At 71.0% G+C, this 57,671-nt stretch carries 40 protein-coding genes (2 of these 40 cut by a window edge); 27 read left to right on the plus strand and 13 right to left on the minus strand.

All coding sequences use genetic code 11. From position 1 onward, the window contains the following. Positions 1-392, plus strand: the 3' end of a protein-coding gene (locus ACWCPN_RS16875) for an MmgE/PrpD family protein (protein ID WP_451206493.1). Its footprint begins 1,177 nt before the window's first position; 392 of the gene's 1,569 nt are visible here — the last part of the coding sequence; its start codon lies off the left edge, out of view; its stop codon occupies positions 390-392. Between the two features lie 36 nt (positions 393-428). Here the strand turns inward: ACWCPN_RS16875 and ACWCPN_RS16880 are convergent, their stop codons facing one another. Beyond that, positions 429-1,709, minus strand: a complete 1,281-nt coding sequence (locus ACWCPN_RS16880) for an NB-ARC domain-containing protein (protein ID WP_451206496.1) — start codon at positions 1,707-1,709, stop codon at positions 429-431. Then, positions 1,706-2,503 (minus strand): GntR family transcriptional regulator, encoded by a 798-nt coding sequence (locus tag ACWCPN_RS16885; protein WP_451206499.1) that lies wholly within the window; start codon positions 2,501-2,503, stop codon positions 1,706-1,708. The genes ACWCPN_RS16880 and ACWCPN_RS16885 overlap by 4 nt, the downstream gene beginning before the upstream one ends. A gap of 317 nt (positions 2,504-2,820) precedes the next feature. On the opposite strand from ACWCPN_RS16885, the gene ACWCPN_RS16890 reads away from it, so the two are divergent. The 9 genes from ACWCPN_RS16890 to ACWCPN_RS16930 all read left to right on the plus strand — a co-directional run bounded on the left by ACWCPN_RS16890 (position 2,821) and on the right by ACWCPN_RS16930 (position 12,937). Then, positions 2,821-4,101, plus strand: a complete 1,281-nt coding sequence (locus tag ACWCPN_RS16890; protein ID WP_365127750.1) for an extracellular solute-binding protein — start codon at positions 2,821-2,823, stop codon at positions 4,099-4,101. A gap of 107 nt (positions 4,102-4,208) precedes the next feature. Next, positions 4,209-5,207 carry a carbohydrate ABC transporter permease gene (locus tag ACWCPN_RS16895; RefSeq protein WP_451206503.1) on the plus strand — a complete coding sequence of 333 codons (999 nt, stop codon included), beginning with the start codon at positions 4,209-4,211 and terminating at the stop codon, positions 5,205-5,207. Beyond that, positions 5,204-6,034, plus strand: a complete 831-nt coding sequence (locus ACWCPN_RS16900; RefSeq protein ID WP_199212418.1) for a carbohydrate ABC transporter permease — start codon at positions 5,204-5,206, stop codon at positions 6,032-6,034. The genes ACWCPN_RS16895 and ACWCPN_RS16900 overlap by 4 nt, the downstream gene beginning before the upstream one ends. Positions 6,035-6,042: 8 nt before the next feature. Beyond that, a complete protein-coding gene (locus tag ACWCPN_RS16905) occupies positions 6,043-7,530 on the plus strand; it encodes a glycoside hydrolase family 3 protein (protein ID WP_451206507.1) in 1,488 nt (495 codons plus the stop codon). Positions 7,531-7,734: 204 nt separating this feature from the next. Continuing rightward, positions 7,735-8,769, plus strand: coding sequence for a phytanoyl-CoA dioxygenase family protein (locus ACWCPN_RS16910; RefSeq protein WP_451206510.1), 1,035 nt, complete (start codon positions 7,735-7,737; stop codon positions 8,767-8,769). Next, a complete protein-coding gene (locus tag ACWCPN_RS16915; protein WP_451206513.1) occupies positions 8,766-10,079 on the plus strand; it encodes a DUF6271 family protein in 1,314 nt (437 codons plus the stop codon). Before ACWCPN_RS16910 ends, ACWCPN_RS16915 begins: the two co-directional genes overlap by 4 nt. Beyond that, positions 10,076-11,257: a type III PLP-dependent enzyme gene (locus ACWCPN_RS16920; RefSeq protein ID WP_451206515.1), complete on the plus strand. Its 1,182-nt coding sequence runs from the start codon at positions 10,076-10,078 to the stop codon at positions 11,255-11,257. Before ACWCPN_RS16915 ends, ACWCPN_RS16920 begins: the two co-directional genes overlap by 4 nt. A 1-nt stretch (position 11,258) precedes the next feature. Next, positions 11,259-11,765, plus strand: a complete 507-nt coding sequence (locus tag ACWCPN_RS16925; RefSeq protein WP_392293360.1) for a GNAT family N-acetyltransferase — start codon at positions 11,259-11,261, stop codon at positions 11,763-11,765. Beyond that, entirely contained in the window at positions 11,765-12,937 is a 1,173-nt protein-coding gene (locus ACWCPN_RS16930) for an MFS transporter (RefSeq protein ID WP_451206518.1), read from the plus strand. The genes ACWCPN_RS16925 and ACWCPN_RS16930 overlap by 1 nt, the downstream gene beginning before the upstream one ends. On the opposite strand, the gene ACWCPN_RS16935 is transcribed toward ACWCPN_RS16930, so the two are convergent. From ACWCPN_RS16935 to ACWCPN_RS16955, 5 genes are all read right to left on the minus strand, one after another. Beyond that, complete coding sequence (locus tag ACWCPN_RS16935; RefSeq protein ID WP_451206521.1) at positions 12,909-13,631, minus strand: hypothetical protein; 723 nt, start codon at positions 13,629-13,631, stop codon at positions 12,909-12,911. The two genes, ACWCPN_RS16930 and ACWCPN_RS16935, sit on opposite strands and share 29 nt — an antisense overlap. 92 nt (positions 13,632-13,723) lie before the next feature. After that, positions 13,724-17,830, minus strand: a complete 4,107-nt coding sequence (locus ACWCPN_RS16940) for an SGNH/GDSL hydrolase family protein (RefSeq protein ID WP_451206523.1) — start codon at positions 17,828-17,830, stop codon at positions 13,724-13,726. Positions 17,831-17,973: 143 nt separating this feature from the next. After that, the gene (locus ACWCPN_RS16945) at positions 17,974-18,501 is read right to left on the minus strand and encodes a hypothetical protein (RefSeq protein WP_365127729.1); all 528 of its coding nucleotides are present in this window, start codon (positions 18,499-18,501) and stop codon (positions 17,974-17,976) included. 578 nt (positions 18,502-19,079) lie between these two features. Then, positions 19,080-19,367: a metal-sensitive transcriptional regulator gene (locus tag ACWCPN_RS16950; RefSeq protein ID WP_451206526.1), complete on the minus strand. Its 288-nt coding sequence runs from the start codon at positions 19,365-19,367 to the stop codon at positions 19,080-19,082. Between the two features lie 129 nt (positions 19,368-19,496). Further along, entirely contained in the window at positions 19,497-21,812 is a 2,316-nt protein-coding gene (locus tag ACWCPN_RS16955) for a SpoIIE family protein phosphatase (RefSeq protein ID WP_451206658.1), read from the minus strand. A gap of 263 nt (positions 21,813-22,075) precedes the next feature. Between ACWCPN_RS16955 and ACWCPN_RS16960 the strand changes: the two genes are divergently transcribed. After that, positions 22,076-22,873 (plus strand): YqjF family protein, encoded by a 798-nt coding sequence (locus ACWCPN_RS16960; RefSeq protein ID WP_451206529.1) that lies wholly within the window; start codon positions 22,076-22,078, stop codon positions 22,871-22,873. Positions 22,874-22,951: 78 nt separating this feature from the next. Here ACWCPN_RS16960 and ACWCPN_RS16965 read toward each other — a convergent pair whose 3' ends face one another. Both ACWCPN_RS16965 and ACWCPN_RS16970 read right to left on the minus strand, forming a co-directional pair. Beyond that, the gene (locus ACWCPN_RS16965; RefSeq protein WP_199212457.1) at positions 22,952-24,481 is read right to left on the minus strand and encodes a helix-turn-helix domain-containing protein; all 1,530 of its coding nucleotides are present in this window, start codon (positions 24,479-24,481) and stop codon (positions 22,952-22,954) included. A 65-nt stretch (positions 24,482-24,546) separates the two neighbouring features. Beyond that, positions 24,547-24,741 (minus strand): DUF4236 domain-containing protein, encoded by a 195-nt coding sequence (locus ACWCPN_RS16970; RefSeq protein ID WP_199212458.1) that lies wholly within the window; start codon positions 24,739-24,741, stop codon positions 24,547-24,549. 365 nt (positions 24,742-25,106) lie between these two features. Here ACWCPN_RS16970 and acnA point away from each other — a divergent pair, with 365 nt between their 5' ends. Further along, entirely contained in the window at positions 25,107-27,824 is a 2,718-nt protein-coding gene (acnA, locus tag ACWCPN_RS16975) for an aconitate hydratase AcnA (protein WP_451206533.1), read from the plus strand. Between the two features lie 78 nt (positions 27,825-27,902). Here the strand turns inward: acnA and ACWCPN_RS16980 are convergent, their stop codons facing one another. Further along, entirely contained in the window at positions 27,903-30,551 is a 2,649-nt protein-coding gene (locus ACWCPN_RS16980) for a SpoIIE family protein phosphatase (RefSeq protein ID WP_451206661.1), read from the minus strand. 419 nt (positions 30,552-30,970) lie between these two features. Here ACWCPN_RS16980 and ACWCPN_RS16985 point away from each other — a divergent pair, with 419 nt between their 5' ends. Together ACWCPN_RS16985 and ACWCPN_RS16990 are read left to right on the plus strand one after the other, a co-directional pair. Next, the gene (locus tag ACWCPN_RS16985) at positions 30,971-31,897 is read left to right on the plus strand and encodes a lytic polysaccharide monooxygenase (RefSeq protein ID WP_451206664.1); all 927 of its coding nucleotides are present in this window, start codon (positions 30,971-30,973) and stop codon (positions 31,895-31,897) included. 342 nt (positions 31,898-32,239) lie between these two features. After that, entirely contained in the window at positions 32,240-35,506 is a 3,267-nt protein-coding gene (locus ACWCPN_RS16990) for a GH92 family glycosyl hydrolase (protein ID WP_451206535.1), read from the plus strand. 58 nt (positions 35,507-35,564) lie between these two features. Here ACWCPN_RS16990 and ACWCPN_RS16995 read toward each other — a convergent pair whose 3' ends face one another. Next, positions 35,565-39,368 (minus strand): GH92 family glycosyl hydrolase, encoded by a 3,804-nt coding sequence (locus ACWCPN_RS16995; RefSeq protein WP_451206538.1) that lies wholly within the window; start codon positions 39,366-39,368, stop codon positions 35,565-35,567. A 339-nt stretch (positions 39,369-39,707) separates the two neighbouring features. Between ACWCPN_RS16995 and ngcE the strand changes: the two genes are divergently transcribed. From ngcE to ACWCPN_RS17050, 11 genes are all read left to right on the plus strand, one after another. Continuing rightward, entirely contained in the window at positions 39,708-41,153 is a 1,446-nt protein-coding gene (ngcE, locus tag ACWCPN_RS17000; protein ID WP_199212460.1) for an N-acetylglucosamine/diacetylchitobiose ABC transporter substrate-binding protein, read from the plus strand. A 59-nt stretch (positions 41,154-41,212) separates the two neighbouring features. Continuing rightward, positions 41,213-42,139, plus strand: a complete 927-nt coding sequence (locus tag ACWCPN_RS17005; protein ID WP_451206540.1) for a carbohydrate ABC transporter permease — start codon at positions 41,213-41,215, stop codon at positions 42,137-42,139. A gap of 4 nt (positions 42,140-42,143) precedes the next feature. Further along, on the plus strand, positions 42,144-43,067 hold the full coding sequence (locus tag ACWCPN_RS17010; protein ID WP_392293369.1) for a carbohydrate ABC transporter permease: 924 nt from the start codon (positions 42,144-42,146) through the stop codon (positions 43,065-43,067). 523 nt (positions 43,068-43,590) lie between these two features. Continuing rightward, on the plus strand, positions 43,591-44,802 hold the full coding sequence (locus tag ACWCPN_RS17015; RefSeq protein ID WP_199212465.1) for an ROK family transcriptional regulator: 1,212 nt from the start codon (positions 43,591-43,593) through the stop codon (positions 44,800-44,802). Between the two features lie 133 nt (positions 44,803-44,935). Beyond that, a complete protein-coding gene (locus tag ACWCPN_RS17020) occupies positions 44,936-46,039 on the plus strand; it encodes a sugar ABC transporter substrate-binding protein (RefSeq protein ID WP_451206667.1) in 1,104 nt (367 codons plus the stop codon). A 191-nt stretch (positions 46,040-46,230) separates the two neighbouring features. Continuing rightward, the gene (locus tag ACWCPN_RS17025; protein WP_199212467.1) at positions 46,231-47,022 is read left to right on the plus strand and encodes an ATP-binding cassette domain-containing protein; all 792 of its coding nucleotides are present in this window, start codon (positions 46,231-46,233) and stop codon (positions 47,020-47,022) included. Beyond that, entirely contained in the window at positions 47,019-48,332 is a 1,314-nt protein-coding gene (locus tag ACWCPN_RS17030; protein WP_451206545.1) for a sugar ABC transporter permease, read from the plus strand. Before ACWCPN_RS17025 ends, ACWCPN_RS17030 begins: the two co-directional genes overlap by 4 nt. Positions 48,333-48,457: 125 nt before the next feature. Next, positions 48,458-50,386 (plus strand): 1-deoxy-D-xylulose-5-phosphate synthase, encoded by a 1,929-nt coding sequence (gene dxs / locus ACWCPN_RS17035; protein WP_392293370.1) that lies wholly within the window; start codon positions 48,458-48,460, stop codon positions 50,384-50,386. 141 nt (positions 50,387-50,527) lie between these two features. Further along, complete coding sequence (locus ACWCPN_RS17040; RefSeq protein WP_199212469.1) at positions 50,528-52,051, plus strand: amino acid permease; 1,524 nt, start codon at positions 50,528-50,530, stop codon at positions 52,049-52,051. 44 nt (positions 52,052-52,095) lie between these two features. Beyond that, entirely contained in the window at positions 52,096-53,697 is a 1,602-nt protein-coding gene (locus ACWCPN_RS17045; RefSeq protein WP_451206549.1) for a glycosyltransferase family 39 protein, read from the plus strand. A gap of 92 nt (positions 53,698-53,789) precedes the next feature. Then, complete coding sequence (locus tag ACWCPN_RS17050) at positions 53,790-54,077, plus strand: hypothetical protein (RefSeq protein ID WP_365127704.1); 288 nt, start codon at positions 53,790-53,792, stop codon at positions 54,075-54,077. A 356-nt stretch (positions 54,078-54,433) separates the two neighbouring features. Here ACWCPN_RS17050 and ACWCPN_RS17055 read toward each other — a convergent pair whose 3' ends face one another. Then, positions 54,434-54,826 carry an NTP pyrophosphohydrolase gene (locus ACWCPN_RS17055; protein ID WP_451206552.1) on the minus strand — a complete coding sequence of 131 codons (393 nt, stop codon included), beginning with the start codon at positions 54,824-54,826 and terminating at the stop codon, positions 54,434-54,436. A 47-nt stretch (positions 54,827-54,873) separates the two neighbouring features. Further along, on the minus strand, positions 54,874-55,977 hold the full coding sequence (locus ACWCPN_RS17060; RefSeq protein WP_451206555.1) for an LCP family protein: 1,104 nt from the start codon (positions 55,975-55,977) through the stop codon (positions 54,874-54,876). Between the two features lie 342 nt (positions 55,978-56,319). Here ACWCPN_RS17060 and ACWCPN_RS17065 point away from each other — a divergent pair, with 342 nt between their 5' ends. After that, complete coding sequence (locus ACWCPN_RS17065; protein WP_451206558.1) at positions 56,320-57,450, plus strand: hypothetical protein; 1,131 nt, start codon at positions 56,320-56,322, stop codon at positions 57,448-57,450. Between the two features lie 219 nt (positions 57,451-57,669). After that, positions 57,670-57,671, plus strand: a 2-nt sliver of a protein-coding gene (locus tag ACWCPN_RS17070; RefSeq protein WP_451206561.1) for a stealth family protein. Its footprint extends 1,807 nt past the window's final position; only 2 of the gene's 1,809 nt are visible here; the start codon is cut by the window's right edge — 2 of its three bases fall inside, at positions 57,670-57,671; its stop codon lies beyond the right edge, outside the window.

The following is a 57,671-nucleotide window of genomic DNA, read 5'->3' on the forward strand; positions in this document are numbered from 1 at the left end:
CCCGTGAACTGTTCCTGTCCGACGCGCCGTTCGGCGAGGCGGTGCGGGAGGCGGGGGAGTCGGCGGTGCCCTGGCTGCGCGGTTTCGGCGGGGACGAACTGGTCGACCTGATCGGGGCGTCGCAGGCCGACGACCGGGACTTCTCCCGGTCCACCAAGGCCACCGGCGCCCGGGTCACCGTCCGGCTGACGGACGGCCGTACGGTCTCCCGCACCCGGCTGATCCCGGTCGGCGCCGCCGGTCCGGAGACCCGCGCGGACCACGCCGGACTGGTGCGGGAGAAGTTCCTGTCGGTCGGCGGCTCGCACGAGGTCGCCGACACGGTCGGCGGCCTGCACCGGATGCGCCCGCGGGCGGTACGCCGCTGGATAGAGACGGCGTTCCTGGACTAGGGGGAGACGCCCCCTAGGCGCGGCGCGGCCGGCGTCTCACGGACCGTGCGCCACGTACAGGCGTACCGCCTCGTGCAGCCGGTAGCGGACCCGGCCGGCCCGGTCCGGCTCGCCGGCCCGGATCATCTGCCGGTGCAGGAGTTCCTCCAGCAGGTCCACGGCGTCGCGCCGGGACGGGGTCACCCGCTCCAGCATCTCCTCGACGCCGAAGTCGTCGCTCACGTCGCGCAGTTGGTGCAGGGAGGCTTTCAGCGGGGGCGGCAGGGGCCGGTGGTAGGCCGCCACGCTCGCCCGCAGGGACAGGTCACCGACGGACAGCGTGGCCAGCCGGTCCCGCTCGTCCGCCAGCCGGTCGGCCAGCTCGCGCGCCGGCCGGCGGGGGCGGGCCGAGAGCCACAGCCCGGCCAGGTGCAGGGCGAGCGGCAGCCCCCCGCAGTGCCGCACGACGTCCAGCGCGGCCGGCCGGTCGGCCCGGATCCGGGCCGCACCCGCCAGGTCCTCCAGCACCCGGCAGGCCTCCGGCCCGCGCAGCGTGCCGATCCGGTGACCCGGCCGCCCCGGCAGGGCGGGCAGTTCGCGGCGCGCGGCGACCAGCACGGCGCTGCGACCGCCGTCCACGAGCAGCGGACGCACCTGTGCCTCGGTGACCACGTTGTCGAGCACCACCAGCACCCGCCGCCGGCTGAGCGCGTCCCGCAGCCGGGCCCGTGCCTCCTCGGGACCGCGGGCACCGGCACCGCGGCCCAGGGACCGCAGGACGCGGTGGACCAACTGGTCGGAGGTAAAAGGGATGCACGAGGTGGGATGCAGGTCGACGTAGACCTGGCCGTCGGGGAACCGCTCGCGCGCCGCGTGCGCGGTGCGCAGCACCAGGGCGGTCTTCCCGGAACCCGGCGGCCCGACGACCACGGCAGGTCCGTCCCGGCCGGGGAGGCGGGCGGCCAGCGCGTCGGCGAGCGCCTCCCGTCCGGCGAGGCGGTGCCGGGGCGCCGGGGGCAGTTCGGCCGGCACGGCGGTCCCGGGCGGAGCGACGGCACCGGCCGGCCCGTCGCCGCCCCCGGGCAGCCGTAACAGCCGCCGCGCCTCGGCGGGGGCCAGTCCGAGCGCCTCGGACAGCAGTACCAGCGACTGCCTGCGCGGCCGGGCGGTGTGCCCGGTCTCCAGATTCCGTATGGCCCGCACGCTCAGGCCGGACCGCACCGCCAGTTCGTCCTGGGTGAGACAGGCCGCCTCCCGTGCCCGCACCAGGGCCACGGCGAGGCTCGGCCCGTGCCCCGCGGGGTGCGGCCCGGCCCCGGAGGGGCACGGGAACGTCACCCGTTCTCCCGGACGGACACCACGGACGGCCCGGTCGGCGGCCGGCGCAGCGCGGCGACGAACTTGTAGCGCGAGCCCCGGTACACCGAGCGCACCCATTCCACCGGAGTGCCCCCGGCGTCCCGTGAGTGCCGGGACAGCAGCAGCATCGGCAGTCCCACGTCGGTGGCGAGGAGATGGGCCTCGCGGGGTGTCGACAGGGAGGTCTCGATGGTCTCGTCGGCCTCCGCCAGATGCACGCCGTACACCTCGGCGAGGGCCGTGTAGAGCGAGGGGTAGGTGGTCAGTGAGCGCCGCAGCCCGGGGAAGCGCCGTACGGACAGGTGGGTCGTCTCGATCGCCATCGGGTCGCCGCTGGCCAGCCGCAGCCGTTCGATGCGCAGCACGCGCTCGCCGGCGTCGATGCCGAGGAGCGCGGACAGCCGGGCGTCCGCGGGCACCTCGCCGATGTCCAGCACCTGCGAGGCCGGCTCCAGACCCTGGGCGTGCATGTCCTCGGTGTGCGAGGTGAGCTGCAGGGTCCGGTACAGCTTGGGCTGGGCGACGAAGGTGCCCTTGCCCTGGATGCGGTCGAGCCGGCCCTCTCCGACCAGTTCCTGCAGCGCCTGCCGGACGGTGGTGCGCGAGGTGCCGAGCCGGACGGCGAGCAGGCGCTCCGCGGGCATCGCCGAGCCGGGCTCGAGCGCCTGCGTCATCTCCAGCACCTGCTGCTTGATCCGGTAGTACTTCGGCACGCGCGCGGTGCGGCCGGGCGCCCCCCTGGGGTGCTGGGCGCTGCTGACGTCGGTGGCCATGCCTGCCTTCCCGGCTGTGGGTGTGGGGGCTCCCGTTATAGCGACCAACTGCCCTATGGTCTAGTCCAACTGGCGCGAGAGGTCTAGTCCAGCGGATGCACCGGGCCGGAAGGGGACGGGTGCGCTCCGGTGACTTTCTCGTAACGGCCGGAACGCCTTTCCGAACCGCCCTTGACACTCAAAAAGGTCTAGGCCAAGCTCCACCGTACTGGTCTACACCATTAGTGACCAGGTCCCGAGCCCTACGTGCAACAGCGTCGTACGCAGGTCACCGCCGAGGGCGTGGGGGGATTAGTGGCATCCCTGAGGAGGGTGGCGTGAAGCGCAAGCTTGCTGCCGCGATCGTGATCGCGGGCATGATGGTCTCCGTCTCGGCGTGTGGCGGCGACGACGACAAGGACACGGGCAAGAACGCGGGACCGGACAGCTTCAAGGGCCAGACCCTGACGGTCTGGACGATGGACGGCTCGGCGCCGCCGCAGTGGTCGAAGGACGTGCAGGCCGCCTTCGAGAAGAAGACCGGCGCCAAGCTGAAGTTCGAGATCCAGAAGTGGGACGGGATCCAGCAGAAGATCACCACCGCCCTCTCCGAGTCCAACCCGCCGGACGTCATCGAGGTCGGCAACACCCAGACCCCGGCCTACGCCGCCACCGGCGGTCTCGCCGAACTGAGCGACCTGAAGCAGGAGATCGGCTCGGACTGGACCCCGTCGGTCTCGCAGTCCTCCGTCTTCGACGGCAAGCAGTACGCCGCTCCGTGGTACTTCGCCAACCGCGTCGTCATCTACAACAAGAAGATCTGGGCCAAGGCCGGCATCAAGGACACCCCGAAGACCCGGGACGAGTTCTTCAAGGACCTGGACACCATCGGCAAGAAGACCGACGCCGAGCCGCTCTACCTGCCCGGCCAGAACTGGTACTTCTTCGACGGCCTGACCATCGGCCAGGGCGCCGACCTGGTGAAGAAGCAGGGCGACAAGTACGTCTCCAACCTCGGCGACCCCAAGGTCTCCGCGGCCATGGAGCTCTACAAGAAGTACGCCGCCTACTCCAAGGCCCCCAAGGACAAGGACGAGGCCACCCCGCAGCAGGCCACGATCTTCGCCAAGGGCAAGACCGGCGCCTTCATCGGCATGGGCTGGGAGGCCGGCACGGCGGTCCAGGCCAACAAGGCCATCGAGAAGGACCTCGGCTACTTCACCATCCCGGGCGAGAGCGCCGACAAGCCCGAGGGCGTCTTCCTCGGCGGCTCCAACCTCGCCGTCGCGCAGGGCAGCAAGAAGCAGGCCCTGGCCGAGGAGTTCCTGAAGATCGCCCTGTCCGACCAGTACGAGGGCCAGCTCGCCAAGCTCAACGGCGTCATCCCGAACAAGGAGTCGCTGGAGAGCAACCTCAAGGGCAACGGCGCCGCCGAGGCCGCCGCTCCCGGTGCCGCGGCCGGCGGCACCACCCCGCTGATCCCCGAGTGGGCCGCGGTGGAGAACACCCCCAACCCGATCAAGTCCTACATGACCGCGGTGCTGAACGGTAAGTCCCCGGCGGACGCCGCCAAGCAGGTCGAGGGCGAGATCAACAAGCGCCTGGCCCAGCAGAACTGACGACCCGCGCCGGGGGCGTCGGCGGACGCCCCCGGCTCAGTCGTCCGTACCGCCCGTAACGCCCGTACAGCCCACAGCCCGTACGGTCACGGAAGAGATGGCAACTCATGTCAGTGCAGACCGAAGGCACGGACACGGCCGGGGAGCCCGCTGTCCACAAGGCCCGGGTGCCGGCGCCGCCGACGGGTGAGGACGGCGGCTCAGGCCCGTCCGCCCGCCGCGGTGCCGCGGCTCCCTATCTGCTCCTGCTGCCGGCGCTGCTGGCCACACTGGTCCTGCTCGGCTGGCCGCTGGTGAAGAACGGCATGCTGTCGTTCCAGAACCTCAACCCGCGGCAGCTCATCCAGCACCTCACCGAGTGGAACGGCGGCGACAACTACCAGGAGGTCCTGTCCGGTTCGGACTTCTGGCACGTCGTCGAACGGTCGGTGGTCTTCACGGCGGTCAACGTCGTGCTGATCATGCTGTTCGGCACCCTGGCCGGGCTGCTGCTGGCCCGGCTCGGCAAGAGGATGCGGCTGCTGCTCCTGCTGGGCCTGGTGCTCGCCTGGGCCATGCCCGTCATCGCGGCCACCACCGTCTACCAGTGGCTGTTCGCCCAGCGCTTCGGTGTCGTCAACTGGGTGCTGGACAAGCTCGGCTGGCACTCCATGGCCGACTACAACTGGTTCGGCTCCCAGTTCTCCACCTTCTCCGTGATCACGCTGCTGATCGTCTGGCAGTCGATCCCGTTCGTGGCGATCAACCTGTACGCGGCCACCACCACGATCCCCAGGGAGCTGTACGAGGCCGCGTCCCTGGACGGCGCCGGCGCGTGGAAGAGCTTCACCTCGGTGACCTTCCCGTTCCTCCGGCCGTTCCTCTACGCCACCACGTTCCTCGAGGTCATCTGGGTGTTCAAGGCCTTCCCGCAGATCTTCGCGATCAACGAGGGCGGCCCCGACCACCTCACCGAGACCCTGCCGATCTACGCCTTCGTCGAGGGCGTCGGCAACCAGCACTTCGGAGTCGGCGCGGCGATCTCCTTCCTGACCATCCTGGTGCTGCTCGTCATCACCTCGTACTACCTGCGCATGGTGCTCAAGCAAGAGGAGGACGAGCTGTGAAGCGCTCGGTCTTCGGCCGCATCTGGCCCAACGCGACCGCCGTCGTCCTCTTCGCCGGCTTCGTGTTCCCCGTCTACTGGATGTTCGCCACGGCCTTCAAGCCGACCGGCGACATCATCTCCGAGAACCCGGTGTGGTTCCCGACGGACATCACCGCGGGCCACTTCTCCAAGGCCGTGCGGGCCGACCACTTCTGGACCCTGGTCCTCAACTCCGTCACCGTGACGGTCAGCGCGGTGCTGCTGTCGCTCGTGATCGCCCTGTTCGCCGCCTTCGCGCTCGCCCGGATGCGGTTCAGGGGCCGGCGCGGCTTCATCGTGACCTTCATGCTGGCGCAGATGGCGCCCTGGGAGGTCATGGTCATCGCCATCTACATGCTGGTCCGCGACAACGACATGCTCGACAGCCTGGTCCCGCTCACCGTCTTCTACGCGATCATGGTGCTGCCGCTGACCATCCTGACGCTGCGCGGCTACGTCGCCGCGGTGCCGAAGGAGCTGGAGGAGTCCGCGATGGTCGACGGCTGCACCCGCACCCAGGCATTCGTCCGGGTGATCTTCCCGCTGCTCGCCCCCGGCCTGATGGCCACCTCGCTGTTCGGCTTCATCACCGCATGGAACGAGTTCCCGCTGGTCCTGATCCTCAACAAGGACATCGAGAAGCAGACCCTGCCGCTGTGGCTGTCCCAGTTCCAGACCGCCTTCGGTGACGACTGGGGGGCCACGATGGCAGCCTCGTCCCTGTTCGCGCTGCCCATCCTGATCCTGTTCATCTTCCTGCAACGCAAGGCTGTCAGCGGTCTCACCGACGGCGCCGTGAAGGGATGACGCCCCCGATGACAACACTCACCACTGGGCCCGACACCCTCACCCGGGACGCGCTCGCGGTGCTGCAGCCGGGGTTCGACGGCACCACCGCCCCGGACTGGGTGCGCCGCAGGCTCGGCGAGGGCCTCGCCTCCGTCGCCCTGTTCGGCCGCAACGTCGTCACCGAGAAGCAGGTCACCGCGCTGACCGCGCAGCTGCGCGCGGAGCGGGACGACCTGCTGGTGGCCATCGACGAGGAGAGCGGGGACGTCACCCGCCTGGACGTGCGCACCGGCTCGTCCTTCCCCGGCAACCACGCGCTCGGCGCCGTCGACGACCCCGGCCTCACCCGGGGCGTGGCGCGCGAGCTGGGCCGGCGCCTGGCCGCCTGCGGCGTCAACTTCGACTGGGCGCCGTCCGCCGACGTCAACGCCGACCCCGACAACCCCGTCATCGGCGTGCGTGCCTTCGGCGCGGACACGGCACTGGTGGCCCGGCACACCGCCGCCTGGGTCGACGGCCTGCAGTCCACCGGCGTCGCCGCCTGCACCAAGCACTTCCCCGGGCACGGCGACACCAACGTCGACTCCCACCACGCGGTGCCGCGCATCGACGTGGACGCCGAGACGCTGTACGCGCGTGAACTGCCCCCGTTCCGGGCGGCGATCGCGGCCGACAGCCGGGCCGTGATGAGCGCGCACATCCTCGTCCCGGCCCTCGACCCGGACCGCCCCGGCACCCTCTCCCGCCGCGTCCTCACCGACCTGCTGCGCGGCGAACTCGGCTACCAGGGCCTGATCGTCACGGACGGCATGGAGATGCGCGCCATCTCCGGGACGTACGGCCTGGAGCACGGTGTGGTGCTCGCCATCGCGGCGGGCGCGGACGCGATCTGCGTCGGCGGCGGCCTGTGCGACGAGGCCACCGTGCTGAACCTGCGCGACGCGCTGGTGGCCGCCGTGCGCTCCGGCGAACTGCCGGAGGAGCGGCTGGCCGACGCCGCCTCGCGGGTGCGGGAACTGGCGAGCTGGACGGCCGCGGCCCGCGAGGGCGCCGGGACCGTCGGGCCGGAACCGGAGATCGGCCTGGTCGCGGCCCGCCGCGCGCTGACCGTGACCCGCGGCGCCGCCGCCGCGCCGGTCACGCAGCCGGTGTTCGTGGCCCGGTTCGACCCGGCGCCGAACATCGCCGTCGGCGACGAGACGCCGTGGGGTGTGGCCGCCGAGCTGACGCGGCTGCTCCCGGGCAGCGCGGCCGGTTCGTTCACCGGGCCCGAGGCGGGCCGCGAGGCGCTCGCGGCGGCGGCCGGCCGGCGGGTCGTCGCCGTGGTCCGCGACGAGCACCGGCACGGCTGGATGGGCTCCGCCCTGGACGCCCTGCTCGCCGCCCGCCCGGACACCGTCGTGGTCGAGATGGGCGTCCCGCAGGCCCCGCCGCGCGGCGCCGCGCACATCGCCACCCACGGCGCCGCCCGCGTCTGCGGTGTGGCGGCGGCGGAGGCCGTCGTCGCGGGCTGAGCAGCCGCGCCCGAGCCGTCACCGAGGCCGGGACCAGGCCCCCACCGGGGTCCGGTCCCGGCCTTTTCCGTGCCGGACGGGCGGCATTCCAGCGGCAGTTGGGCGGCACTTTGCCGGGGGTACCGACCGGTAGTCGTTGACACCCTCAATTGGTCTAGTCCAGCTTGGGAGGGCGCTTCTGTTCGATCACCACGGAGTGACGGCATGCACCAGCCCACCACCCCCTACCTCCACCGAGCGGCCTCCGGCCGCCCCTACTTCAGCGCGGACGGCGAGACCTACCTCGCCCCGACCCCGCTGCGCGACCTCGAGAAGTCCCAGCCCCTGAGGGTGCTGTCCGAGGACGACTTCGCCTTCTGGCAGACCTACGGCTACGTCGTCGTCCGGGAGGCCATCACCCCCGGCGAGGCCAAGGGCCTGCTCGACCTCGCCCTCGACTTCCAGGGCCTCGACCCCGACCGCCCCGAAACCTGGTACGAGGAACCGGAGTTCCGCTCCGAACTCGACCGGCACCTGTTCATCTACGGCTTCGTCGAGGCCTACCACCACCAGCTCATCTGGGACAGCCGGCAGACCCGCCGCGTCCACGACGCCTTCGTGGACGTCTGGGACTGCGAGGAGCTGTGGGTCACCCTCGACCGGCTCAACCTCAACCCGCCCAACACCGGCACCCGTTCCCGCTCCCTGATCGAAGCGACCGACGAGGGCTTCGACATCGAGCTGCACTGGGACGTCGACACCACCCTCGCCGTACTGCCGCAGCGGGTCCAGGGCATCATCGCGCTCACCGACACCCGCCCGGAACTCGGCGGCTTCCAGTGCTCACCCGAGCTGTTCCGCCGCTTCGAGGAGTGGCGCGTCGCCCAGCCCGCCGGCCGCGACCCGGTCCGCCCGGCCGTCGACCGCGCCGAGTTCCCCGTCGTCCGCCCCGACCTCCAGGCCGGCGACCTGCTCATCTTCAACGGGCTGCTGGCGCACGGAGTGGCACCCAACAACTCCGACCAGGGCCTGCGGGCCGTCCAGTACCTGTCGATGATGCCCGCCCTGGAGGAGCACACGGAGCTGCGCCGGTCCCGCGTCGAGTCCTGGCGCACGCGTCGCACCCCCGACTGGAACGCGACCCTGCTCGGCGACGCCCGCAGGCCGGAGGCCCTGCGCTACGGGCCCGCCGAACTCGACGCGCTCGGGCGCAAGGTGCTCGGCCTGGACTCCTGGTCCGGCACGGAAGGGGCACAGTGAACCGCGTCTGCCTCTGCCTGCCCACCAACCGGGCCTGCCCCGCCACCGTCCGCGCCGTCCACGAGGAAGCGGCCTACGCGGCACGGAACTTCGGCGCCGACGTCCAACTGCTGATCCTCGACTCCTGCGACGACCGCACCCGCGCCGAGCACGCCCGCGTGGTCGCGCAGCTCCCGCCGACGGCCGGGGTCACCGTGCACCACCTGGGGGAGGAGGCGCAGGCCGACTTCCTGCGCCGCGCGATCCGGCGCGCCGGCCTGCCCGGGCCCGGCCGCCTGCTCGGCCTCCTGCTCCCCGCCGGAGTCTCCTACGGCTCCTGCACCGACCGCGCCTTCCTGCTGGCCGCCGCCCTCGGCTGCCGGTCGGTGCACCGCAGGGACTCCGACAGCACCTACCAGGTCAGGGACGGGGCGAAGGTCTTCCCCGTCCACCACGAACTGCCCGCTCTGGGTCTGCGGGCCGCCGACGCCTCGGCCCACGTCACCGTCACCGACCTCGACCCGGCCCACACCGGCCGCCCGGTGTCCCTGGCCGGAGCCTCCTTCATCGGTGAACTCTCCGTCGACGTGGGCGGGATACGGCTCCTCGACGAGGGGGTCTACCACGACGTCGTCGGCCTGTGGGCGCCCGCCGGCTGCGACCCGGAGGACAGGCGCCGGCTGGTGGAGGAGTCCTTCACCGGAGCGGGCACCACCCCCTTCACCCGCGACCACTCCACGCTGACCCTCGTGGACCCGATGCGGGTGGACATGTGCAACATCGCCCTCCACCACGACGTGTACGAGCGGATCCCGCTGCCCCCGGCCACCGACACCATCGGCAGCGACTACTTCCTCACCCACCTCGTCCACGACGCCACGCTCCCCGGCGTCCTGCACAACCGGCACATCGAGAACTTCCACACCCCCGAACGCCGCACGGACGCCGGCTTCACCGCCTACCAGACCCGCTTCGTGAAGTTCCTGCTCTCGATGCTGTACTTCCACCACGTCTACGACCGCATGGCCGCGGCGGGCGCCGCGCTCCTCGACGAACGGCAGCGCGTACGCGCCGAACCGGTCGTGGGGTTCCTGCGCGAGAGCACCGCCCTGGACCGGGCCGAGAACGTGTGGCGCCTGGACCGGATCGACACCGCCTACCGCAAACTCGGCGGCCGTTACGAGCAGTTCGCCGAAGGGCTCTCCCACCGGCGCGCGGAACTGCTGGACCGGGCCCGCCGGGACATCGACGACTTCGCCCTGCTCACCGAGGCCTGGCCCGCGCTGGTGGACGCGGCCCGCGACACCGCACCCGGAAGCGGGGCACCGTGAAACCCGGCCCGCGGCTGACCGCCGCACTGGCCGACGCCCCGGCGGACCGCATCGTCTACGACCTCGTCGGCATCGAGGGCCAGCTCGACCGGCTGCGCGCCGAACTGCCGGGCGTCCAGGTCCGCTTCGCCCTGAAGGCCTGCCCCGTCGACGAGGTGCTCCGGTGCCTGGCGGACCGGGGCGCCGGCTTCGACGCCGCGAGCCCCGCCGAGATCCGGCAGGCCCTGCGCACCTCGGTCCCCGCCGGCCGCGTGCACTACGGCAACACCGTGAAGTCCGACGCGGACATCGCCGAGGCCCACCGGCTCGGCGTCCGCGCCTTCGCCACCGACAGCCTCCAGGACGTCCTGGCGATCGCCGAACACGCCCCCGGCGCCCGGGTGTTCTGCCGCCTCGCCACCAGCGGCGACGGCGCCCTGTGGGGGCTGAACCGCAAGTTCGGCTGCTCCGCGGAGGACGCCGTGCGCATCCTCACCACCGCCCGCGCGTCCGGACTCACCCCGGCCGGCCTCTCCGTGCACGTCGGCTCGCAGCAGATGACCGGCGAGGCCTGGCAGCGGGCCGTGGACCTGCTCGCCGAGGTGCTCGTGACGCTGGACGGGCTCGGCATCGCACCGGACCACGTCAACCTCGGCGGCGGCCTGCCCGCGCTCGGCTACCTCGACCGGCACGGCGACCCCCTCGACCCGCCCCTGGACAAGATCCTCACCGTGATCCGCGAGGGCATGGAGCGCCTGAGCGGTCTCACCGCCGGCCCCCTGGGCCTCGTCATGGAACCCGGGCGGCACCTCGTCGCCGACCACGGAGCCATCCGCGCGCACGTCTACCGCCTGACCGGGCGGACCCTGCCGGACGGCGGCCACGCCCGCTGGCTCTACCTCAGCGTGGGCCGGTTCAACGGCCTGTACGAGATGGACCAGGTGAGCCACCGGCTGCTGTTCCCCACCCACCCGGACGGGGAGCGCGTACCCGCCGTCGTGGCGGGCCCCACCTGCGACAGCGACGACGCGTACGGCGGCGGCCGGCACCCGGCCCGCGTCCCGCGCGCGGCCGCCTCCGGCGACCCGGTCTGGATCCTCTCCGCCGGCGCCTACGCCACCAGTTACACCACCCGGGGCTTCAACGGCATCCGCCCGCTGCCGTGCGTCTGCACGCGCGGTCCGGAAGGACAACACTGACATGACAGACCTGATACGCGGCATCACCGAGGCCGACTGGCCCCAGGTCGCGGCCCTGGAGGCCGGGGCGTACGCGGACACCCCGCTCACCGAGGGCGAGGCGGGACTGCGTTCCCGCGCCTCGGCGGGCACCTGCTTCGTGCTGGACCTCGACGGCCGCCTCGCGGGGTACGTACTGGCCCTGCCCTACCCGATGTTCCGCTACCCGGACCTGACCCGGCCGGAGCGCGTCGCCCACCGGTCGCCCAACCTCCATCTGCACGACCTCGTGATCGGCGCGCCCCTGCGGCGCAGGGGACTGGGCAGCCGCCTGGTGCGCCACCTGACCCACGCGGCGGGCGCGCGCGGCTACCGCACGATGTCGCTGATCGCGGTCGCCGGCAAGGAGCCCTTCTGGCGGGCCAACGGCTACCGGCCGCACCCCGGGGCCCGGCTGCCCGCCGGCTACGGCGGCGACGCGGTGTACATGTCCGCGCGGGTGACCTCCGGACACCGGAGGGCCGGCTGATGCGGGACGCCGGCTTCCGCCGCGCCAAGTGGTCCATCGCCGCGCTGTTCTGCTTCCTCGGCCTGCAGTACGCCACCTGGGCCGCCCGGCTTCCCGCGCTCAAGGCACGGCTGGACCTGGGCGCCGGCGAGGTGGGTCTGCTGCTGATGGCCTGCGGCGCGGGCGCGGCGGCCTCCTTCCCGCTGGTCGCCCACCTGATGCGCAAGGTCGGCTCCCGGCGCCTGTCCCTCGCCTCCGCCCTCTGCCTCACCGCGCTGCTGGCGGCCCTGTCGGTGGTGCCGGACTACCCGCTGGCCCTGCTGGTCGTCTGCGCCGACGGTGTCGCCGTGGGCTGCCTGAACGTCGCGATGAACGCCCAGGGCGCGGCACTGGAGGCGGCCCACGGCCGCACCGCCATGTCCCAGCTGCACGCCACGTTCAGCGCCGGCCTGCTCGCCGCCGCGCTCCTCGCCTCCGGCGTCACCGCCCTCACCCCGTCCGTCCCGGCCCACTTCGCGGTGGCGGCGGCGCTCCTGCTCCTACTGCTCGCCACCGCGCGCCGGGGGCTGCTGCCGCACCCGGACCCCGGCCCCGGGACCCCCGACAGGAAGCGGTCACGCCTGGCCAGGCCCGCCGGTAAGACCCTGCTCATGGGCTGCGCCATGGCCTTCGGCACCATCACCGAGGGCGCGATGAACGACTGGTCCACGCTCTACCTGAAGGACGTCGTCAGGGCCTCTTCCACCGTGGCACCGCTGGGTATCGCCGTCGTCTCGGCCATGATGCTGCTGGCCCGGGTACGCGCGGACCGCTGGCGCGACCGCTGGGGAGACGCCCGCGTGGTGCGCACCGGCAGCGCCGTGGCCGGTCTCGGCCTGGCCCTCGCCCTGGCGGCCGGCGGCGTGCTGCCCACCCTGCTGGGCTTCGCCTGCGTGGGCCTGGGCGCGGCCGCGGTGACCCCCTGCGTGTACGTGGCCGCCGCCGAACGCGGCCCGGACGCGTTGTCCCTGGTCGCCGCGATGGGAACGACGGGCCTGCTGGCCGGCCCGGCGCTGATCGGCTTCGTGGCGGGCGCGGCCGGCCTGACTCTGGGCATGGCGACGATCGCGGCATCTGCCCTGACCGTCACCCTGGCGGCGGCCTGGATCCCGTGGCGGGAGCGGGTCATCCAGCCCGCGTCCGGCCGCTCTTGAACACCGTGTAGTAGTCGCCGGACATCAACTCGAGCCGGAACACCATGCCGTACCGCTCGCGGACACCGGCGACCGTCGCGGACCGCGGCTCCCGCACGAACCGCCGCACCGGTGGGTCGTTCTTCGCGGCGTACGGCTCGCGGACCCGGCGCCCGGGGTCGTGGTCGCGCACCGGGTCCCAGGTCAGCGTGTCCCCCCAGGCGAACACCTCGCTGGGGTCCGCCTCCTTGGGGCCGTTGGGATTCGGGCCGCCGTGCCGGTAGTAGGCGAGCAGCTTGCCGCCGGCCTCGTCGTGCGTGAACGGTATGTCCGAACCGCTCTCGCCGGCGGTGAGGATCCCGTCGACGACATCGGCCATGTGCCGGGGGTCGGCACCGAAGTACGCGGTGACGGTCATCCCGCACTTGATTCTGTACGTGTCGCTGCCGTCCTGGAAGAACGGCTGCTCGCGCTTCCCCGTCCGGCAGTCGTCCCACACCGTGACCATGCCCAGGCGGAGCGGGGTGCGGTCGGCGTACTCCCGCACCACGTTCCGCAGCCGCTTCTCCACTTTCTGCCGGGCCGCGACCGCCTGGCTGCCGCCGGCCAGTTTCCGGGCCTCCTCCGGGCTCACGGCCCGATTGTCGTGAGCGCAGCCGGTGGCCGTGCCCGCGCACAGCAGCAGCGCGAGCAGCAGAGCGGTCTTCCCTCTCATCGCCGGTGTCCCTTCGTGATCGGATCCGGGGCAGCCCCCGTGAGGGCTGCCCCGGAGTGGTCACCCGTGATCGGAGCGATCACGGGTGATCGTCACAGGCCCATGCCCTTCATGGTGCGCTCGAGGGAGTTCGCGTAGAGACGCGCGCCCCCGATCTTCGGGTGGAACGACTGGGCGGACAGGCCGTAGTCCCTGAGCCAGGGCCAGTCGTTGCTCGGGTTGTCGGACTTCACGAGCGTCTTGACGATGCCGTGGACCTGCTCCGGGTCACCGCACACGCCCGTGCCCGCGAAGTCGTTCGCCGGGTTGGAGAACCGGACCTCGATCCCCTTCGTCTTCGCGTCGTCGGCCGCGCCCTGCATCGCCGCCGCCAGTGTGGCGGCGGTGGCGTTGAGCCAGTCCGCGGACTCCGAGGACAGACCGAGCGTGCCGATCTTCAGGCAGGAGCCCTTGTCGGAGAGCAGCGGCGGGTAGCCCATGAGGACGATCTTCGCGTTCTGCGCCCTCGCGTGGATCTGCTCCAGCGTCTTCAGGATGTCCGGGCGGACGACCTGGTTGATGACACCCGGCACGGCCGTCTCCAGGGTCTGCCCGACGAATCCCCCGTCGCGCCCGTGGACGTCGCCGTCCATGTCCCCTTCCTCGAACTTCTTGTCCTTGCAGTTGCCGCCGCCGAAGGACATCAGGCACTTCTGGAAGATGTCGGAGAAGCGGGAGTCGTTGCCGCCGATGGAGATGGTGACAAGGGTGGTGTTCTGGTCCAGGTAGCCCTTGTCGATCTGCGGCAGCTCACGGCTGTTGGTCTGCACGACACCGTTCCGATACCCGCCGTCGCTCTGCTTCTCCCTGGTCAGCACGTTGTAGGTGCGGGCACCGGAGCACGCGATCAGGTGGTAGTCCATGCTCGCGTCCAGCGAGTCGTCCAGCTCGCCGATGGACTTCGACGCCCCGGGCAGTTTCGCCTGGCGCGACCACGCCTGGGTGGAGCGGTGGCAGGCGTCACGGGCGTTGTCGTCCAGCTTGCTGCGGTAGTTGGTCTCCGCGTAGTAGTCCCGGTCGCCCTCGGAGGCACCCTCGCCGGAGGAGTACGAGTCACCCATCGCGACGACCGAGTTCTTCGGCTTGCCAGCCAGCGGCTGGAACGCGACCGCGCCCCAGGCGATGTCCTCGTCGGCCGTGCCGTCCTGGGTGGAGCTCGACAGCGTCACCGCCGGCCGACCCGTGAAGTGGAAGGCGCCCAGGCTCACCCAGCGCCCGGCGCGCTGCTGCACGGACCGCTCCGGGCTCTTGCTGTCGCTGTTCAGGACGTGGTAGCCCGCGAGCCGCGTCTGCGCGCCGGTGTCCGGCAGGTGCACCAGCACGCGGGCCCAGGTCATGTTCTGCCCGAGGGTCCAGGTGCCGTTGATGGTCATCCGGCCGGTGTCGCCGCCGAGATGGCCGGCGTCGCGCGTGTGGGCGTACCAGAAGTGACCGCCGTAGCCGCCGCCGACCTGGTGGAGGTCCTCCTTGCCCTCGTAGTGCCCGTCCTTGTCGGCGTTGAAGTGGAAGCCGAAGGAACCCGCGGACTTGACCGGCCCGCAGTCGGACCACGTGGGTGTCCCGTCCGCCACCGAGGCCACGACCTTCGCCCCCGACGGTGCGCCGGTGCACACCGGGGTGCCGTCCTTGAGCCGGTGGCCCTGTCCGGGTTCCGAGATCAGCGTCTGGTACTTGATGTTCTCGTGTCCGCAGCTCATGGAGCAGTCGGACTTCCAGGTGACGTTGGGCTGGTTCCACCAGTACTGCTTGTAGCAGTCCTCGTTGGAGCAGTTCGGCGGGACGTTCGCGTCACAGCCGTTCTTGGTGTTGCAGAAGGCGTCCAGCGGCGGGGAGACCATGCTGCGGTAGGCCTTCATGGTCCACCACGCGGGCTGGAAGCCGGCCGAGGAGAACCCGGAGTCGCCCGGCCAGTCCTGGTGGCCGTCGGTGCCGTAGGAGAAACCGGTGTCGATGGACCAGGCGGCCCAGCCCATCACCTTCTCCTCGTACGGCCAGTCCTGCGGATGCGCGGCGTCCTTGTTCGCCTCGGGGCCGTCCACGTCGGTGTCCATGAACGGGTGCCCCCAGCTCTTCTTGTAGAGCGGGTTGGCCGGGTTGTTGTACCAGCCCAGACCCCAATGGCCGGCGTTCGTGCCCGCGGCCGCGGGCGGGTTGAAGCCGAGGTTGTAGTTCCACACGGCGGTGAACCAGTTCTCCACCATGGCCGGGTCGTCGTTGTTGACGGTGACCGTCTGGCCGCTCTTGTGGACCTCGTTCCACTTGTCGGCGAGGATCGACATCGAGGCCGCGATGTTCGTGGCGTAGTCGGTCGCGACGAGCTTCTGCAGCGCCGGGGACAGGGCGGTCTCCTTGTGCCCGTTGTCGTCGGTCTTCTCGTGACCGGCCAGGCGCATGCCGTCGGTGACCTGTCCGACGCCGTAACCGCAGTCGGACTTGTCCCAGTGGATCTGCCAGTAGGCGTCCGGGTCGTCCTTGACCGCCTTGCGGCCGTAGTAACCGTCCATCGCGGCCAGCGGGTTGCCCATCTGGCCGGGTATCGAGCCGTTCTCGGCCTGCCACAGGTTGGACTCCTGCGCCATGATGCCGAGCAGCACGTTCGCCGGGATGCGCCCCTTGCCGTCACCGCCCGCCAGCTTCGGCACCGGGAACAGGCCCTGCGGGTCGATGTTGCCGAGGCCGGCCTGGCTGCGGTAGCCGCCCTGCCGCAGGTACTGGGCCCGCAGTTGGCCGCGGACGGCCATGTCGACCGCCCACTCGACCTGGTTGGGGGTCGGCTGCAGCGCCTGCGCGTTGACGTCGTTGCGGGAGACGGCGCAGATGCGGTCGGTGTCGCGCGGGTCGAACTGCGCGTTCGGGTCCGCGACGCCGGACAGTGAGGACCGCTTGGCCCCGCCACGGGTGCCGGGGTGCGCGGGCGAGGGGTTCTTGCCGCCCGGCGCGGTCGTGTCAGCGACCGTCTGCTCCACCTTCCGGCCGGTGGCGGTCGCCGTGCTGGTGACCGTCACCGGCTGGTCCGCCGCCACGGTCTCCGGGGTCGGCGCGGGATCGCCCTGGGGGCGGGGCTCCGCCTTGGAGAATCCCTTGCCCGCGTTCCTGACGTGCGCGAGGCCCGCGCGGACACCGGGGGTGAGCACCGGTTCCACGGCGAGACGTCCCAGGGTGGAGATGTCCGTGTCGGCGGGGGCGTCGATCCGGGTGATCCCGGTGCCCTGCGTCCTGGGGGCCGCCGCGGGGTCGCCGGTGAGGAACACCCGGCCCTCCGCACCCGGCATCAGGTCGAGGTCGCCGAGCTTCCCGGTGGCGACCAGGGCCGGCTTGCCGTGCCCGGACCACACCTTCGCCCGTGCCCTCTTCGTGTCCTCGCGCTCGACGAAGCCGATCCGGCCGTTCCTCGCCGGCCGGATGTCGAAGGGGACGCTGTTCCCGGTGGCGAGGCTCTTCACCTTGCCGGAGCGGTCGATGTGCACCAGGTCGCGGCCGCGCGCGGCCACCGCGCCGTCCGCGACCGGGACGGCACTGGTGACCTCGCCCCGGAGCGCCGCCTCGTCGAGTGTCCTGCCCGCCGCGTCGACGGTCACCACACGGGTCCGTGTCTTCGCGGGGTCGTTCATGTCCCGGAACGCGGTGAAGGCGGCCGTGTGCGTCCGGGTGTTGCAGGCCGGGTCGAAGTAGGCCAGGGACACCGTGAACGGCAGCTTCGTCACGTGCCCGTCGGAGGTGTTGACGATGGCGGCGAAGGCGCCGCCCTGCATGAGGTCGGGCTTGTTCGTGAAGTGGCGCGGAGCGTAGACGGCGGCGACGTGGTCGCGGTCCAGTACGCACTGGTTGCCGATCCAGGAGTCCGCCGTCATGCCCGGTTCGGACAGGGCGGCGGCGGTCCTCCACTCGTAGGCCCTGCTGCTGTCGGCCACCAGGATCTTCAGCCCGCCGGTGTCGGCGGCCGCGGTCACGGCCCGGTCTTCGCTGCTCCTCCACCCCTTGCCGAGCAGGCTGTCGGGATGCGCGACCCGGGCGGGCAGCGTCGGTCCGGACCGGTCCGGTGCGGCGCCGGGCCGCGGTGCCGCGAGGGCGGCGGGAGCGGTCTGTATGAGGGTGCCGGTCAGCGCGGCGCAGGCCACCACGGCGGCCAGCGGCGCGAGTCGGTGTCTTCTTGCTCTCAAGAGAGATTCCCCGTATTTCCCCGTTTTGATGTGGAGTTGTGATGCGCCGCGGCGGCGAGGGCCGCACCGGCGGGAGGCGGACTGGTCAGGTCCGCCCACCCGCACGGCGTGGAGCGCCCTCGGCCCGGTGCGCGGTGCGTGCGTCAGCCGTGGACGAGCGGAGAGCCCGTCAGCTCCTTGGTGAACGCGCCGTGTCCGTCGCCCTCGATGTCGTAGACGATCGTGGCGTCGGTCGACCAGAACACCTCGCCGTCGTAGACGGGGGACGGAGCGACGCAGTTGTTGGCGGGCTCGTCCTGGAACCAGCTGTAGTTGTCGTTCACGAGCTGGGTCAGGTCACAGGTCTTGCTGGTGACGACGTGGTCCTCGCTGGTCTTGGTGAGACGCTCCTCCACCCGGCTCGTGATCTTGAAGCTGGTGAACCGCTTGGAGTTGTCGATGACCTGGTCGTCGAGGATCTGCCAGTACGTCATCGACCGCGTGGCGAGACCGCCGTTCTTCAGCGCCAGGCTGTTGTCGACGTAGTACTCCGACTGCGGCTTGCTGCCGGGGAAGGTGATGTCGAACGTGGTGGTGGTCGAGGTCGTCGCGGCGGCGGCCGGGCCGGCCAGAAGCGCGCCGAGGGCGACGGCGGTTGAGACGAGTCCGACGGCGGTCAGCGTTCTGCGCATGAGTGGTCCTCACTGATGGGTCCGGAGTACGACCTCGTGCGGGGTGCCGCCGCTTCCGCCGCGCTGGACCGGCACGCGCGTGCGCGAACCCGGCCGTGCCCGCCCACTCCCGAATCGCCCGTCACCGCGGGCGGGCAGGGGTGGGCGCGCTCGTCTGGCGAGTCGCGGATTCGAAGGTCCCCGTGGATGGTCGGCGCCCGGCCGGACTGGTCGGGTCCGATGCCTGCGATGGGCGCCCGTCACTGTAGACACACGGGAAACACCGGCAGAAGGGCCGATTCCGATCGTGGCGCAAAGTCGCTCCGCGAAGCGGAGTCTGTACCAATGGGGCCCGCTGACCAGCGATTTGGACGCTGAGACCGCTCAACCAGTGCGGAAGCGGAAGGAGATGTGACTCATTCGTGAAGATCAGTAATGGCCGAAAATGGGTTACCGGCGCGTAGGGGCAGCCCCGGCTGCCTCCCGTCGAGCGGGCCGGGCGGGGCCTGGGGAGCCGGGGCGGGCGTGGCCGACAGCGCGGCCGGCGCGGTCGCCGGCGGGCTGCCCGGGGCCGGACGGAAGGCCCCGCCCGGGGTCGCTCAGGCCAGCGACAGGAAGAGCTTCTCCAGCCGGGTCCGCATCTGCTCCGGGTCCTCGCCGTCCTTGCGGCCGGCCTCCATGTCGGTGATGCACTTCTGCAGACCGGTGGCGATGATCGCGAAACCCGCCCGGTCGAGCGCGCGGGACGCGGCGGCGAGCTGGGTGACGACCTCCTCGCAGTCCCGGCCCTCCTCGATCATCCGGATCACGCCCGCGATCTGGCCCTGCGCGCGGCGCAGACGGTTCAGGACGGACTTGAGTTCCGCACCCGCGAGATCCAGTTCCACGATCACTCCTCGAGAAATACCCCTAGGGGTACTGTACGTCCCGGTTCGGGACGCCGTCGACCACCGACGGACACAACAGCGGCGGCCGCCCCCGTCATCCCGGCGCGCCGCCGCCGCCCCGGCCGGGCCTCAGAGCTCCAGGCTGAACCAGGTCGTCTTGCCCTCGTCGGTCGGGCGTACGCCCCAGTCGTCGGCCAGTGCGCGGACGAGCAGCAGGCCGCGGCCGGACTCGTCGGTCTCCGCCGCGAGCCGGGGCTGGGGCAGGTGCAGGCTGCGGTCGCTGATCTCCACGGTCAGGGCGGTGTCGGTGCGGCACACGCGCACCCCGATCGGGCCCTCGGCGTGCCGGACGGCGTTGGTGAGGATCTCGGAGAGCAGCAGGAGGGCGTCGTCCGCCGCGTGCGCGCAGTCCCAGGCGACCAGCGCCTTGCCCAGGAAGTCGCGGCCGGTCCGCACGGACTCGGCGGTGGCGGGCAGGTCCGTCGCGAGCGTGGCCAGCGGGGCCGCGGGAAGCTGGGTCAGCAGCAGCGTGACGTCGTCGTGCCCGTCCGCGTCGGGGAGCAGCGTGGACAGGACGTGGTCGGCGGCGGCCTCCAGGTCGGGCGGCGTGTCGGGCAGCCTGTCCAGCGCGGCGATCAGCTCGGTGAGCTGATCCTCGATGTCCGTCCCCGGCGTCTCGATCAGCCCGTCGGTGTACAGGACGAGGGTGGCGCCGGGCGCGACCGTGGTGCGGCGCTGCTCGTAGATCACACCGCCCACCCCCAGGGGGGCGTTCACGGGGGCCGGGAGCACCTGCGCGCTCCGGCCGGGCGCGGTGACGAGGACCGGCAGGTGACCGGCGGAGCACATCGTCACCTCTCCCGTGTCGGCGGCGATCACCAGGTAGCAGCAGGTGACGAGCTGGTCCGGGACGTCGAGGTCGGCGACGACGCTCTCCAGCGTCTGCATGAGCTGCCGCGGCTGCACGCCGGTCTTGGCCAGGGCGTGTGCGGCCGAGCGGAGTTGGCCCATGACGGCGGCGGCTTCGAGACCGCGGCCCATGACGTCGCCGATCAGCACTCCGACCCGGCCGGCCCCCAGCGGGATCAGGTCGAACCAGTCGCCGCCCACGCCCGCGCCCTGGGTCGCCGGCAGGTAGCGGCTGGCGGTGGCGAGGCCCGGGATGGCGGGCGGGGTGCCCATGAGGCTGCGCTGCAGCGTGAGCGCGATGTGCCGCTGCTGCTCGTACAGCTCCGTCAGCTCGGCCTCGGCACGCTTGCGGTCGCTGATGTCCCGGACGATCGCGCACGCTCCGACGACCCTGCCGTTGCGGCCCCGGGTCGGCCACAGGGTGACGTCCACGTCCAGCAGGACCCCGGAGCGGGTGACCCGCAGCGTCTCGAAGTGCTCGACCTTCTCGCCCCGGCGCAGCCGCTTCAGGAGCGCCGTGATCTCGTCCCCGCGTTCGGCCGGCGCCAGCACGGACACGTGCCGCCCCAGCACCTCGTCCGCCGTGAACCCGTACAGCCGCTGGGCCGCGGCGTTCCAGTACGTGATGTGACCGTCGAGCGTCTTGGCGAGGATGGCGTCCTGCGAGGACTCGACCAGCGCGGCGAGTTCGGTGATCCGTTCCTCGGCGGCCTTGCGTTCGCTGACGTCGCGTACGGCGGCGGAGACGAGGAGGCCGTCGGCGGTCTCGAGGGGGCTGAGACTGATCTCGACGGGGAACTCGGTGCCGTCCTTGCGCAGTCCGTAGAGGTCGAGGCCGGCGCCCATGGGGCGGACCTGCTGGTTGTGGGTGTAGGCGTCGCGGTGTTCGGTGTGGTGTCCGTGGAAGCGGCCGGGGACGAGGAGTTCGACGGGGTGGCCGAGGAGTTCTTCGCGCCCGTAGCCGAAGAGGGCCTCGGTCTGGGCGTTGACGAGGCGGATCAGGCCCTTGTCGTCGACGATCACCATGGCGTCCGGTGCCGCCTCCAGCAGCCCCCGGAACCGTTCCTCGGCGGCCTTGCGTTCGCTGACGTCGCGTACGGCGGCGGAGACGAGGAGGCCGTCGGCGGTCTCGAGGGGGCTGAGGCTGATCTCGACGGGGAACTCGGTGCCGTCCTTGCGCAGTCCGTAGAGGTCGAGGCCGGCGCCCATGGGGCGGACCTGCTGGTTGTGGGTGTAGGCGTCGCGGTGTTCGGTGTGGTGTCCGTGGAAGCGGCCGGGGACGAGGAGTTCGACGGGGTGGCCGAGGAGTTCTTCGCGGCCGTAGCCGAAGAGGGCTTCGGTCTGGGCGTTGACGAGGCGGATCAGGCCCTTGTCGTCGACGATGACCATCGCGTCCGGTGCCGCCTCCAGCAGCCCCCGGAACTTCTCCTCGGCGGCCCCCGGACCGGTCGCCCCGTCCGGCGCCCCGCACCGGCACCTCTGGTGCGGCACCGCGCCGGTGGAGTCCGGCGGCCGTGCCGCGGCCAGGTCACTCATCGCCATCGACGCTCCCCACGCTCGACATGAGACGGGCCATTCCAGTGCAGTCCGCACGGCGGCGCGACGACATGTCGCTTAGTGACACCACACCGCTCGAACCTGTCGCCCCCGATCAACAAGCTGACCGCTCCGTGCGCGGCCGCCCGATCATGGTGGCCGGAAAAAATTCGGTGCGCCGTATCTGCAACCTATTGCCGGCCTTGGCGGGAAAAGTTCCTGGAAGTGGTCCAGGACCAGCGGTACGGCCGCCAGGAGGTGGCGTGAACATCGGAGAAGAGCGCTCCGGCGGCCGGTGGCCGGTGCCGCACGGCGGGCACCCGGAGCCGCTGACCGCCGTCGCGCCCCGACCGGTCCGCCGGGTGCTGTTCCGGCAGGCGTGGCGCGACCTCGTCTTCCTCCACTGGGAGGCCGATCCGTTCGAGGTCGCCCGGCTGCTGCCGGCCGGCACGACCCCCGACCTCTTCCACGGCCGCGCCTACGTCGGACTCGTCTTCTTCCGCATGCGGGACCTCGCCGTCGGGCACACGCCCCCGCTGCCCCGTCTCGGCACGTTCACCGAGGTCAACGTGCGCCTCTACAGCCGGGACGGGCTCGGGCGGCGAGGGGTGGTGTTCCTGTCGCTGGACTGCGACCGGCTGCTGCCCGTCCTCGCGGCCCGGGCGGGCTTCGGACTGCCGTACCGCTGGTCGCGCACGTCGCACCGCTGGTACGGGGACCGGCTGCTGTACCGCACGCGCGGACGCGGCGGCACCCGTACCGACGCCCACGTCTGGATCGACGTCGCCCGCGAGTCCGCGCCGCCGACGCCGCTCGACGAGTTCCTCACCTACCGCTGGGGTCTGCACGAGAGCGTGCTGAAGCGCACGTACTACCTGCCCAACACCCATCCGGCGTGGACGTTCCGGCGGTGTGCCCTGCTCGGCTGGGACGCGTCGGTGGTCGCGGCCACCGGCCTCACGCCGCCGGCGGGCGACCCGGTCAGCGTGCTGTACGCCCCGGGGGTGCCGGTCCGCTTCGGGCCGCCCGTACGGCTCGCACCGGGACGCGCCCACCCCTGACGCCGAGGCCCCGGAGCGCGGGCGCGCCACCTCTTCCGGCCCGCGGCGACGCGGGCCGGAAGAGGCGGCGTCGTCCGGTCAGATGTCCCGGAAGATCTCGATCTGCGCCCCGATCGAGTTCAGCCGCTCCGCCAGATCCTCGTAACCCCGGTTGATGACGTACACGTTGCGCAGGACCGAGGTGCCCTCGGCCGCCATCATCGCGAGCAGGACGACGACCGCGGGGCGCAGGGCCGGCGGGCACATCATCTCGGCGGCGCGCCAGCGGGTCGGGCCCTCGACCAGGACGCGGTGCGGGTCGAGCAACTGCAGGCGGCCGCCCAGGCGGTTGAGGTCGGTCAGGTAGATCGCGCGGTTGTCGTAGACCCAGTCGTGGATCAGGGTCTGGCCGGACGCCACCGCCGCGATGGCCGCGAAGAAGGGGACGTTGTCGATGTTCAGGCCCGGGAAGGGCATGGGGTGGATCTTGTCGATCGGCGCTTCGAGCTTGGAGGGCCGGACGGTGAGGTCGACCAGGCGGGTGCGGCCGTTGTCCGCGAAGTACTCGGGGGAGCGGTCGTGGTCGAGGCCCATCTCCTCCAGGACCGCCAGCTCGATCTCCAGGAACTCGATCGGCACCCGGCGCACCGTCAGCTCCGACTCCGTCACGACCGCGGCGGCCAGCAGGCTCATCGCCTCGACCGGGTCCTCGGAGGGGGAGTAGTCGACGTCGGCGTCGATGTTCGGCACGCCGTGCACGGTCAGCGTGGTGGTGCCGATGCCCTCGACCCGGACGCCCAGGGCCTCCAGGAAGAAGCACAGGTCCTGGACCATGTAGTTGGAGGAGGCGTTGCGGATGACCGTCACGCCGTCGTGCCGGGCGGCGGCGAGCAGCGCGTTCTCGGTCACGGTGTCGCCGCGCTCGGTCAGCACGATCGGGCGGTCGGGGCTGACCGCGCGGTCCACCTGGGCGTGGTACTGGCCCTCGGTGGCCGCGACGTCCAGGCCGAACCGGCGCAGCGCGATCATGTGCGGCTCGATGGTCCGCGTGCCCAGGTCGCAGCCGCCGGCGTACGGCAGCTTGAAGCTGTCCATCCGGTGCAGCAGCGGGCCCAGGAACATGATGATGGAGCGGGTGCGGACGGCCGCCTCGGCGTCGATCGCCGCCATCTCCAGCTCGGCCGGCGGGACGAGCTCCAGGTCGACGCCGTCGTTGATCCAGCGGGTGCGCACGCCGATGGAGTTGAGCACCTCCAGCAGGCGGTACACCTCCTCGATCCGTGCCACCCGGCGCAGCACTGTGCGCCCCCTGTTGAGCAGAGAGGCGCACAGCAGCGCCACGCACGCGTTCTTGCTGGTCTTGACGTCGATGGCACCGGACAGCCGGCGGCCGCCGACCACCCGCAGATGCATCGGACCCGCGTAGCCCAGCGACACGATCTCGCTGTCCAGGGCTTCACCGATTCGGGCGATCATCTCAAGGCTGATGTTCTGGTTCCCGCGCTCGATGCGATTGACGGCGCTCTGGCTGGTACCGAGCGCCTCCGCGAGCTGTGCCTGTGTCCAGCCACGGTGTTGCCGGGCGTCACGGATGAGCTTACCGATGCGTACGAGGTAGTCGTCTGCCATGAGGCTGAGGTTATCTCAGATATGAGATGGCGCCTCTTGGGGGGGTCCGTTCGGGTGATGCCCCGTCAGTGCCCCTTGGTCGTGCGGCGCCATCCGAAAGGTCCGGGCAAATCCATCGATGTCGTACGCCGTCCGGTGCTGCTGTGGGTGTGCCGCGGGCCGTGTTTGCCGCCGCCGGTGGTGATGGACCAGGAGTGCCGGTTGATGTTCAGCCGTACCCCGGGCAGGATCCGGAAGCTCTTGCGGAAAGTGAGCGGCATGAGTGCCTCCTTCGGTGGTTTTCCGGGCTGGGTGGCGCTCAACTCGGATACCCCGTAAGTGCGGAGGGATGGCAGGTGATCGGGGGCGGTCGCGCGACCGTGTCCGGTGTGCGCCGGTCCGCCCGGCGCGGCGGGCTCCGCTGTGGCGGACGCCACCGAAAAACGGCAGGGGCCGGGCCCGGCCGGACATGACCAGTCGGCCCCCATGTACTAGAGTTATCTCGACATCGAGATATCTGCCGAGGCGCACCGTAGCCGCCACTTCAGTAAGGCTTGCCTAACTTAGCCTGACCTTACTGAATCGGCCAAGCCGACGTGGCGGCACGATTGACGGTGGTACGCGCACATCAATGAAGGAGACTGTCGTGTCGGCGAACAGCTTCGACGCCCGCAGCACGCTGCAGGTGGGCGACGAGTCGTACGAGATCTTCCGGCTGGACAAGGTGGAGGGCTCCGCTCGCCTGCCGTACAGCCTCAAGGTCCTGCTGGAGAACCTGCTCCGCACGGAGGACGGCGCGAACATCACCGCCGACCACATCCGCGCCCTCGGTGGCTGGGACTCCCAGGCCCAGCCGTCGCAGGAGATCCAGTTCACGCCGGCTCGCGTGATCATGCAGGACTTCACCGGCGTCCCCTGCGTCGTGGACCTCGCGACCATGCGTGAGGCCGTGAAGGAGCTGGGCGGCGACCCGGCGAAGATCAACCCGCTGGCGCCGGCCGAGCTGGTCATCGACCACTCCGTCATCGCCGACAAGTTCGGCACGAACGACGCCTTCAAGCAGAACGTCGAGCTGGAGTACGGCCGCAACAAGGAGCGCTACCAGTTCCTGCGCTGGGGCCAGACCGCCTTCGACGAGTTCAAGGTCGTCCCGCCGGGCACCGGCATCGTCCACCAGGTGAACATCGAGCACCTGGCGCGCACGGTCATGGTGCGGGGCGGCCAGGCGTACCCCGACACCCTCGTCGGCACCGACTCGCACACCACCATGGTCAACGGCCTCGGCGTCCTCGGCTGGGGCGTCGGTGGCATCGAGGCCGAGGCGGCCATGCTCGGCCAGCCGGTCTCCATGCTCATCCCGCGCGTCGTCGGCTTCAAGCTCACCGGCGAGCTGCAGGCCGGCACCACCGCCACCGACCTCGTGCTCACCATCACCGAGATGCTGCGCAAGCACGGTGTGGTCGGCAAGTTCGTCGAGTTCTACGGCGAAGGCGTGGCCGCCACCAGCCTCGCCAACCGCGCCACCATCGGCAACATGTCGCCGGAGTTCGGCTCCACCGCCGCGATCTTCCCGATCGACGACGAGACCCTGAACTACCTGCGCCTGACCGGCCGTGACGCCCAGCAGGTCGCGCTCGTCGAGGCGTACGCCAAGGAGCAGGGCCTCTGGCTGGACCCGAAGGCCGAGCCGGACTTCTCCGAGAAGCTCGAGCTGGACCTGTCCACCGTCGTGCCGTCCATCGCCGGCCCGAAGCGCCCGCAGGACCGCATCGTCCTGGCGAACGCCGCCGAGCAGTTCAAGCAGGACGTGCGCAACTACGTCGACAGCGTGGACGAGGCGGGCCAGGAGTCCTTCCCGGCCTCCGACGCCCCGGCCGTCCACCCCAACGGCGCCCCGTCGAACCCGGTCACCGTGACCGCCCCCGACGGCACCTCGTACGAGCTGGACCACGGTGCGGTGACGGTCGCGGCCATCACCTCCTGCACCAACACCTCCAACCCGTACGTCATGGTCGCCGCCGCCCTGGTGGCCAAGAAGGCGGTCGAGAAGGGCCTGACCCGCAAGCCGTGGGTCAAGACCACCCTCGCCCCGGGCTCCAAGGTCGTCACCGACTACTTCGACAAGGCGGGCCTGACCCCGTACCTCGACAAGGTCGGCTTCAACCTGGTCGGCTACGGCTGCACCACCTGCATCGGCAACTCCGGCCCGCTGCCGGAGGAGGTCTCCAAGGCCGTCAACGACCACGACCTCGCCGTCACCTCGGTCCTCTCCGGCAACCGGAACTTCGAGGGCCGCATCAACCCCGACGTCAAGATGAACTACCTGGCGTCCCCGCCGCTGGTCGTGGCCTACGCCCTCGCCGGTTCCATGAAGGTGGACGTCACCCGTGAGGCGCTCGGCACCGACACCGACGGCAACCCGGTCTTCCTGAAGGACATCTGGCCCTCCGAGGCCGAGGTCAACGACGTCGTCGCCAACGCCATCGGCGAGGACATGTTCGCCAAGTCCTACAGCGACGTCTTCGCCGGCGACGCCCAGTGGCAGTCCCTCCCGGTCCCGACCGGCAACACCTTCGAGTGGGACCCGCAGTCCACCTACGTCCGCAAGCCCCCGTACTTCGAGGGCATGGGCATGGAGCCGGCCCCGGTCGAGGACATCGCCGGCGCCCGCGTGCTCGCCAAGCTGGGCGACTCGGTCACCACCGACCACATCTCCCCGGCCGGCGCCATCAAGGCCGACACCCCGGCCGGCCAGTACCTCACCGAGCACGGTGTGGAGCGTCGTGACTTCAACTCCTACGGCTCCCGCCGAGGCAACCACGAGGTCATGATCCGCGGCACGTTCGCCAACATCCGCCTGCGCAACCAGATCGCGCCGGGCACCGAGGGCGGCTACACCCGCGACTTCACGCAGGCCGACGCGCCGGTGTCGTTCATCTACGACGCCTCCCGCAACTACATCGAGCAGGGCATCCCGCTGGTCGTCCTGGCCGGCAAGGAGTACGGCTCCGGCTCGTCCCGCGACTGGGCCGCCAAGGGCACCGCGCTGCTCGGCGTCAAGGCCGTCATCGCCGAGTCCTACGAGCGCATCCACCGCTCGAACCTCATCGGTATGGGCGTCCTGCCGCTGCAGTTCCCGGAGGGCCGGTCCGCCGAGTCCCTCGGCCTGACCGGCGAGGAGACCTTCTCCTTCACCGGCGTCACCGAGCTGAACGACGGCACCACGCCGCGTACGGTCAAGGTCACCACCGACACCGGTGTCGAGTTCGACGCGGTCGTCCGCATCGACACCCCCGGTGAGGCCGACTACTACCGCAACGGCGGCATCATGCAGTACGTGCTGCGCAGCCTGATCCGCAAGTAAGCGGCACGGCACAGCGCGGACGAGGGCCGCACCCCCGGCACCGGGGGTGCGGCCCTCGCGCCGTCCCCGGCCCGCGGCTCACTCCCCGAGGAGCGCCGAGAGGTCCGGCAGCGCCACCTCCGCCCAGATCACCTTGCCCTGAGGCGTGTACCGGGTGCCCCAGCGCTCGGTCATCTGGGAGACCAGGAACAGGCCCCGGCCTCCCTCGTCGGTCGTCGCGGCGTACCGCAGGTGCGGCGAGGTGCTGCTGCCGTCGGCCACCTCGCAGATCAGCACCCGGTCCCGGATCAGCCGCACATGGACCGGGTCGGAGCCGTAGCGGATGGCGTTGGTGATCAGCTCGCTCAGGACCAGTTCCATGCCGAAGCCCAGCTCCGACAGGCCCCACTCCTCGAGCTTGGCGGACACCGCGCCCCGCATCCCCGACACCGCGGCCGGGTCCCGCGGCACGTCCCAGTCGGCGACGTTCTCCGGCGGCAGCGCCCGGGTGCGAGCGATCAGCAGGGCCACGTCGTCCTTGGGGCGCTCGGGCAGCAGCTCGTCCAGCACCGCCTGGCAGCCCTCCTCCGGCGACCGGTCGGGATGGCCCGACAGGGCCAGGCGCAGCAGTTCCATGCTCACGTCCAGATCGCGCCTGCGGTCCTCGATGAGCCCGTCGGTGTAGAGAACGAGCTGGCTGCCCTCGGGCAGCTCCAGCTCGGCCGTGCGGAACGGCATGCCGCCCAGGCCCAGCGGCGGCCCGGCCGGCACGTCCGGGAAGGTGACACGGCCGTCGGGAAAGACCAGTGCGGGCGCCAGGTGCCCGGCCCGCGCCATCACGCAGCGGCGGGTCACCGGGTCGTAGATCGCGTACAGACAGGTGGCGCCGACGATCTCCGCGGCCGCCTCCGCGCGGGCCTCGTCCTGGTCGATGCGGCCGACCAGGTCGTCCAGATGGCTGAGCAGCTCGTCCGGCGGCAGGTCGAGGGTGGAGAAGTTGTGCACCGCGGTACGCAGCCGGCCCATGGTCGCCGCGGCGTGCAGGCCGTGCCCGACCACGTCGCCCACGGCCAGCGCCACCCGGCCGCCGGGCAGCGGGATAACGTCGAACCAGTCCCCGCTCACGCCGGACTGCGCCGGCAGGTAGCGGTAGGCGACGTCCAGGGCGCTCTGCTCGGGCAGCGCCCGCGGCAGCAGGCTGCGCTGGAGGGTGACCGCCAGGGCGTGCTCCCGGGTGTACCGGCGGGCGTTGTCGATGCTGACCGCGGCGCGGGCCACCAGCTCGTCCGCCAGCGACAGCTCCTCCTCGTCGAAGGGCTCCTGTTTGGAACGGTAGAAGTTGGCCATGCCCAGGACGACGCCGCGCGCCTGGATCGGGGCGGCGATGAGCGAGTGGATGCCGTACTCCAGTATTCGCTGGGTGCGGGAGGGGTCCTGGGCCTGCCAGCCAGGGGAACCCGCCAGGTTCGGCACCAGCTCGGAGCGGCCGGCGTTGTAGCCGCGCGCCTGCGGGGTGGAGGGCAGGAAGTCGATCAGGCGGCCCTTCTCGTAGAGCGGGTGGTCGTCGCGGATGCCGTTCACGGCGACCCGCCGGATGTCCGTCGCGGTGGGGGCGGGCTCCTCCCCGTGCAGGACGTTGTCGGCCAGGTCCACCGTGACGAAGTCCGCGAAGCGGGGGACGGCGACCGCGGCCAGCTCGTCGGCCGTGCGGACCACGTCGAGGGTCGTGCCGATGCCCAGGCCCGCGTCGTACAGCAGCTCCAGCCGCTCCCGGGCGACCTCGGCCCTGCCGGACACCGCCTGGAGCTCGGTGGAGTCGCGCAGCGTGACCACGGTCCCGCCGCACGCGCCCGCGCCGTCCGTGGGCCGCTGGTTGACCACCAGCAGCCGCCCGCCCGCGAAGTGCACCTCGTCGCTGGCCTCGCGCCCGGAACCGAGCAGTTCCACCGTCTCGGGCTCCAGGTGCGACAGCTCGTGCACATTGCGCCCCTCGGCCTGCGGGGGCAGCTCCAGCAGCCGCCTGGCCTCGTCGTTGGCCAGCAGCAGCCGCCCGTCGTGGCCGACTATGAGCACGCCCTCCCGCACCGAGTGCAGCACCGTGTCGTGGTGCTCGTACATACGGGTCATCTCGTCCGGGGCCAGGCTGTGGGTCTGCCGCCGCAGCCGTCGGCCCACCAGCGCCGTCCCGCCGGTCGACAGCACGAGCGCGCCGGCGCCGGCGGCCAGGATGATCGGCAGCTGCCGGTCGACCTCGCTGGTGACGTTCTTGACCTTCAGGCCGGCGGAGACCAGCGCGGTCACCTTGCCGTCGGCGCCGTAGATGGGCACGGTCGCCTGCACCTCGTGGCCCAGCGGGCCGTGCACGCTCTCGGTGTAGACCCGGCCGTCCAGCGAGGGACCTATCCGGCCCACGAACCGATGGCCGATCCGGCCGGGGATCGGGTGGGTGTAGCGGATGCCCTTGGTGTCCATGACCACGATGAAGTCGACACCCGCGGTCTTGCGTCCCGCCTCGGTGAGCGGCTGGAGGACCTTCGAGGGGTCGGGGCTGTTCAGCGCCTGCTGGACGCCCGGTGAGTGGGCGAAGGTCTGCGCGACGGCTATGGACCGGCGCTTGGCCTCCGTGGTGGTGTCCCGCTCCGACTGGAGCACGAGGGCGATGACGGCGCAGACCACGAGGAGGACCACGAGGGCCACCTGCAGCAGGAAGACCTGTCCGGCGACGCTGCGTGGGCTCTTGCCGACCATCGAGCGCCAGTGGAAGCGCCTGAATCGGCCGAATTGGTCCGACATGCGACATTTCTAGCACTGGGTGATTGGCGATGGCTACGTCCGTCCCGAGCTGTGGACGCCCCCGCCCCTCCCGTCCCTCGCACCCCACGCCTTTCACCAGCGCCGTGTCACAGGTGTGGCGGCAGGCGTTTACAGCGGGTGCCGTGCGCGCTAACTTCACGAAGTAGGGATGGGAGCGCTCCCATCATCTGTTCGGCTCCGGTGGACCGGAACCCGCCCGGCCGGGCCGGGTCCGCTCCCATCCCGTCCCGCCCCTCCCTGTTCCGTCCGCGCCTTTTCCGTCCCTTCCCTTTCCGCCCCCCGTCCGTCCGTCCGGCCGCAGACCCCGCCGGAGGTGTACGTGTCCGTCCGTGCGGCCGCAGACCCCGCCGGAGATGTACGTGTCATGCATATGCCAATTGCCCCGCCCTGTTCTCCGGGGGCGCCCGCGATTACCGCACCCCGCCCGCGGCAGAGGCCTGTTCCTGGTCGTCCTGGCCCTGCTGACCGCGCTCCCCGCTCTCTGCCTGATGCTCGCCGTGGGCATCCCGGCCGTCGCCCACGGAACCCCCGTGAAGCCGGGCAGCCGTACCTTCCTGTGCCGGCGGGACGGGCTCACCGGCACCGGTGAGATCAGACCCGTGAACCCGGCCTGCGAGGCGGCGCGGCAGACCGGCGGCACGACCCCCTTCTACAACTGGTTCGCCGTGCTCCGCCCGGACGGCGCCGGCCGCACCCGGGGCTTCGTACCGGACGGGCGTCTCTGCAGCGGCGGCAACCCCGACTTCCTCACCGTCGACCACCCGCCGCCGAACGGCACACCCCGCACGGTCGACGCCCACTGCTCCTGGTCGGGCAGGCTGCCGTCCGGCAAGACGGGCCGGCACATCGTCCACATGGTGTGGCAGCGCTCGGACAGCGCCGAGACCTTCCAGTCCTGCTCCGACGTCGCCTTCGACGGCGGCGACGGAGAGGTCACCGGCGTCCACGATCCGGGCGGTCCCGGGGAGCTCCCGCCCGGCGCCTGCACCGCGACCCGCCGGACCACCGGCACCTGGTCCGACGGGTACCGGTCCGAGGTGACGGTGACCAACACCGGGACCGTGCCGATGCTCGGCTGGATGGCCGGCTTCACCCTGCCCGCCGGCCGGTCGGTGGCCGGTCTCTGGAACGGCGACGCCACGAACACGGGCCAGGACGTGATGGTGCACAACGCCGGCTGGAACGGCTCACTGAGTCCCGGGCGGAGCGCGACGTTCGGCTACGTGGTCCGGGGCTCCGGCGCCGACGACCCCACTGGCCTTTCCTGCCAGGTCGGTTGAGCCGCTCAGGGCGGACCCGGTGAAGTGACGCACCGGGTCCGCGAGCCGGGCAGGTGAGGGGGGTTCGGTCCCTGTCCGGGTGGTGCTGGCTTGTGGCGGCCGGCCCGTGGGCCGGCCTCGACCGAGTGGAGCGCGACAACGTTGTCTTATGGTCCGTACATGACTCTACCGCGCCAACGGACAACGATGTCAACCCACTTGGGATGACCCGGTCGGGTGATACCGGCGCGTGCCCGCGGGGGAGTACGCGGTCTTCCGTGTTACCGGTGGCGCGCGTTACTGTCCCTGCGGCTTGTGCGACCTGTGGTGCGCGACCCGTCCATCCCGAGGAAGGGCCGCGTCATGCGTTTCCGTCCCACGTCCCTGCTGCTGGCCGCGGTCCTCGCGACCGGCGGGGCCACCCCCGCCCTCGCGGCGACCGCAGCACCCCCCGAACTCGTCAAGGACCCGACCCCGTACGTCGACCCGCTGATCGGCACGAAGAACGGCGGCAACGTCTTCCCGGGCGCCGTGGTGCCGTTCGGCATGCTCTCCTGGAGCCCGGAGAACACCAGAGGCGACGCCACCCGCACCGCCGCGCCCGGCGGCTACCAGTACGACGCCACCCGCATCCGGGGCTTCAGCCTGACCCACATGTCCGGCACCGGCTGCGCCGGGGGCAGCGGCGACATCCCGTTCTTCCCGTACGCGGGCGAGGTCACGTCCTCCCCGGCGAGCGACACCAAGGACGCCGTCTACGCCTCGGACTTCCGGCACTCCGACGAGAGCGCCGGGCCCGGGCACTACAAGGTGGGCCTCGCCTCCGGCGTCACCGCCGACCTCACGGCGACCGCCCGCACCGGCTCGGCCCGCTTCACCTACCCCGCGGACAAGCCCGCCTCACTGCTCGTGCGCACCGCCAACTCAGAGGTGGGCTCCGAGGATTCGTCGGTCACCATCGACCCGGTCACCCGTACCGTCTCCGGCTCCGTCACCTCCGGCGACTTCTGCGGCTACCTCGACCCGGAGGGGCAGCGCTCCTACTACACCCTGTACTTCACCGCCCGCTTCGACCGCGCCTTCAAGGCCACCGGCACCTGGCAGGACGACAAGCTCCAGGCTGGCTCCACTGGGGCCACCGGCGGCACCGGCGGCTTCTCGCACGGCGGCCGGCCCGTGGCGGGCAAGGGCGCCGGCGGCTACGTCGAGTTCGCGCCCGGCACCGGGCCGGTGAACGTCAAGGTCGGCGTCTCCTACGTCAGCCGGGCCGCCGCGGCGGCCAACCTCACGGCGGAGAACCCCGCGAAGCGGTCCTTCGACGAGGTCGCGGACGCGGCCCGCCGGGCCTGGCGCGACCGGCTCGCGGCCGTCCGGGTCGGCGGCGGCACGGACGCCGAACGCACCACCTTCTACACCGCCCTCTACCACTCACTGCTGCACCCCAACGTCATCAGCGACGCCGACGGCCGCTACCGGGGCGGCGACGGCAAGGTGCACCGGACCGGCCGCGGCCACCGCGCCCAGTACGGCACCTTCTCCGGCTGGGACGTCTACCGCGACCAGGTGCAGCTGCTGACCCTGCTCGACCCGGACACGGGGTCCGACATAGCCCAGTCGCTGTACGAACTCGCCCGGCAGAACGGCGGCGTCTGGGACCGCTGGCTGCACGGCGCGAGCGGCACCCACGTCATGAACGGTGACCCCGCGCCGACCGCCCTGGCCGGCATCCGCGCCTTCGGCGGCACCGGCTTCGACCTCAGGGGCGCGCTGCACTCACTGGTGAAGGCGGCGACCGTGCCCACGGCCGAGGACCTGTCGGCGGCCGGCAAGCCGGTGCTGTCGGTGGGTCAGCGTCCGTCGCTCGACAAGTACCTGAAGCTGCACTACATGCCGAGCGTCTCCAACGCCTGGGGCGGCGCCGCCGAGACCCTGGAGATGTCCACCGCCGACTTCTCCCTCGCCCAACTGGCCACCGCGGCGGGCGAGAAGGACACGGCCGCAGCCTTCGGCCGCCGGGCCCAGTGGTGGCAGAACAACTTCAACCTCGCGGCCGCCCAGGACGGCGGCTACATCGCCAACCGCAAGGCCGACGGGAGCTGGGTCACCGGCTTCACCCCCGACACCGGAAACGGCTTCGTGGAGGGCTCGGCCGCCCAGTACACCTGGATGGTCCAGCACAACCCGGCCGGGCTCTTCGCGGCGATGGGCGGCACCGGCAAGGCGCTCGGCCGCCTCGACACCTTCTTCCACAACGCCGACGGGAGCTGGGCCCTGGCCGGCAAGGGCGGCGCCAAGTCCGAACTGGACAACGAACCGTCCATCAACGTGCCCTACCTGTACGACTACGCCGGAGCCCCGTACAAGGCGCAGGAGACCGTACGCGCGGCGATGCGGCAGCTCTGGTCGACCGAGCCGGGCGGCATCCCCGGCAACGACGACCTCGGCGCCATGTCGTCCTGGTACGTCTTCTCCGCGCTCGGCATGTATCCGCAGGTGCCCTCCCGCGCCGAACTCGTGCTGGCCTCACCGCTGTTCGAGCGGGTGGAGATCGACCGCCCGCACGGCAACGACATCTCCGTCCGGGCCACCGGAGCGGCCGCCGACGCCCCGTACGTACGGTCCCTGAAGGTCGACGGCCGCGCCGGCGACCGCCCCTGGCTGCCCGCCTCCTTCGTCCGTGACGGCGGCCGGCTGGACTACACCCTGTCCGCCACCCCGGACCGCACCTGGGGCGCGTCCTCCCCGCCGCCGTCCTTCCGGGAGGGCGAGCAGCCGTACCAGATCGGTGTCGGCCCCACCACGGCCACGGTCGCACCCGGCGAGAGCACGGGCATCGCCATCCGGGCGCTGGCACTGAGCGGCGGCACCGGTCCCGAGGTGCGGTTCCGGGTCCGGACCCCGGCCGGCGTCACGGCCACGCCCGCCGAGGGCACGGTCACCGACGGCACGCGGCAGATCACCCTGGCCGCCGCGGCGGACGCCACCCAGGGCTTCTACGACGTCAAGGTCACGGTGACCTCCGGCGACACCTCCTACGACCAGCCGGTCTCGCTGACCGTGGCCGCTCCGGGCACCCTGCTGGCCGCCTACGACAACACGGGTGTCTCGGACGACCAGGGCGACCACGACGAGGCCGACTACGACGGCGGCGGCTGGAGCTACTCCCGCCAGGCCCTTGCCGCGGCCGGTCTGACCCCGGGCGGCCACGGCACGGTGGACGGTCTCTCCTTCACCTGGCCGGACTCGCCCGCCGGCCGCCCGGACAACGCCTCGGCCGCCGGCCAGACGATCGAACTCGCCGAGCCCGCGGCCAGGTTGTCCTTCCTCGGCAGCGCCGTCAACGGCAACCAGCAGACCAAGGCCACCGTGACCTACACCGACGGCACCACCGGCACCGTCGACCTCGCCTTCACCGACTGGACCGTCGGCGGCGGGGGCGGCACCGTGGCCTACGGCAACGAGGTGGTCGCGAAGGCGGCGTACCGCAACGTCGCGGGCGCCGACAAGGACCCGGTGGCGACCTACGTCTTCGCCACGAAGCCCGTCGCGGCCCCCGACGGCAGGACCATCCGCAGCGTGACCCTCCCGCACGACGCCGATCTGCACGTCTTCACCCTCGCCACCGGCTGAGCGCACACACGCGAAGGGGGCGGACCCGGTCGGGTCCGCCCCCTGAGTCATGCGCCGGTCAGCCCAGCAGCTCCACCTCCGACAGCGTCGCCTCGCCGTCGAGGACCAGGCGGTACTTCGCGTAGGTGCCCGGGGCGGCGATGTCGAACGCCCTGGTCTGCCGGTCCCAACGGAACGATTCGCCGGAGCGGTGGTCCAGGGTCTTCCAGGTCGTGCCGTCCGCGGACCCCTGCAGGGTCCAGCCGGACGGTGCCCTGGTGTGGTCCGCCGCCGAGGTCAGCGTGTACTGCGCCGGCCTGGCACCGTCCGCGGCCGGCAGGTCCACCGTGGTGACCGCCGCGCTCGTGGCCGACGTGTCGTCGAACAGCGCGCCGTCGCCCTTCAGCACGTCCGCGCGGGGCGCCGGCACCTTGTCGTCCTGGGTGACGGAGACCGGCGCCGCCTTCGCGCCCGTGCCCCACGTCGAGGGCTTGGACCCCATGAAGAACTCCAGCTCCCCGCCCTTGGAGAGCAGCGAGTGGGGGAGCGAGGTGGAGGTCCAGGGGCTGCCGTTCACCTTCACGCCCTGCACGTACACGTTCTTCGCGCTGTTGCGGGGCGCCTTGATCACCAGGTCGCGGCCGTTCTCCAGGTGCACGGTCGCCTTCTTGAACAGCGGGGAGCCGATGGCGTACTCACCGCCGCCCATGACCAGGGGGTAGAAGCCCAGCGAGGAGAAGAGGTACCAGGCCGACTGCTCGCCGTTGTCCTCGTCGCCGTGGTAGCCCTGGCCGATCTCGCTGCCCGTGTAGAGCCGGGACAGCGCCTCGCGCACGTGGGCCTGCGCCTTCCAGGGCTCACCGGCCGCGTCGTACATGTAGATGACGTGGTGCGCGACCTGGTTGGAGTGGCCGTACATGCCCATCCGGACGTCCCGCGCCTCGGTCATCTCGTGGATGACACCGCCGTAGGAGCCGACGTAGTCCGGGGAGGCCGTCTCGGGCGTGGCGAAGTACTCGTCGAGCTTGTCCGCGAGGCCCTGCCGGCCGCCGTACAGGTTGGCCAGGCCCCGGCTGTCCTGCGGGGCGGTGAAGGCGTAGCCCCAGCCGTTGGTCTCCGTGTAGTCGTAGCCCCACACGCGCGGGTCGTACTTCGAGGAGTCCAGGCGCCAGCCGCCCTTGGCGTCACGGCCCTGGAAGAAGCCCGCCTTGGAGTCGAAGAGGTTCACGTAGTCCCGGGCGCGGTTGAGGAAGTACCGCGACTCCTCCTTGTAGCGCTTCTCGCCCGTCTTCCTGTACAGGGCCTCGCCCATCCTGGCGATGCCGTAGTCGTTGACGTAGCCCTCCATCGCCCACGACAGGCCCTCGTGCGTGTCGGTGCTGGTGTAGCCGAGGAACGGCGAGGTGCTCATTCCCTTGCGGCCCACGCCCGAGGCCGGGGGCACGACCGTGGCGTTCTTGACCGCCGCGTCGTACGCCGCCTTCGCGTCGAACTTCACGCCCTTGACGTACGCGTCGGCGAACGCGACGTCCGAGGAGGTGCCGGTCATCAGGTCGGCGTAGCCGGGGGAGGACCAGCGGGAGGTCCAGCCGCCGTCCTTGTACTGCTGCACGAACCCGTCGACCATCTCACCCGCCTGCGACGGGGTCAGGAACGAGTAGGCGGGCCACGTGGTCCGGTACGTGTCCCAGAAACCGTTGTTGACGTACACCTTGCCGTCCACGATCTTCGCGCCGGTGTGCGTCGGGGAGTCCGGGCCCGGCATGGGGGAGAAGGGAGAGGCGTACCGGTCCTTGCCGCCGACCTTCTCGAAGCCCGAGTTCGGGTACAGGTACAGCCGGTACATGCTGGAGTAGAGCGTGGTCAGCTGGTCCGGGGCAGCGCCCTCCACCTCGACCTTGCCGAGCAGGTCGTCCCAGGCGCGCTGGGCCCGGTCCTTCACCGTGCCGAAGGAGGTGCCGTCCGGGATCTCCTGCGCCAGGTTGTCCTTCGCCTGGTCCACGCTGATCAGCGAGGTCGCGAGCCGCAGGGTGACCGTGTGGTCCGAACCCGCGTCGAAGCGCAGGAAGCCCTTCACCCCGGCGGAGTCGCCGCCGGTCACCGGCTTGTCGAACCGGCCGTACACGAACAGCCGGGTCGCGCCCGTGGACAGGCCCGACTTCACGTCCGAGTAGCCGGTGACGACACCGTGCTCCTTGTCCAGGGTCAGCCCCGCCTGCTCGGTCACGTTGTCGAACACCACGCTCGCGTCGTCACCCGGGTAGGTGAAGCGCAGCGCGGCGGCGTGGTCGGTCGGGGCTATCTCCGCCTTGAGCCCGTTCTCGAACCGGACGCCGTAGTAGTACGGCCGCGCGGTCTCGTTCTCGTGCCGGAAGGCCAGCTCGCGCGCCTCACGGCCGGTGTCCGGGGTGCCGGACGCGGCCGACGGCATGAGCTGGAAGGTCTGCCGGTCACCCATCCAGGGGCTCGGCTCATGACTGGCGCTGAACGCCTGGATCGTCGGCAGGTTGTCGCCGTTGTTCGCATGTGCGTACTCGTAGAGCCAGCTCAGCGAAGAGGCGTTGGTGACCGGCGTCCAGAAGTTGAAGCCGTGCGGGACGGCCGTCGCCGGGAAGTTGTTGCCGCGCGAGAAGCTGCCGCTGGAGTTGGTGCCGCGGGTGGTCAGCGCGTAGTCCGACAGGTGCGCCTTCGGCTTCTCGGGCGCCACCGGCTTCAGGGCGACGTCGTCTATCCAGCCGCGGAACTTCGCGGGGCCGTCCGGCGAGTCGTACGCGACCAGTATCCGGTCCACCGTCTTGCCGGCCGCCACCGAGCCGATCCGGGAGGCCACGTTGTTCCACTGGTTGACGTAGAGCGCCTTCGACGCGCCCTGGCCGCGCGGTGTCAGCGCGAAGCCGTGCTGGTCGGTGGCACCGAGGCCGCTGAGGTAGGTGCCGTCCGTGAAGGCGAGGTCGACCGAGACGTTGGTGGCGTCGTAGTCGCGGTCGCCGTCGGCCATCGAGGGGAAGACGCGGTAGGACAGCCGGGTGTCGCCGCCGACCCGCACGTTCACGTCGAAGACCTTGTTGTACGAGTACGCCCGCCCGTCCGCCGTGTGCCGTCCGGCGTAGCGCAGGGCACGCTTTCCGGTGAATCCGGCGCCCGCCTTGGCCGTGGGCGAGCCGATCGGCCCCTTGTCGACCAGGGACAGCATGTCCTGGGGCACCGTGGTGTCCCCGCCGCCGGTGGAGAACTGCACGTCGGCGAGTTGCAGGAGGCCCGAGGCGCCGTTGTTCGCGGTCACGTCGAGCCGGAAGTGCTGGTACTCGGCGGGCTCGGCCAGATCGTACGATTTCGTCTGGAACCGCTCCTTGAAGCTCTCACCCGAGCGGGTGTCGAGCGCCTTCCAGTCCTTGCCGTCCGCCGAGCCCTGGAGCGTCCAGTCCTTCGGGTCGCGCTCGGCGTAGTCGTTGGCCGAAGTGAGCGCGTACGTGACCAGCTTGACCGGCTTGTCCAGGTCGAACTCCACCCAGCCGGTGGGCTTGAAGGCCAGCCACTTGGTGCCGGGCTCGCCGTCGACGAGGTTCTCCTTCACCTCGCCGGCGCCCGCGTTCTCGTCGCTGGCCCGGACCTCGGTCACATGGTCGTCGACGTTGCCCGGGATACCGGTGCTGTAGCCGCCGTCCACGCCCGAGGCGCGCTTGCCCCCGTCCGCCGCGGTGTCCACGGTGTTCAGCCAGTCCGGCGCCGGATCGCCCGCTTCGAACGAGGATGCGAACTCCCGGTCGGCGGCCGGTGCCTTCGCCGGCAGGGCGACCGCCGCGCCCTGGGTGCCGGCGGCCATGACGAAGGCGGCCGTGAGGACGACCGCCGGACCGTTTCTGAGTCGACTTCTGCGCTGCATCTACAGCTTCCCCTCCTGCGTCACGTCGGACAACGTTGTCAGCTCGATGCGCAGGAACCAGTAGGTGGTCAAGTGGCCCATGATGTCAAGGGTGTTGAGCGTGGCATTCAGGGTCTTATGTCGCGAATTTTTCCGGCAGGGCGCCCACAGGCGCTTCATATTTCCGCGAGGTCTCAACTCGGAAAAGACCCAACGCGAACCTTGCATTCGATCTTGCTCCGCTGGCGGGAAGTGGACTATACCTGTCGGCGTTTCCCGCATGACCCTGCACTACCCGACAGCGGTGCCGGGGAGGATCCGGTTCACCGCCTGAGTCCTGGAGAAGGCGAGGACTTGAGCATGGGATCCACTGCGCACCACGGTGGCGAGGGCGTCGGCCGCCGCGATCTGATCAAGCGGTCGGCTGCGCTCGGCCTGGTGGCCGCCCCTGGAATGGGCCTGCTCTCCGCCTGCGCGAGCAGCGGCGGCGACGGACAGGACAAGGCGAAGGCCGGCAAGAAGACCGCGAAGAACCCGCTGGGCGTCAACGACGGCGCGAAGATGGAGTTCGTCCTCTTCGACGGCGGCTTCGGCAAGGAGTACGCCCAGGACGCGGTGAAGATCTACCAGAAGGACTTCCCCAAGGCCACGGTGAAGTTCTCCGCCACCCAGAAGATCCAGTCCACCCTGCAGCCCCGCTTCAACCAGGGCAACCCGCCGGACCTCATCGACAACTCCGGCGCCGAGCAGATGGACATGGGCGTGCTCGTCGGCAAGAACCAGCTCGCGGACCTCACCCCGCTGCTGGACGCGCCCTCGTTCGACGACCCGGGCAAGAAGGTCCGCGACACGCTGCGCCCGGGCATCGTGGAGATGGGCCAGTTCGACGGCGACAAGGTCTGGATCCTGTACTACGCCTACACGGTGTACGGCGTCTGGTACTCGCAGAAGGCCCTGGACTCGCTCGACGAGAAGTACCCGGAGACCTGGGACGAGATGCTCAAGGTCTGCGAGAAGGCCAAGAAGAAGGGCATGGCGGGCTGGACGTACGCGGGCAAGTACCCGTACTACCTCCCGTTCTCGCTGTACCCGATGATCGGCAAGGTCGGCGGCCGCGAGGTGCTGGACGCCATCGACAACCTGGAGCCGAACGCCTGGAAGCACCCGGCCGTCAAGGCCTGCTTCGAGGCCTACTACGAGCTCTACAAGAAGGGCTACGTCCTCAGGGGCACCCCGGGCCTGGACCACATCCAGTCGCAGACGGCGTGGGCCAAGGGCAAGGCGCTGTTCATCCCGAACGGCTCCTGGGTGGAGAACGAGTCGGCCAACGTCATGCCGGCCGACTTCAACCTCGCGGTCTCCGCGCCCACCGGCCTCGACGGCTCCGACAAGATGCCGTTCGGCACCATCTGGGCGTCCGGCGGCGAGCCCTTCGTCGTGCCGGCCAAGGCGGCGAACTCCGAGGGCGGCATGGAGCAGCTGCGCATCATGCTCTCCGAGGCCTCCTCGAAGAACTTCACCGCCAAGGTGAAGTCGCTGACCGCCTTCAACGGCGGCACCGACGGCATCACCCTCACCCCCGGCCTGAAGTCGGGCGTGGCGGCGCTGGACAAGGCCGGAGCCAACGTGGTGAATCCCCGGCTGCAGGACTGGTACGTGCAGCTCCAGAAGGAGAAGATCGGTGTGGCCGGGCTCGGCGAGATGATGGCCGGCCGCCTCACCCCGGCGGAGGCCATCAAGAAGATCCAGGGCTTCGCCGACGAGGCCGCGAAGGACACGTCGATCAAGCACTACAAGCACCAGTAGCCCGAAGTGAGGGCTCGTCACCAGCGGCAGCACCTGACCGGAGATCGGGGTCGGCAGTAATGCAGCACGGCAAGTACCGGTTCATCGTGGGGTTCCTCGCGGCACCCCTCGGGCTCTACGCGCTTTTCGTCGTATGGCCCTTCATCCAGTCCATCTACTACTCGTTCACGGACTGGACCGGACTGAGTCCCGAATTCAAGATGGTCGGCTTCGACAACTACCGGAGGATGTTCGACGACGACATCTTCTGGAAGTCGTTGCAGCACAGTCTGCTGTTCGCGCTGGTCCTGCCGCTGGTGACGATCGGTCTGGCGCTGTTCTTCGCCTTCATGATCAATGTGGGCGGACGGCGCCGGAGGGGCGGCCCGGTGATTTCCGGCGTCCGCGGTTCCGGCTTCTACAAAATCGTCTACTTCTTCCCGCAGGTGCTGTCGATCGCGATCGTCGCGCTGCTGTTCGCCTTCGCCTACAACCCGGACAGCGGCGCCATCAACTCGTTCCTGCGCGGAATCGGTCTGGACGGCGTCCAGCCCCTGTGGCTGGGCGATCCGGGCCTCGCCCTGTGGTGCGTGATGGCCGTGCTCGTCTGGTCCACGGTCGGCTTCTTCGTGGTGCTGTTCTCGGCGGGCATGGCGTCGATCCCGGCCGAGATGTACGAGGCGGCCCTGCTCGACGGGGCGAGCCGCGTCACCACGTTCTTCCGCATCACCCTGCCGCTGCTGTGGGACACCGTGCAGTCCGGCTGGGTCTACATGGGCATCCTCGCGCTCGGCGCCGAGTCCTTCGCGGTCGTCCAGATCATGACGACCGGGCCGGGCGGCCCCGACTACTCGACCACCGTGATGGTCCTGTACGTGTACCAGAAGGCGTTCCGGGACGGTCAGGCCGCCTACGCCACCACCATCGGCGTCGCCCTCCTCGTGGTCACGCTCGCCTTCGCGGCGGTCGTGATGCGGCTGGGCCGTCGCGAGCGGCTGGAGTACTGAAGCGATGAAGACGACCGAGACCCCCGCCCCGCTGCCGGCCGAGTCCGGCGCGACCGTATCGAAGGTCGACGTGGCGCCGGCGCGGCCGGCCGTGGAGAAGAAGGAGGGCTCCGTCCTCAACGTCTTCTCGCACGGCATGCTGGTCCTGTGGGCGATCATGGTGGTCCTGCCGCTGCTGTGGGCGGTGATGACGTCCTTCAAGGACGACGCCTCCATCTTCGGCTCGCCCTGGTCGCTGCCGGACCGCCTGCACTTCGACAACTGGTCGAGGGCCTGGACCCAGGCCAACATGAGCGACTACTTCCTGAACACGATCCTGGTGGTCGGCGGTTCGCTCATCGGCACCCTGGTGCTCGGCTCCATGGCGGCCTACGTCCTGGCCCGCTTCGACTTCCCCGGCAACCGCTTCATCTACTTCCTGTTCATCGGCGGCATGAGCTTCCCGATCATGCTGGCGCTGGTCCCGCTGTTCTACGTGGTGAACAACATGGGCCTGCTGAACACCATCCACGGCCTGATCCTGGTCTACATCGCGTACTCGCTGCCGTTCACGGTCTTCTTCCTGACCGCCTTCTTCCGCACCCTGCCCACCTCGGTGGCGGAAGCGGCCTTCGTCGACGGCGCCTCGCACACGCGTACGTTCTTCCAGATCATGCTGCCGATGGCCAAGCCGGGCCTGATCAGCGTCGGCATCTTCAACTTCTTGGGCCAGTGGAACCAGTACATGCTGCCCACGGTCCTCAACACCGACCCCGACAAGCGCGTCCTCACCCAGGGCCTGGTCCAGCTCGCGGTCAGCCAGGGCTACAAGGGCGACTGGTCCGGGTTGTTCGCCGGCCTGGTGATGGCGATGCTGCCGGTCCTGGCGGCGTACATCGTCTTCCAGCGCCAGGTGGTGGCCGGACTGACGGCGGGGGCCCTGAAGTAGCGGCAGGCCCGCCGACGGGCCCGGGCGTCCCGCGCGGGGGCGCCCGGGCCCGTCCCCTTTCCGCCGCCGTCCCGACGGCCCCCGGGCCCCGCCCGCGGGGTCCCGGCGGCGCGGCCGTCCCGCACGCCCGCGCCGCCGCGCGCTTCGCACTCGCGATTCGCTCCGCCGGCCCCACGGACCGACGTCACCCCGGGTCACGGACGGGTCACGGCGAGGAATCCGCATTCCGGGGCTGAACGATCCGCGCGGAGCCGCCCCCGGCGCGCGCCGGCCTCTCAGGCCCCCTCCCGGAGCACCCGCCCCGGCACCCTTCCGCCCTGCTCGCGGGTGGCCTGTACATGTCCGCCGGGTGTCCTGGGCGCAACAGTGAAAGCGAGAGCGATTTCCGTCAAGGACTTGACTGATGTAACCCGTACAGCCGAGCTTGGAGTTCACAACTTGTAAGTGGCCCGGTTCCGCGGATGTGACCTGGGCCACGGGCGGCACTGGGGCCGCCCGGCCGATGGCGGGAGTGGATGGGTCGATGGAGACTCCGGGGTCGCAGTCGTCGCTGCACCGAGCCAACCTGGAGCGAGTCGTGCGGGCCGTGCGGCTTGCCGGGTCGCTCACGCAGGCGGAGATCGCACGGACGACCGGCCTGTCCGCCGCGACGGTGTCCAACATCGTGCGGGAGCTCAAGGACGGCGGAACCGTCGAGGTCACGCCCACGTCGGCGGGCGGGCGGCGGGCCCGCAGCGTCTCGCTGAGCGGGGACGCCGGCATCGTGATCGGCGTGGACTTCGGGCACACCCACCTGCGCGTCGCGATCGGGAACCTCGCGCACCAGGTGCTGGCCGAGGAGTCCGAGCCGCTGGACGTGGACGCCTCGTCCACCCAGGGCTTCGACCGGGCCGAGGAGCTGGTCAACCGGCTGATCGCGGCCACCGGCGTGGACCGGACCAAGGTGGCCGGCGTGGGGCTCGGCGTGCCCGGCCCGATCGACGTGGAGTCGGGGACCCTGGGGTCCACCGCGATCCTGCCGGGCTGGGGCGGCACCAAGCCCGCCGAGGAGCTGCGCGAGCGGCTCGGCGTGCCCGTGCACGTGGACAACGACGCCAACCTCGGCGCGCTGGGCGAGCTGGTCTGGGGCAGCGGCAAGGGCGTCCGCGACCTGGCCTACATCAAGGTCGCCAGCGGTGTCGGCGCCGGTCTCGTGATCAATGGGAAGATCTATCGCGGCCCGGGCGGCACGGCTGGCGAAATCGGACATATTACACTCGACGAATCCGGCCCGGTCTGCCGATGCGGAAACCGTGGCTGCCTGGAGACTTTCACGGCCGCGCGCTATGTGCTTCCGCTGCTCCAGCCCAGCCACGGCACCGATCTGACCATGGAGGGCGTCGTACGGCTGGCCAGGGACGGAGACCCGGGCTGTCGTCGGGTGATCGCCGACGTCGGCCGCCACATCGGCAGTGGAGTGGCCAATCTCTGCAATCTGCTGAACCCGAGCCGGGTGGTCCTCGGTGGTGATCTCGCCGAGGCCGGAGAGCTCGTCCTCGGGCCCATCAGGGAGTCCGTCGGCCGCTACGCGATCCCCAGCGCGGCGCGTCAACTGTCCGTTCTTCCCGGGGCACTTGGGGGCCGTGCGGAGGTGCTCGGAGCGCTCGCTCTCGCACTCAGCGAGATGGGCGATTCGACCCTTCTGGACGGATCTGTCGCGGGCACGCTCGCGGCCGTCACCCCTGCCTTCACTTAGAGAACGGATGGCACCGTTGCCATCTCGTTAAGGATTTACTTCTTGACGTCGCACGTGTGGCCGAGTTGACTTCCAGCCACCTCGGCCGCAACGACGCGGCCTCGTCAGGGAGGTTTACAGAGTGAACACGCGTATGCGTCGTGCCGCCGTTGCCGTTGCCGCTGGTGCGATGGCCGTCTCGCTGGCCGCCTGTGGCAGTGCCAAGGAGTCCAAGGGAGACGACAGCTCTTCGGCGTCGTCCGCCAAGAAGGGCGACGACATCAAGGTCGGTCTCCTGCTTCCGGAGAACAAGACCGCCCGCTACGAGAAGTTCGACAAGCCCCTGATCACGAAGAAGATCCAGGAGCTGACGAACAACAAGGCGGAGATCCAGTACAACAACGCCCGCCAGGACGCGAACCTGCAGGCCCAGCAGGTCGACACCATGATCACCAATAAGGTGGACGTGCTGATCCTGGACGCGGTGGACGCCAAGGCGATCCAGAACTCGGTCCAGAAGGCCAAGGACGCCGGCATCAAGGTCGTCGCGTACGACCGTCTCGCCGAGGGCCCGATCAGCGCCTACACCTCGTTCGACAACGAAGAGGTCGGCAAGACCCAGGGTGAGGCCCTGCTGAAGGCGCTGGGCGGCAAGGCCTCCAAGTCCTCCAAGATCGTCATGGTCAACGGCTCGGTCACCGACCCGAACGCCGCCCAGTTCAAGAAGGGCGCGCACTCCGTCCTCGACGGCAAGGTCACCGTCGCCAAGGAGTACGACACCAAGGAGTGGTCGCCGGACAACGCCAACTCCGAGATGGAGGCGGCGATCTCCGCGGTCGGCAAGGGCAAGATCGCGGGTGTCTACTCCGCCAACGACGGCATGGCCGGCGGTATCATCACCGCCCTGAAGGCCGCGGGCATCTCCGTCCCGGTCACCGGCCAGGACGCCGAGCTGGCCGGTGTGCAGCGCATCGTCTCCGGTGAGCAGTACATGAGCGTCTACAAGCCGTACGCCCCCGAGGCCGAGGCCGCCGCCGAGATGGCCGTCGCCCTCGCCAAGGGCGAGAGCCTGGACTCCGTCGCCAAGGACAAGGTCTCCTCCGGCTCCGCCAAGGACGTCCCCTCGGTGCTGGTCCCGGTCACCGCGCTGACCAAGGACAACATCAACGACACCGTCATCAAGGACGGCGTCTACACCGTCGCCGACATCTGCACGGGCAAGTACAAGTCCGCCTGCGACAAGATCGGCCTGAAGTAAGCAGCACCAATTCCCGTCCCCCGTACCGGCGTTCGGTCCAGAACGCCGGTACCGGGCCGGACCGGGTGCTCCCAGGCTCCTCCGGTGCCCCGCGCATTCACGCAGCCCCGCAAGCTCGGCGCGGGGCGCCGGACGGAACTACCCCCCAAACTCTTCTGCACAACCTCCCGCCGGGTCAGGCGGCGAAGGAGATGGTTCACGTGTCCGCTACGCCCGTGCTGGCGTTGCGCGGGGTCTCCAAGCGGTTCGGTGCCGTTCAGGCGCTCACCGACGTAGAGCTTGAGGTCCACGCCGGTGAGGTGGTCGCCCTGGTGGGCGACAACGGCGCCGGAAAGTCCACGCTGGTCAAGACGATCGCCGGCGTGCACCCCATCGATGAGGGCGCCATCGAGTGGGCCGGCAAGCCCGTGTCGATCAGCCGTCCGCACGACGCCCAGGCCCTGGGCATCGCGACGGTCTACCAGGACCTCGCGCTGTGCGACAACATCGACGTCGTCGGCAACCTCTTCCTCGGCCGCGAGCTGAAGAAGTTCGGTGTCCTGGACGAGGTCGAGATGGAGCGCCGCGCCCGCGAGCTGCTCACCACGCTGTCGATCCGCATCCCCAGCGTCCGTATCCCGATCGCCTCGCTCTCCGGCGGTCAGCGCCAGACCGTGGCCATCGCCCGTTCGATGCTCGGTGACCCCAAGCTGGTCATCCTCGACGAGCCCACCGCCGCCCTCGGCGTCGAGCAGACCGCCCAGGTCCTCGACCTCGTGGAGCGTCTGCGCGAGCGCGGTCACGCCGTCATCCTCATCAGCCACAACATGGCGGACGTGAAGGCGGTGGCGGACAAGGTCGCCGTCCTGCGCCTCGGCCGCAACAACGGCGTCTTCGAGGTCAAGACGACCTCGCAGGAGGAGATCATCTCCGCCATCACCGGCGCCACCGACAACGCCGTGACCCGCCGTGCGGCGCGCACGAACGGGGAGGTTTCCAAGTGAGCGTCGACAAGACCTCCGCGAACGTCGACAAGACGTCCCAGCCCGGCGGGGACGCCCCCGTCGTGAACCCCGAGGCCGCCGCCGCCGCGGTCACCGCGGTCGACCCCCGGCTGCTGGTGCGCGAGCAGGGCCTGCTCGGCTACTGGACCGAGTTCAAGCGGAAGATGAAGGCCGGTGAGCTGGGTTCCCTCCCGGTGGTCCTGGGCCTCGCGATCATCTGCATCATCTTCCAGGTCCTGAACTCCGAGTTCCTCTCCGCGCAGAACATCAGCAACATCACGGTCACGATGGTCGGCACGGGCATGATCTCCGTCGGCATCGTCTTCGTGCTGCTGCTCGGTGAGATCGACCTGTCGGTCGGCTCGGTCAGCGGCGCGGCCAGCGCCCTCGCGGCCGTCCTCACGGTCAACCAGGGCTGGCCCGAGTGGGTGGCCGTCCTGGTCGCCATCGCCGCCGGTGCCCTCATCGGCTCGCTGCACGGCTTCTTCTTCGCGGTGCTCGGCGCCCCCGCCTTCGCCGTCACCCTGGCCGGTCTGCTGTTCTGGCTCGGCTTCATGCTGAAGGTGCTGGGCGAGGACGGCACGATCAACCTCGACAGCGACGGCCTGATCGGCAAGCTGACCACGTACACCTTCACCGACCTGGCCGCCGCCTACGGTCTGGCCGCCGTCGTGGTCGTGCTGTTCTTCGTCAGCTCCTTCCTCGGCAACCGGCGCCGCGAGGCCGCGGGCGTCCCGTCCCGGCCGCTCAGCGACACGGTCCTGCGCACCGTCCTGCTGGCCGTGGTCTCCTTCGCCGCGGCGTACATGTACAACCAGTACAAGGGCCTGCCGCTGGCCACGGTGATCTTCCTCGCCTTCCTGGTCGGCACGGACTTCCTGCTGCGCCGCACCTCCTACGGCCGCAAGATCTTCGCGCTCGGCGGCAGCGTCGAGGCCTCCCGGCGTGCGGGCATCAACGTCACCGCGGTGCGGATCTCCGTGTTCGCCATCTCCGGCGGGTTCGCCGCGATCGGCGGTCTGTTCCTGGCCTCCAAGATCGCCTCCGCCAACCAGAGCGCCGGCACCGGCGACCTGCTGATGAACGCGATCGCCGCGGCCGTCATCGGCGGCACCTCGCTCTTCGGTGGCCGTGGCCGCACCTGGAACGCCCTGCTGGGTGTGCTGGTGATCGTGTCCATCCAGTACGGTCTCCAGCTGGAGTCCATCGCGGAGCCGGTGAAGTACATGATCACCGCCGCGGTGCTGCTGACCACCGTGGTCATCGACTCCGTCACGCGCAAGACGCAGAAGACCGCGGGTCGCGCGTAGCGTCCCGGGTCCAGACAGTGCCCGGCACCGGAAGGTGCCGGGCACTGTCGTGTCCCGCAAACCCGGAACATTACACTCGACAAGCCCGGCAACAGCTCGATCAGCTCTACTGCAAGGAGGCACGGGTGCCGCTGCTGACCCGCATCAGGGGACCGCGCGATCTGGACCGGCTCAGCCTGGAGGAGCTGGACCAGCTGGCAGGGGAGATCCGGACCTTCCTCGTCGACGCCGTTTCCAAGACCGGTGGCCACCTCGGCCCCAACCTGGGCGTGGTCGAGCTCACCATCGCCCTGCACCGCGTCTTCCACTCCCCGAAGGACAAGGTCCTCTGGGACACCGGACACCAGTCCTACGTCCACAAGCTGCTCACCGGCCGGCAGGACTTCTCCCGGCTGAAGATGAAGGGCGGCCTGTCCGGCTACCCCTCGCAGGCCGAGTCCGAGCACGACGTCATCGAGAACAGCCACGCCTCCACGGTGCTCGGCTGGGCGGACGGCATCGCCAAGGCCAACCAGCTCAAGAAGCGGGACAGCCACGTCGTCGCCGTCATCGGCGACGGGGCGCTGACCGGCGGCATGGCCTGGGAGGCGCTGAACAACATCGCCGAGGCCAAGGACCGCCCGCTGGTCATCGTCGTCAACGACAACGAGCGCTCCTACGCGCCGACCATCGGCGGCCTCGCCAACCACCTGGCGACCCTGCGCACGACCGACGGCTACGAGCGCTTCCTCGCCCGGACGAAGGACATCCTCGACCGCACCCCGGTCGTCGGCAAGCCGCTGTACGAGACCCTGCACGGGGCCAAGAAGGGGCTGAAGGACTTCATCGCCCCGCAGGGCATGTTCGAGGACCTGGGCCTGAAGTACGTCGGCCCGATCGACGGCCACGACGTCGAGGCCCTGGAGTCGGCGCTGGCGCGGGCCAAGCGGTTCGGCGGGCCCGTCATCGTGCACTGCCTGACCGAGAAGGGCCGCGGCTACCAGCCCGCGCTGCAGGACGAGGCCGACCGCTTCCACGCCGTCGGCAAGATCCACCCCGACACCGGGCTGCCGATCGCCAGCTCCGGCGCCGACTGGACCTCCGTCTTCGGCGACGAGATGGTCAAGCTCGGCGAGGAGCGCGAGGACGTCGTCGCCATCACGGCGGCCATGCTCCAGCCGGTCGGCCTGGACAGGTTCGCCAAGCGCTTCCCCGACCGCGTCTACGACGTCGGCATCGCCGAGCAGCACGGAGCCGTGTCGGCGGCGGGTCTGGCCCACGCCGGCGTCCACCCGGTCTTCGCCGTGTACGCCACCTTCCTCAACCGCGCCTTCGACCAGGTCCTGATGGACGTGGCCCTGCACAGGTGCGGGGTGACCTTCGTCCTGGACCGGGCCGGTGTCACCGGCACCGACGGCGCCTCCCACAACGGCATGTGGGACATGTCGATCCTGCAGGTCGTGCCCGGCCTGCGGCTCGCCGCCCCGCGCGACGCCGACCAGGTACGCGCCCAGCTCCGCGAGGCGGTCGCCGTCGACGACGCGCCGACCGTGGTCCGCTTCTCCAAGGGCGCCGTCGGCCCCGCCGTACCGGCCGTGGGCCGGGTCGGCGGCATGGACGTGCTGCGCGAGCCCGGCACCGACCGCCCGGACGTGCTGCTGGTCTCCGTGGGCGCCCTCGCGCCGATGTGCCTGGAGATCGCCGGCCTGCTCGAGCGGCAGGGCATCTCCACCACCGTGGTCGACCCGCGCTGGGTCAAGCCGGTGGACGAGGCCATGGCCCCGCTCGCCGAGCGGCACCGGGTCGTCGTCACCGTCGAGGACAACAGCCGCGTCGGCGGTGTGGGCTCCGCGATCGCCCAGGCCCTGCGCGACGCCGGCGTGGACGTGCCGCTGCGCGACTTCGGCATCCCGCCGCGCTTCCTCGACCACGCCTCCCGCGCCGAGGTCATGGCGGAGATCGGGCTGACCGCGCCCGACATCGCCCGCCAGGTCACCGGTCTGGTCTCCAAGCTGGACGGCCGGTTCGACCGTACGGCGGCAGAGGTCGACTCCGTCGAGCCCGCGCGCGACTAGGAGAAAGCGGCTTCAGGGCCGGTTCCGCCCCGTTCCCCGGTGGCGGAACCGGCCCTTCTGCGTGAACCTGCCTGTGCCGGGGCATACGCACACCCGGCCCTCTCGATCATGTCGAGGACGACAAGCGTGGGAGGTAGGCACGTGAGCAGTGCGCTCTTCAGGACGAAGAACGTCGAACAGTCCATCCGGGACACCGAGGAACCCGAGCATTCTCTCAAGAAGTCCCTCTCCGCCCTCGATCTGACCGTCTTCGGCGTGGGTGTCATCATCGGCACCGGCATCTTCGTCCTCACCGGACAGGTGGCCAAGAACAACGCCGGTCCGGCGGTGTCCCTGGCCTTCGTCGTGGCCGGCGTGGTCTGCGCGCTCGCCGCGCTCTGCTACGCCGAGTTCGCCTCCACGGTCCCCGTGGCGGGCTCCGCGTACACCTTCTCGTACGCCTCCCTCGGCGAACTGCCGGCCTGGATCATCGGCTGGGACCTCGTCCTGGAATTCGCCCTCGGTACGGCGGTGGTGGCCGTCGGCTGGTCGGGCTACATCCGCTCGCTGCTCGACAACGCGGGCTGGCACCTGCCGGACTACCTGGCCGGCCGGGACGGGGCCTCCGGGTTCGGCTTCGACATCCTCGCCGCGGCGCTCGTCCTGGTGCTCACCGCCGTCCTCGTGCTCGGCATGAAGCTGTCCGCCCGGATCACCTCGGTCGTGGTCGCCATCAAGGTGGCCGTCGTCCTCGTCGTGATCATCGCCGGTGCCTTCTTCGTCCACGGCGAGAACTACAAGCCGTTCGTCCCGCACCCCGAGCCGGTGCCGGCGGGCGGCAGTCTCAAGGCGCCGCTGATCCAGCTCATGTTCGGCTGGGCGCCCGCCAACTTCGGTGTGATGGGCATCTTCACCGCCGCCTCGGTGGTGTTCTTCGCGTTCATCGGCTTCGACATCGTCGCCACCGCCGCCGAGGAGACCCGAAACCCGCAGCGGGACATGCCGCGCGGCATCCTCGGCTCGCTGCTCATCTGCACCGTGCTCTACGTCGCCGTCTCCATCGTCGTCACCGGCATGCAGAAGTACACCCGCCTGTCGGTGGAGGCCCCGCTGGCCGACGCCTTCAAGGCCGTCGGGCACCCCTGGTACGCGGGCGTGATCAGCTTCGGCGCCGCCGTCGGCCTGACGACCGTCTGCATGATCCTGCTGCTCGGCCAGACCCGGGTGTTCTTCGCGATGAGCCGCGACGGCCTGCTGCCGCGCTTCTTCTCGCGCGTCCACCCGCGCTTCAAGACCCCGCACCGGCCGACCATCCTGCTCGGTGTGATCATCGCCGTCGTGGCCGGCTTCACGAGCCTGAGCGAGCTGGCCGAACTGGTGAACATCGGCACCCTGTTCGCGTTCGTCGTCGTCGCGATCAGCGTCATCATCCTGCGCAGGACACGCCCGGACCTGCCCCGCGCGTTCCGCACCCCCTGGGTCCCGGTGGTCCCGATCGTGTCCGTGTGCGCCACGCTGTGGCTGATGCTCAACCTGCCGGCCGAGACCTGGCTCCGCTTCGCCATCTGGATGGTCATCGGCATCGTGGTCTACCTCCTCTACGGCCGCAAGCACAGCATGCTCGCCCTGCGGGAGAAGTCCCCGGCGGGCGAGGTGCCCGGGGCGCCGCCCGGAAAGAAGCAGTAGCCGGCCGACCGCGCCCTCCGGCCGACCGCTCACTTCGGCCCCGTATGTTCCGCTTCGCCGGAACTGCGGGGCCGGATAACGTGCTGTCCGTGCTGCCCACGCTCGCCGCCCCGCTCACCCCCGCACGGCCCGCGGTCACCCGGACGGCGTACTGGATACGGCTGCTCCCCGCCCTGGCGGCGCTGGCCTGCGTCACCCGGGTGCCGTCCTTCGTCCGCCCGCTGTGGAACCCCGACGAGGGCTATCTGGCCGTCCAGGCGGGCCTCCTCGCCCACGGCGGCCGGCTGTACGAGACGGTCGTGGACCGCAAGCCGCCCCTGCTGCCGTGGCTGTACGAGGCCGCCTTCGCGGTCTGCGGCTCCGGCTCGCTCACCCCGCTCCGGGTGCTGGCCGTGGCCGCGCAACTGCTCACCGCGGCCCTGCTCGCCTCCGTGGCCCGGCGCCGCTGGGGCGACACCGCCGGGCGCACCGCCGGGGTGCTGTACCTGCTGGTGTCGGTGGGACTCAACCCGGAGGACGCGCAGGCCGCCACCTTCGAGGTCTTCATACTGCCGGGCACCGCGGCCGCCCTGTGGTGCGCGGACCGCGGCCGCTGGGGCGCGGCCGGCACCGCCGTGGCCTGCGCCTTCCTCACCAAGCAGACGGGCGGCGCGGTACTGCTGCCGGTGCTCTGGCTGCTGTACCGGCGGGGCGGGGCGCCGGCGCGGGGTGTCCGACGGGCGGGGGGCGTGCGGGCTCCGCGGGCGGGGGGTGTGCGGGCTCCGCGGGCGGGGGGTGTGCGGCTCGCGGCGGGTTTCGCGCTGCCGGTCCTGTGCGCGGCCCTCGCCACCGACCCCGCCGGATTCCTGTTCTGGACGGTCACCGGATCCGCCGCCTACGCCTCCTTCGCCGGCTCGGAACTGCTCGTCCTCGGCCGGGGGCTGGCCAACACCGCGATCCTGGCGGTGGCCTGCGCGGGCCTGGTCCCCCCGGTGGTACGGGCGCTACGGGCCCGTACCACCGGCGCCGCCCGTGCGCCGGGGGCCGGGGGAGCCATGGGGGCCGACCTGTGGCTCTGGCTGGCGTCCTCGGCCGGCGCGGTCGTCCTCGGCTTCCACTTCTTCGGGCACTACTACCTGCAACTCCTCCCGCCCGTCGCCCTGCTGGCCACGGCGGCCCTCCAACTCCTGCCCCGCGCACGCCTGACGTCCGCCGTCCTCACCTCAAGCTGCTGCTGCGCCCTGTTCCTGACCTGGGGCCTGCTCGCCCCGCGTCCCGAACTCGCCCACGCCCAGCGCCTGGCCACCGCGCTCGCCCAGCGCACGGCACCGGCGGACCGGGTCCTGGTGTGGGGCATGCACCCCGAGACGTACTGGCTGGCGGACCGCACCCCGGCCAGCCGCTATCTCACCGCGGGCCTGCTCACCAACTACAGCGGCGGCCGCGACGGTCCCCGCGTCGGCGAGAAGTACGCGGTCGCGGGCGCCTGGCCCGTCTTCCGCGCGGAGATGACCACGCGGGCCCCGGCCCTGGTGGTCGACGACTCCCGGGGCGCGCCGTACCGCCCCGACCGTCTCCCCAGCCTGCGCCGGCTGCTGGCCGGGCGGTACGAGGAGGTGGCCCGGGTCGACGGAGCGGTGTTCTACCGCCGGATCCCGGTCGGCTGAAAGGGAGTTGACCCGAGCCCGTGTGACCGCCCCCTGCTATGCTCGGGACGATCATTTGAACACGTTCAAATTACGTGCACCAGGGGGATCACATGCCCGCGCCGACCACTTCGGACCCCGGCGACACACCCGCCGTCGCCCTCGGCCCCACCGCGCTCTTCCTCGGGATCGTCGCCGCCCCCGGCTTCTGGCCCGGCCTCATGTTCGTCCTAATGCCGTGGTCGTGGCTGGCCGGCGCCCTCGCCGTCACCTTCGGCCTGGCGGGCATCCACTACGCCCGCCAGGGCACCGGCCGCATGTGGCCCGCCGTGACCGGCACGGTCCTCGGCTTCGTCGGCCTGGCCGGCTTCTTCCTCCTGGCGGTGACATTCTCGGCCTGACGGCGTTCACGAGCAGGCCCCGCCGCCCCGCCCCCGCCCCCGGAACCGCGAGCGGGCCGGGGCGCCTCAGGAACGGGCCGCGGTGCCGTGGCGGCAGACGGGGCCGGGCCGGCGGGGCGACTGGGGCGAGCACCAGTGGCCGGTCCGACCGAGACGTGGGATCCCCGGTCCCGTCCCGCGCGCAGGCCAAGCCGTGCACGGGGGGCCGGCTCCGGGTCGTGTCCTTCCGTGGACGGGGGATCGGTTCCGGGTCGTGCCGGCCGTGGACGGGGAACCGGCTCCGGGGGCGTGTCCTGGCGGTCGCGCATGAGGCCGCCCCCGGGTCGTCCCTCGCCCCGGCGTCGACGGCTCGGCGCTCAGCCGAGCACCGTGCGCGGACCCGTCACCTCCGCGCCCAGCTCGGTCACCCGGCGCCGCAGTTCACGGTCGGCCGTGACCACCAGCCGGCGCCGGCCCGCGGACTCCGCGGCCAGCTCCACGATCCGGTCGTCCCCGCTGCCGGGCGCCGACTCCACCCGTACCCCCGGCACGGACTCCACCCCACGGGCCGCGCCCTCGACCACGAGCACGATCTCCAGAGCGCCGTCGTGTCCCGGCAGCCCCTCGGCGGCCAGCCGGTCCCGCAGCCGCCCGGCGGCGCCCCTGCGGTCCCGCCACCAGCCGTCCGGCCGCGAGCCGACGACGTTCGCGCCGTCGACGATCAGCAGCAGGGGGCCGTCGGGGGCCGGGGAGCCGAGGGGGTCCGTCATGGTCCAAGCGTCCCACGTCGGCGCCGGACCGTGAGGTACGGCGAGTGTCAGGCCGAACCGCCGCCCGTGGCGGGGGACTTCTTCGCGGACTCCGGGATCGTGGTGTCGCGGCGGAGTGCCTTCCACAGCTGCGACGCCTGCGGCTCGGCGGCGACCACGCGGTTGGGGTCGGCCTTGTCGTACTGTACCGGCAGCATGATCGTCTCCATGGTGGAGGGGTCGACACCGTTGAGGCTGCGTCCGAACTCCGCCAGCTTGGTCAGCGAGGCGAGGTCGGAGTCGGTGGTGAGGGCGGCGGTGAGCTTGTCCGCGATCTTGTAGGACTTGGTGGGGCTGCCCAGCAGGTCCTGCTTCTTGATCTCGCTCAGCAGGGCCAGCATGAACTTCTGCTGCAGTCCGATGCGTCCGAGGTCGCTGCCGTCGCCGATGCCGTGCCGGGTGCGCACGAACTGAAGGGACTGGGTGCCGTCCAGCTTGTGGGTGCCGGCGGTCAGGTCGAGGCCGCTGGAGCTGTCGTGGATGTCCTTGTCGACGGTGACGGTGACCCCGCCTATCGCGTCCACGAGCCCCTTGAAGCCCGCGAAGTCGATCTCGACGTAGTGGTCCATGCGAACCCCGGAGATCTGCTCGACGGTCTTGACCACGCAGGCGGGACCGACCTGGGAGTAGATGGAGTTGAACATCACGCGCTTCGCGGACGAGACCGTGGAGCCGTCCGACCGGGTGCACTCGGGCCGGGTCACCAGGGTGTCGCGGGGGATGCTGACGGCGACGGCCTTGGTGCGGCCCTCGGGTATGTGCATCACCAGCGCGGTGTCGGAGCGGGCCCCCGAGACGTCGCCCGTGCCCAGCGAGGCGTTGGCGCCGGCCCGCGAGTCGGAGCCCAGGACCAGGATGTTCTGGCCGGAGGTGGGCAGCTTCTCGGGCCGGTCGTCGCCGATCGCCCTGTCGATGTCGACGCCCTTGATGTTGCCGTCGAGGTCGCTGTAGAGCCAGTAGGCCGTGCCGCCGAGCGCGAGGACGAGAACGAGCAGGGAGAGGAGCACGATCCGGCCGGTTCGGCGTTTCTTCTTCTGGGCTCTGCGGTTGCCGCGCTTGTCGGGCGGGGACTGGCGGTCAGGCGGCACAGGGGTGCTCAGGTCGTGGCTCACGGCGGGTCCTCGCAACTCATGCCCTGAAGGGCAAGGGCAGCAGGCCGCTCCCGTGAGGGGCCGGGTCGGTGCTGCTCGGCTGACACTTGGTTGGCATTGAACTATAGACGCGCGCTCGCACACATGTGTGAGCGATGTGAACGGTTGTCCGCCCTGGTGAAGGCGGTGGGCCGGCCCGTCCCGGGATGTGCCGTCCGCGCCCGGAAGCGGTCCGCGGGCCGTGCCCCGAGGCCCGTGCGGCTCCGACGCGGCAGCGGGACGTGTGTTCGGACGTGCTTATGATGTGGCGGATTCCGGAGTGATCCGTGGGCAGCGTGCCTGGGGCGGGAAGGGGCGGCGCACATGCGCGGCAGAGGTGCGCAGGCCGTGGACCGGCGGTCCCGGGCCGGTGTCGGGACCGAGGCGCGGCCCCGGCGGGCGAGCGCGGCGGCGGTGGCCACGGGGTCGTGGCTGCTGCGCGGGAACGACGACCGCCTCGCCGTGTACGCGCTCGTCGAAGGCGGTGTGCACCGCTGGACGGAGACCGCGGTCGGCGGCGGGTTCCGGAGCGGGCCCGACTTCTTCCCCGCCGAGGGGCTGACCGCCCTCGCCGTCGCCCAAGGCGCCAATCGGTACGCGCACTTCCTCGGACGCAGGGAGACCCGGCAGGGTGGCGGCGTACCGAAGGTCGACCTGCTCTACGCCGTGCAGTACCAGTCGGGCCGGACCCTGGGGGACTGGCGTTCCCTCGGCAACCCGTACCGCGACCCGAAGGACGCCGCGTCCCTCGGTGTGCCGGCCGCCGCGGTCGACGGGCAGGGCACCGTCCACGTCTTCGTCTCCGGCGGCCCCGGTGGGGTCATGCTCCGGCGCGAGTCCAAGAGCGGTGCGTGGGAGGCCTGGCAGGACCTGCGCGGCGGCGCGGTCGCCGGCGTGCCGGCCGCCGCGGCGAACTCCGCCGGACTGGTGGAGGTCCTCGCGCCGGGCAACCGGTCGGTCATGCGCTGGGTCCAGACGGAGCCCGGAGCGGTCCTGCGCCGGGCGCAGGACCTCATGCCCGCTCCGGCGCCCGGCTCGGCCGCGCTCCTGGAGACCGCTCCCGGGGTGTTCACCGCGTACTGGTCCGAGCAGAGCGGGACGGGCGTCTACGCGCAGCGGCCCGGCGAGTGGGCCCTGCCCGCGGGCGGGGCTCCGGGAGAAGGGGCCCACGCCACGCTCCGGGCCCGCGTCGACGGCTACGACTGCACGCTCCTTGCCCATCAGGGGCGTACGGGAACGGCCGTGCTCGGCGTCTGCGGCACCGGCGGGGAGTCCGGCGGACTGTGGTGGACCGACACGGGGATGCCCTGCGCCGGCGCTCCGGCCCTGGCCCTCGACGGTCTCGGCCGGGTCGTCATGGCGATGGTCGCGCCGGACGGCGGTGTCCTGGTGAACCGGCAGCGGCCGGAACCGGGGCTCACCCTGTCCGACTGGGAGCGCCTGCCGGACGCCTGATCCGCACCCGTCCCACCCCGGGCCGGCCTGGCCCGCGATCCGTGCTGCCCGCTGATACACCACTTCTTCCTGCGAGTCCAGGAAATAAAAGGTTGTACCGCTCATCAAGTGATGATTGACACGTGCCGCTACCTGTCCATGGGCTGTCTTGGGCTGAACTTTTAGGAGATCATTATGTGAAAGTTTGACGGATTGCTGGTGTGGAATGGTGGATGCCTCGT

It is taken from the genome of Streptomyces sp. NPDC002386 (assembly GCF_053593175.1).

What these genes read in the sequence shown, in the direction of transcription:
- ACWCPN_RS16935 (WP_451206521.1), bottom strand. Translation starts at nt 13,631, where the DNA reads ATGAGAGGGAAGACCGCTCTGCTGCTCGCGCTGCTGCTGTGCGCGGGC.
- ACWCPN_RS16925 (WP_392293360.1), top strand. Translation starts at nt 11,259, where the DNA reads ATGACAGACCTGATACGCGGCATCACCGAGGCCGACTGGCCCCAGGTC.
- ACWCPN_RS17065 (WP_451206558.1), top strand. Translation starts at nt 56,320, where the DNA reads ATGCGCGGCAGAGGTGCGCAGGCCGTGGACCGGCGGTCCCGGGCCGGT.
- ACWCPN_RS17045 (WP_451206549.1), top strand. Translation starts at nt 52,096, where the DNA reads ATGTTCCGCTTCGCCGGAACTGCGGGGCCGGATAACGTGCTGTCCGTG.
- ACWCPN_RS16885 (WP_451206499.1), bottom strand. Translation starts at nt 2,503, where the DNA reads ATGGCCACCGACGTCAGCAGCGCCCAGCACCCCAGGGGGGCGCCCGGC.
- ACWCPN_RS16965 (WP_199212457.1), bottom strand. Translation starts at nt 24,481, where the DNA reads ATGGCAGACGACTACCTCGTACGCATCGGTAAGCTCATCCGTGACGCC.
- ACWCPN_RS16955 (WP_451206658.1), bottom strand. Translation starts at nt 21,812, where the DNA reads ATGAGTGACCTGGCCGCGGCACGGCCGCCGGACTCCACCGGCGCGGTG.
- ACWCPN_RS16980 (WP_451206661.1), bottom strand. Translation starts at nt 30,551, where the DNA reads ATGGTCGGCAAGAGCCCACGCAGCGTCGCCGGACAGGTCTTCCTGCTG.
- ACWCPN_RS17050 (WP_365127704.1), top strand. Translation starts at nt 53,790, where the DNA reads ATGCCCGCGCCGACCACTTCGGACCCCGGCGACACACCCGCCGTCGCC.
- ACWCPN_RS17055 (WP_451206552.1), bottom strand. Translation starts at nt 54,826, where the DNA reads ATGACGGACCCCCTCGGCTCCCCGGCCCCCGACGGCCCCCTGCTGCTG.
- ACWCPN_RS17025 (WP_199212467.1), top strand. Translation starts at nt 46,231, where the DNA reads ATGGTTCACGTGTCCGCTACGCCCGTGCTGGCGTTGCGCGGGGTCTCC.
- ACWCPN_RS17005 (WP_451206540.1), top strand. Translation starts at nt 41,213, where the DNA reads ATGCAGCACGGCAAGTACCGGTTCATCGTGGGGTTCCTCGCGGCACCC.
- ACWCPN_RS16930 (WP_451206518.1), top strand. Translation starts at nt 11,765, where the DNA reads ATGCGGGACGCCGGCTTCCGCCGCGCCAAGTGGTCCATCGCCGCGCTG.
- ACWCPN_RS17015 (WP_199212465.1), top strand. Translation starts at nt 43,591, where the DNA reads ATGGAGACTCCGGGGTCGCAGTCGTCGCTGCACCGAGCCAACCTGGAG.
- ACWCPN_RS16910 (WP_451206510.1), top strand. Translation starts at nt 7,735, where the DNA reads ATGCACCAGCCCACCACCCCCTACCTCCACCGAGCGGCCTCCGGCCGC.
- ACWCPN_RS17020 (WP_451206667.1), top strand. Translation starts at nt 44,936, where the DNA reads ATGCGTCGTGCCGCCGTTGCCGTTGCCGCTGGTGCGATGGCCGTCTCG.
- ACWCPN_RS16895 (WP_451206503.1), top strand. Translation starts at nt 4,209, where the DNA reads ATGTCAGTGCAGACCGAAGGCACGGACACGGCCGGGGAGCCCGCTGTC.
- ACWCPN_RS16990 (WP_451206535.1), top strand. Translation starts at nt 32,240, where the DNA reads ATGCGTTTCCGTCCCACGTCCCTGCTGCTGGCCGCGGTCCTCGCGACC.
- ACWCPN_RS16970 (WP_199212458.1), bottom strand. Translation starts at nt 24,741, where the DNA reads ATGCCGCTCACTTTCCGCAAGAGCTTCCGGATCCTGCCCGGGGTACGG.
- ACWCPN_RS16945 (WP_365127729.1), bottom strand. Translation starts at nt 18,501, where the DNA reads ATGCGCAGAACGCTGACCGCCGTCGGACTCGTCTCAACCGCCGTCGCC.
- ACWCPN_RS16985 (WP_451206664.1), top strand. Translation starts at nt 30,971, where the DNA reads ATGTACGTGTCATGCATATGCCAATTGCCCCGCCCTGTTCTCCGGGGG.
- ACWCPN_RS16995 (WP_451206538.1), bottom strand. Translation starts at nt 39,368, where the DNA reads ATGCAGCGCAGAAGTCGACTCAGAAACGGTCCGGCGGTCGTCCTCACG.
- ACWCPN_RS16905 (WP_451206507.1), top strand. Translation starts at nt 6,043, where the DNA reads ATGACAACACTCACCACTGGGCCCGACACCCTCACCCGGGACGCGCTC.
- ngcE (WP_199212460.1), top strand. Translation starts at nt 39,708, where the DNA reads ATGGGATCCACTGCGCACCACGGTGGCGAGGGCGTCGGCCGCCGCGAT.
- ACWCPN_RS17010 (WP_392293369.1), top strand. Translation starts at nt 42,144, where the DNA reads ATGAAGACGACCGAGACCCCCGCCCCGCTGCCGGCCGAGTCCGGCGCG.